This window comes from Novosphingobium sp. BL-A-41-Hi4B-X5A (assembly GCF_055521705.1).
Window position 1 is genome coordinate 1 of the sequence record NZ_JBVFVT010000003.1, and the last position, 54569, is coordinate 54569.

Genomic DNA, 54569 nt, shown 5'->3' on the forward strand with positions numbered 1-54569 from the left:
GCGGCGCCCCGTCTCCCTGCCGCGGGAGCGTCGTCTCAACATTATATATACCTAATGTTAACCAGAAAATCTAGCATGATGGATTGCGCTGGACCCTGATGGCCTTAAGTTATACATTAAGTGCTCCGAGGTGACGATTGGATGCGGAAGAGCGCATTGCTGGTGAACTATATGAGGTCCGGTTGTCTGGCCGCCGCTGGCGTATCGCCATGCGGAAATCCGACTGGGACCATCTCAACACCGCCATTCCGGCCGATGCCCATTTTCGCTTGCGCAGCGCTCTCGACCATTTTTGCGCACATGGCGGCGACAATCTGCCCGAGCAGCTTTTTCACCCCGTCCCCGGCGCGCAATCCGCGAGGCTGGAGGAGTTTGTCGCGTTCGGCGTCCATGTGATCGGTCGACGCGCCACCGAAGATCCAATCCGAACATTCTTTGTAACGGAAGTGCGCTCGTCGGCCAGCGAACCCGCGCCGGCGGCAACGCCGCAGGCGGTTCAGGGCGACCTGCCGTTCCATCACACCCATTCGAGAGGAGCAGAACGATGAAATCAGACAAGGCAAACAGCATTAGCCAATGCGATGCCGATGCTTATGCCGCGAAAGCGGCGGAGGCCGCGTTCATCCTACTTGCGCAGACCGAGATGCAAAAGATCATGAACCGCAAGGGCCTGCGCTATCGCGACCTGTCGCGGCGGATGGGGGTCACCGAAGCCCGCATCAGCCAGATGTTCGGAGACACGGCCACCAACCTGACGATCAAGACAGTCGCCCGCGTGTTCCATCACCTGGGCGAGACAGCCTATTTGACGACACTCGAGGAGTTTGAACGGCAGCTCGCAGAAGCGCGGGGCGCGCACACCGACGACAATGCGCACCGGTGGACGGTTGTCGGGCTCGAGTCGGATAAATTCCAGATGGCGGGCGACGTCGCGCTCGCCGATGCGCCAACGGCCGCCGACGTATCAGCATCGAACCGTTCTTTCGAGCGCTGGCTGCGCGCGGAAGCAGCGCTACCCCGGCGCACCGCCGCCGCGGCCGCTTGAGGAGCGCGACTTGGCTCAAGATCCTCACGCAGCCGATGCCACCGTCTACAATAATCTGGTTTCGCGCGCGCATCTCCGGACGATCCGACTGACCACCAGCAAGTTCGAACTTAAGCCCGAGGCCCTCGGGCTCGATCCTGATGGCTGGCGCAACGGAATCAGCGCTGCCTTGGCGCAAAGCTTCCTCGAAGCGGAGTCGGGATCACTTTACGGCATATTTGTGTTCGACGTAGTCTGCCGTCAGGGGCGAAAGCGCGTGCTCGGCATTAATGCGACCTATCTGACCAACTACCGAGTAGAAGGAGATTGCGACGATAAGACGTGCGAGCTCTTTCTCGAGCGTGTCGGGAAGATCACCACCTATCCCTATTTCCGGACGCTTGTCGCGACCCTGACCTCGCAGGCCGGGCTGCTCATGCAGCCCTTGCCAATCATGGGAGTTGCGCCGCGAAGCATTGAGGGCGCAAGCATCATGGATGACATACGAACGCGAAAACCCGCCTTACCGAAAAGTTGAGCCAGCTCACGGACAGCCGTATCGTCGAGCCACACGCCTAGAAGACGAGTATCACCGTTTGTTCGCAATTGCTGAAGACGTGCTGCTCGTACGTGAGCGCGAAGCTGCTGCAGGGCCTGCTACGGGCTCTACAGCACCTTACCGAAACCAACCTCCTAATTCCCAAAGGTCCCAAAGGTCCAACAAGACCGACGAACGCGGCAAACGCCGAAATGCTTGACGGAGCGTTTGTCAGCTACTGAATATGGCTTGGAACGAGGCGAAGGCGCCTATCGGGTGCGAGACCGCTGGATAGGTGGGTGAACCTTCGACGATTCCTGTCGGGTGGACACGATGTCAATGGGCTTTCGGTCACGCATTTCCCTGACCATGGCAGGGCGAATTTGATCACCTCGGTCGACGTGGTTTTGCAGTTTCGTGGTCGCGACCTTCATAACACGCGAGATCGCTTCGGGATTGTCGAACAATGCGGTTCGCACGACCGCCTCGATGATCCGCAGCTGACTTTGCGCGGCTCGCTCGTTTCTGTCTCCGGACGCCGCAGGTCGGGATCGCGCCGGTCGCTCGCGAGCCTGTGACTGATCTCGGCCGGACTCCAGGCTGATTGATGGAACAGCAGCCGGCGCGATACTGTTGCGGCTCTTGTCTCGCCGAAGTCGATCCAATTCTTGTAGATCGCGTTCGTTCGGCCGATATCCTCGTACTTCCAAGCCTTGGCGACTGGCCTCGAGCCACGCTGCCCGGCGAAAGGCTTCGCTGCCAGTGACATGAACATTTGACCACCCGCGATGCCGGGCGATGGCGACGAGATCACGCACGACCTCCTCACTCTCGCTCGAGGTGACAAGACGCCGTCCTTGGTCCCGAAATGCAGGCTCCTTCGCCTGGGCCGTCGTGAAGTAGGCCGGTTCGCCCGACCATTTGCCGGTCGACGAAAAGTAGCGCTTTTGCAGGGGCTCCGGTATGTCGCCGGCAGAAATTGATCGGGGCTGAACCCCCGCCCGCTCCTTGCCTTTGTCAGAGGTGCCGGGATCCTTGGGAATGTCGTCACGCGTGTCTTTCCCAGAACGCGGTACGGACTGACCTTCACCAATCGAAATGGCATTGGCGCGCTTCCTGGCGCCCCGCGAATTCTCGGGCTTCTCAGCGGACATGAGCTGTCCTTTCCTGGATAATGGATGTGGATGGCTGCCCGACCGGTGGCAAAAGTGCCCGCTCGACCATCGCCGACACGAAGGCGATCGCGGCGGCCTCGTCGCCCGGGGGCGGCAGTTCGGCCAGGTCGCCCAGAACCAGCATGTCATCCGTGATTTCGGCCGCACCTGCCAGCTCGGCGTCGGTCATTTCCCGCATCACAATTTCCTCCTGTATGGTCCCGCCCGAGCTTGTCGCCGGCTGCTGTGAGACCCCGCTCAGACCGGGTGTGCCAGCGCCCTGCCGCGCAGGTGGGGAAAGCATTGCCGCGATTGGACGGGCGGACGGCACAGGCGGAGCAACCACCCGCCGCGTGAAGCGCGGCATCCGGTAATAGGCGATCTTGCGCCCTCGAATTGGGGGGATGCCGGCGCGAAGGAGCAGGAGCTCGTTCTTCGGCAGCTGCATGAGCTCTTGCGGCAGTAGGAGCGCGCGGCGCTGATCAGATTCCGAGATGCTCCGGTTCGCCAGTAGCCCGTGGATGGTACGGCTGCGGGATTTCACGTTCATCGTGAAAAAGCCGAGCCGTTCGGAAAGTTCGTTCGCGACCTTTAGCTCCTTGGGCGTGAAGACAACCTCAAGGCCGCAATTGGCGATAATCTCGTCGGTGACATCGGGACCGTAGATTGCGCGAAGCTGGGATCGGCTCTGAATGACCGGAACCAGGCGCAGGCCATAGCCGGCGACGTAGGAGAAGCCGCTCGCAATCACCGAGGCTTTTCCGAGCCTGGCGAACTCGTCGAGCAGGACCAGGACCGGGACATTGCTCGCGTCCTCAGGAAGGTCGCGGGTGTTGAGATCCACGAGTTGCTGCAGGAACAGACTGTAGATCGGCGCGATGCGGTCGATATTGTCAGGCGACACGCCAAGGTAAATCGACATGCGCCGACGCCGCACCTCGCGCAGGTCGAAGTCGCTCTCCGAGGTGGCGGTATCGACCATGGGGTTGAGCCAGAGATTGAGCCGTGCGGTGATGGTCTGCTTGATCCCGGAAAAGGTGTTGTCCGAGGCCGAGGTGAAATCCTGGATCGCGGACACGCAAGCTTGGCTGAGGCGCTGGCCCACCCTGCGGGCTTCCTGAAGCGCTGCGGGAAGATCGCTCTTGGGATCGCCAGTCGTGAGGCGGCGGTATATCTCGCCGATGGTGAAGGGCAGGCCCGGGTTGGATGCGACCAGGGCGCCGACGCCGACAAAGGCCGCTCGCGCAGCTTCCGCCCAGAAGGGATCGGATCGCTCCGGCGCGGGGAAAAGCATGCCCGCGATCTTCTGCAGCTCGTTGACGACCTCGATGTCATCAGTCCGCCTGATGTGCGCCAAGGGGTTGTACCGCGCCGTCCGGCCCTCCGCGTCGAGCGGATCGAACAGATGCACGGCCTGGCCGGCACGCGCACGATACCCCGCGCTTGCGCCCCAGTTCTCCCGTTTCACGTCGAGCACGACCACCGAATCTGGCCAGGTCAGCAGATTGGGAATGACGACGCCCACGCCCTTGCCCGCGCGTGTGGGCGCCTCGAGCAGAACATGTTCGCTCCCGCCGAATATCAGGAAACGTCCAGCCTTGCGGCCGACAACGATGCCGGCAGCGGCGCGAAGGCCCTCCCGCCGGATCTCGCCTTCGCGCGCAAACCGCGCGGTGCCGTGCAATGCCGGCCCGCGGCGCAGAATCCCGATTGCGAGGAGCCCGACCACAACAGCGCCCGCCAGCGCCCCGCGCTTTAACCAAAGAATAAGCAGCGGGTCCGCCCGATAGTACCACAACCACGCGGGCAAGGCCGTGATGTCGGTGTTGGGGCCGAGCTGGCCCATCCCAAAGAGGGCAACCAGCACGGCGATGGCGCAGCACAATAAGATGCCGCCGGCAACGGACAGGCCGATGATCCAGAAGTTACGCTGCACCGGCATCGCCCACCTTCGGGTGGAAGTAGACCTCTTCGACCTCGAAGCGGCCGCCATGGCGCCGGGTCTGGACGACCACATCGATGAGCATGCGCAAAAGTCCGCGGATATCATCGCGCGCGAGATCGCGGCCGCCCTCGGATTCCTTGACGAGCAATGTCAGCTGCTCGAAGGCGCCCGCGGCCGAACCGGCGTGCACCGTGGTGATCGAACCAGGGTGCCCCGAGTTGACGTTGCGCAGGTAGAAGAAGGCGGTGCCGTCGCGCAGCTCCTGTAACAGGATGCGGTCGGGGCGCATGCGCAGCGCGCTCTCGAGCAGCTGCTTGGGACCGACCTTTGCAAGGCCCTGCCCTTCGCTCGAATAGACCATGTGAACGACATTGCGATGGGGCACGATGAGTTCGCGCGTGTCCTCGATCGTAAGCAGCCGCTCGTCGGGCGGGATGAGCTGGATGAGTGCTTTCGCCAAGGTCGTCTTGCCGGACCCGGTTGCGCCGCTGACCAGGATATTCTTGCGCGCGGCGACCGCGACCTTGAAGAAGGCCGGCCAGTCGCCCGCGTCGCGAAGTGCCACCAACTCAGTGTCGGTTTCGGTAAGGCCCCGGGCGCTCGCGCGCGTCGTGTCAAAGAGGCCAGCGCGCGCGAGCTGGTCGATCGGCAGGGTTACGGTCGAGGGCTTGCGTATCGTAAAGGACGGGCAGCCGCTCGGCGTCACCGACGGGATCACGATCTGGCAGCGCTCGCCGCCTGGAAGGACGGTCGAACAGATCGGCGTCTGCCCATCGATGTCCTGGTGCGTGAAGCTTGCCGCGGCCACGGCGAGCGTTCCAAGCCACTCGCTGTCGAGTTCGGACAGCTCATGCCATCGCCACCCCTGCCGGTCCTCGACCCCCGCCTCGCCCGGGCGGTTGATGACGAGCTCGGTCACATCATCCGGCTCCAGCAACGGAAGAAGCGGTTCAAGATAATGGCGAAGGACGGCGGTATCGCGCATGGCTTACCGCCGCAGCTCCAGATTGTAGACATCGGCGAAGTTGAAGTCCTTTGCGACGAAGATACCGACCTCCTCGCCCTGGTTCTTTTTCAGCACCGGCCGGATGTTGATGTTGTTCTGGAGCGCGATCGCGGCCCCTTCGCTCGGCGCGCGCGTGACATTGTTGAAATTGCCGTTGCCGCTCGATGCGGCCTGCCCGGCAATATAGGCGGCGTCATCGACGAGCGAGAGCAGGAGCGCGCCGCCGAACCGTGCCCAGAAGAAGCTGTCGACCGCTCCGGCGAGCCCGGCGCGGCCGAGCGCGTCTGACCCAGGCGAGGCAAGGTCGATGCGGACGCCTTGTGGCGTCACCGCCCGGGTCCAAAGCACAAAGAGGCGGTTCTGCCCCTGTTGGATGCCCCCGCGATACTCGCCGAGCACGCGCGTGCCCTTTTCCATGAGCACGACCCGGCCATTCTCGGAGTACACGTCCCGTGGAATCAGGCAGGACGTGTATCCAGGCTGCGCGGAATTGATGGCCGTCTGAAGGGTACAGGGGATCAATGTCCCTGCGGTGATCAGAAAATTGCGATTGGGGAGCATCGAGGCTCGCGCTTCGCCTACGGCTGAGCTTTGTCGCAGCAAATCCAGCGCATTGGGCGCACCGCCCTCAGCGCTCCCTAGCGTTCCTGAATTTTCGGTCGGTTGCGCGCCCGAGGCCGCCGCCGCCGGACCTTGCGAGGTCTCCCCACCGAGATCGCGCCCGCCATAGGCGATGAGTGTCGATCGTCGCGCCTGGTCGGCCAGGTTCGGCCGGGCGCCCGTCCCTCCTGTCGGTCCTGGCGCCGCACCGGGCTGCATGGCAGGGACGATCTGACCGTCGGGGCCAGGAACCCCTGCTGCAGGATTGAGCACCGGTGCGTTGGGGTCGTTCCCCGCAGCGCCCAGCGGTCTCGGCTGCGGCGCGACCGCCGCGTAATCGACGGTTTCCCGCGCCACGATATCGCGCCGCTCTTGGGCCGCCCCGCCCGGTGCAGTGAGGTCACGATTGGAGGCCTGTTGGCTCGTTCCGGAATTAACCCACAGGATGCCGAGTACCATCGCCGTGCCGGCAAAGATGAGGGCGGTATTGCGCTTGGAAGGCGTCATCCCCCCGATCGGCTCGATTCCCCGCTCGTGAAGGATTTCGTCTTTTTCCGGCGTGAGATCGGCGCTCGGCAGAGGGCGCGAAACGGAGGATGGATCTTCGACCATGGCTCATTCCTGCGGATGTGTGATGGTGCGCTCGACATGGGGCGACCCGGTGTTCGTCCAATGATCGACCCCATAGGGTTCTGGCGCCTGATTATAGATGCACAGCACCTCGCCGCCTCGCCGAAGGCGGAGCTGACGCGCCACGAGATGGACGACGACGAATTCGTCGCGGACGTCGAAGGGGACCAGCGTCTCAGACCCGTCCGGTCGCACGAGATAAATGGCCGGGACCTCGCGGTTTGCCGGGAACCGCAGCACCGTGAACTGACCGTTGTCGGAGACCTCCGACGGCTGAAGGTCGCCGGAGCCCTGCACCTTGTAGTTCATGTTGCGAGGCCCCTCGACGACCGCATGATCGAGGGCGCCGCGAACGGCCCGGCCCTCCAAGGCCGCTGCCTGCATGGCAATCTGTGCAGCCCTGAGACGCTCGGCGCGGTCGGCGTCGTCCCTGGGATATCGGAACCGCACCTGAAAATAGGCTTGGCCGTTGCGGCCCGTGATCGGACCGCTGCGAGCGGTCAACTCGAACGCATAGCTGCGCAATTCGCCTCCGCGCGACGTGGTGACGATGAGATTGGTCGGTCCGGCACGCTCCCGCGGCTTGAGGAACAGGATGTGCCCGGCGACGGCGACCTCCCAAGATATGGTGTCGCCCAGCGCGACGTGCTGGATCGTCTCATCGTCGCTCAGGACAATCTGTGTTGCGGTCCGGAACGTGCCGACGATCCGATAGACCTCGGCCTCTTCATATTCGACGAACTTGACGCGCGGGTCGGACGGACCACCTCGCGGAACTTCGACAGCGTGCGCCGCCGACACAGGCACCAGCGCGCAAATGATGGCGGCGGAGAGCGCCCTCATCGGATCACCTCCGGATCGGCACGATAGTTTTCGACCTGGAATCCCAGCGGGTTCCGGTAGCGATCGCCTTCCGCCATGGGCGCGTTGGCGTAGGCGAACGTGATCGTGGCGATCCAATCGCTGTTCTGAGTGTCGGTCTCGGTCTGGACTGTCCGCGTGAACCGCACATTGGCGACGCGATCGTTGATGAAGGCGATGTTGCGCACACGCGCCTGCACGACCGCATTCTTGCCCCAGACATTCTGGGGACTCGCACCATTATTGCTGCTGTAGAAGCGTGCCCAGCGCTGCTGTTCGGTCGGTTGCGAAAGGATCGTCACGAACCGAAAATTTTCTTCGGCCGCTGCCGGGATCCAGCTTTCGCGGGTTCTCACATACTGGGCGAGGAAGTATTTGGTGACCGCCTCATCGTAGCGCATCGGCCGCTGGGTGAGCGCGGTCTGGACATCTACCGCGCCGGTGGTCTGGTTGACGCGAATAACATAGGGCACGACAGTCTTGAGAGGCGTCAGAGCCGCAACTGCGAAGATCGATGCTGCGGCCAGGAGTGAGGCGATGGCCGCGATGCTCCAAGCGATGCGGGTCGAGCGCAGCGCGTTCCGGATCCTGTCCTGATCCCAGCTTCGTGCGTCCCGGAAATAGCGCTGCAGCCCCGACGCCGGCACCGCCTCCGAACGGTCATCAGCAACTCGCATAGTGCGGTCCCCTTGGTGCAAACGAGATCTTGTCGTCCGAGGTAGACGGCGACGGCACGGCGGGCGGCGGGGGCGGATCGCCGTCTCGTGGGTGGGACAGGGGTGGTATGGGCGGCGCAGCTCTTGGTGCCGTGGTGGCAGGCACTGGCGAGCCAGGCAGGACGCTTCCGTAGATGTTCACGTCTCGCAGGTGACGGCCATTGCAAACCGCGAGCTTCTTGGGCCCGGAAGCACAGCCCGCGACGCCGAGCACAGCTAAGCCACCGACCAGGCAAGCGACGCTGCGGCGGAAGCTCGAGGCGGAAATTCGCGGAAAAAGGAAAGTCATGATGATGCCTCACTACGCCGCTTCGATGGTGCCGCCGCGACGAGCGGCGCGCTCCAAGTTGCGACTGTTGCGCATGACGCGACGCTGTCGGAAGGGAGATGCCATCGTCCCCCAAGCCGTTCCGGCGAAGGCACCCACGCCGGCAGCGGCACCCCCGGCTATTCCCGTCGCGATGGCCGGAGCCTGGAAGAAGAAAATAGTCCCTAGAAAGAGATAAACCGCGAAGATTACGGCAGCGATCGTAACATCTGAGTTGGTTTCCGCTTCAGCCAATGCCGATGCACCAAGATCAGATACTAGTGTTGTGATCGCAATAATTACGGCCATAAGGACGATGTAGTTGAACGCCTGGCCCAGCCATCCATGGAAGAAGCGTCGCGTTGGCTCAAACAACGCCAACGCGACAAAAATCGGTCCCAAAGCGATAATGATTGCAAGGGCGACCTTTGCGAAGATCGTGATCGCGAAGCCAATCGCTGCCGAAAGGCCAGCCACCGCGTAGATCACTATCGCCAACGTCAGAAGCACAAGCTTCCACGGGTTGATATCGAGATAGGTCTCCGCTTCCGCCCTGATCAGCCGGATCACGTCATCAACTTGACTGAAGTATTGGTCGAAAACTGCGCCAGCGGTGCCGATCGTCTTCCCGGCTAGGGCTTGAGCTATCGCGTCAGGCATCCCGTGAAAAAGGGGTTCGGTAATCCATTCGGAATAGGCGACTGTGGTGGCGGCCATGTATAAGAGACAAAGTTTGACCATGCGCGCGAATAACTCGCCCCAAGGTTCGCTGATGATGCCTCGCATCACCATGAAGCCGAACAATACAATGTAGATCACGAGGCCCGCAGCTAACGGTCCGCGAATTACGTCGACAACGTTTGACAGCCGCTCATTGAGAAAAAGGTCGAGCTTGCCGTCAACATTGTCGTAGATCGTCGAAAATATCGTCGAGGACATATGGTGGCTCCGTGACCTTCAGCGGCCCAGAGACTGTTCAAGTTTTTTAGCGTTCTCCACGCTCTTGGCGTTGCTGCATTCCTGCGGGTCGCCATGCGTACCATTGGTACAAGCCTCCAAAATGCTCGACCTCTCTTGGGGTGAGTTGGCGAGTTCGTCCTTCCCTTTGGTTTCGTGGCAGGCGCAAAGTGGTAGGGCCGCTAGAAGAGCGAAGGCTACAGACTGCCTTGTCATTGGGTATCACCAAGAGATTGTTCGAGCTTCGCGAGGGACTTCTCGCCCTGGCGTTGCGACCGAAGACGATCCTCCGCATCCTGCCTCATCCGCAGCGCCTGCAATTGCAGAGCATCGTTCTGGATATGGGCATTTTCGACCCCTACCCTCGCCTGGATATCCATGACCTGCTTGGCGTCCGAAGCCGTATCCAGCGAGGTTCTCAGTTCTTCGAGCCCGGCGGTGCGCTGAGCCGACACGCCATAGGCCGCCTCCGCGATCGCGGCGTCGCGCGCTGCGAGGTCGCCGTTCCGCAAGAGGTTGTCGCGGGAAGCGCGCTCATACGCCGACGCACCCGGCCGCAATTCCGGCAAAGCGATACGGTTGGCGTCCCGGATACGGGTCGCGGAGCTCCCGAGCGAACCCAGGCTGGCATTGTCCGACGACATCAGCCGACTGATGTCACGGGCTTCCCGCGGCAGAAGGTGGCGCATGGCATCGGTGGAAAGAGATGATGCGATGCCGTTGACGTCGGTGACCTGGTTGAAGCTGCCATAGAGCTGCTTCGCTTCTGCGATCTGCTCCTTCCCCTGATCGATCATCGACAGGGTGTTCTTCACCGTGGCCAGCGCCTGCAGATAACCGGAGCTGTCGTAGACGGGGATACCTTGCGCGACTGCAGGCCCCGCCATTCCTAGGGCGATGGTGCCAAGTGCTGCGTATATGCCCTTACCCATAGCTCATCCTTTCCTGATCGATGCAGACCGACGCTGCTGGTGAAAAAGAGGCAGCCATTTCGCCGAGTCGTCGCCGACATCAGCGCGAATGGCATCGAGGAGCGTCACGGTTTCCGTGGTGCCCGAGAGCACCGCGAGCTCGTCGGAGAGGCCGCCCAGGTCCAGTTCCACCACGATCGAGTCATGACCCTGCTTGATGAGGAAGCGGCGAGATTCCGGGTTCAGGTCGTGACGGACGAGCTTGAATTCCGCCTGGGTCAGGCCCAGCCCGTCGATATAATCCGTTTCACGCCCATAGGGGTTGGGCAGCAGGATCTTGGTCGCGACCTGCTCCATGATACTGTGCGAGATATCCGAGCGCAGCGCATCGGCCGGGCTCTGCGTGCCGAAAACCAGGAAGGCGTTCTGCTTGCGGTAGGTCTTCAGGCCATCCTGGGCAAAGGCGCGGAAAGCGTCATCACCCAGCGCCTTCCAGAACTCATCGATGTCGATCACCAGTCGGCGGCCATCCAGAAGGCCGTCGATGCGATGGAACATGTACATCATGATCGGCGTGCGAACTTCCGGATTGTCGAGGAAGTCAGTCATGTCGAAGCCGAGGAACGGCGCATCGAGCGACAAAGCATCGATCTCGTTGTCGAACACCCAACCCAGCGATCCGCCTCGCGACCATTTCTCAAGCCGAGCGCCGATGCCTTCCGGATCGCGCTGGCCGAGCAGCTGGCGCAGGGCCAGAATGGATCGGTTCTCCGGCGAGAGCCGCCCGAGCGACGCCAAGCCTTCGTCGATCATGCGCTCCTGGGTGACGCCCAGCGTGCCGCCGGGCGGTGTCACCAGCTGCCGGATCAGACGACCGAGAAAGACGAGGTTGCGCGGTCCATATTCGAGCGCCCGCAGCGGCGCGAAGCCGGTTGGCTCCCCGTTCTTCAGCGTCAGATAGATCCCGCCAGCAGACCGCACGTAGATCTCGGCGCCGCGATCCTTGTCGATGAAAATCTGCTGCGCGCCCGTTTTCTCGAGCTGCGCCATCAGGAAGTTCTGAACGACCGTTTTGCCCGCGCCCGAGGGACCGATGATGAGCGTGTGACCGAGATCCCCGACATGGAAGTTGAAATAGTAGGGCGATTGCGCGGCCGTCTTCATCAGCGCGATCGCCGGACCCCAATGATTTCCGCTCGGCCGGCCTGCGGGGTAGGTATGAAAAGGTGCCAATGCGGCGAAATTCCGCGATGTGATTGCCGCCGGCCGCGCCCGCCACGCGAAATTTCCGGGAAGCTGAGCCCAGAAGGCCGCCTCGAGCGCCGGCCCTTCCCTCGCTGATACCAGGCCAGCATCCGCGAGCGCGGCCCGCGCGGCCGACAGATTATCGGCGAGTCGCCTCTGGCTCTCGGCAAACACCCCAAGCGAGAAGTGATGTTCGCCAAGGACGAACCGATTGCTTTGAAGATCGTCGGCGGCGTCTTCAAGGTCGAGCGCCTGGCTTGCTGCCGCGTCCTCGGTCGAAGCCATCTGGTTCTGCCGGCGCCGCAGCCTTTCGGCCGCGCGCGCCTTCCCCATGAAGGTGAAGGACTGTGAGACGACGAACGAGAAATCCTGGCCGAGCAGAGCGTTCATCTGACCGGGACGGGTGAGCGCGGGATATTCCCGGATGCCGAAAATGCCCAGCCAGCGGCTCGCATCATGGGCGCGGATCTCGACCGTCTCGCGTCCGAAGATCACCCGCTCGCCGTAGAGTGCTGATCCAAGATGGCCTCGGACCAGCGGCACCTTGGCCTTGGCACCCATCATGACCTGCTCGAGCACTTCGAGCGGCCTGGAGAATAGGAGGCCATTTTGCTCATAAAGAGCGAGCCGCGCGGGGCTGCACCGCCGGAGGAGCTTTTCGATATCGCGCGCCTTCTCCTCGAAGCGGGCCAACTCGTCGGGGTCGACCTCCTCATCGGCCGCCCTGGCTTTGGCGATGCGCTTGAGGAGAAGCCCGGTCCGATCGGCCGAGCCGACCGCCGGTCGCATGATCAGCGTCAGATAATGCTCGTTGACGAACATGCGCTTGGCAGTCACCCGCGCGCGATATTTTTCGTCCAGATCGGCCGCGAAGTCCGAGCGGAATTGGCCTTCGGGATAGTCATCGACCGGGCGGCGAACGATGTGGGTCCAGAGCGCGAGCCGATCGTCGGCAATGTTGCGCCAGGTGCCGTTGAGCTTCTCGTGCCAGTCATTGAGGTGGATCGGATCCGCGGTCTCGAACGCAAGCCCTTCAAGGCGGAACATCATCATGAGGTCGCCGCTATCGAGCGCGATCACCTCCGATGTCACGTGGCGCGCATAGGGCAGATAGCGACCCGGCTCGGCCTCTTGCCGCAATATGCGCCACGGCGTCTTGCGCGGCGGGAGCTGGGCAGCCGCGCTAGCCACGCGCAAAGCCCTTGCGTTTCAGCCCCGCGACCGGGAGCGGCGAATAGGAACTGCCGCCCCACCAGACGCGGTTCCGGCTTCGCGCCTTGGTCATGGTCCAGAGCCACAGCAGCCGGAAGGCGTTGGCATCGTGCCGCACGATGAGCCGTGCGACGGCGAGACAGGCGCCTCCGATGGCGCCGGCATAGAGCGGGTTGCCGCTGACGATCAAAGTGAGACAGGCGGCAAGCGCGATCGGCAACGAGGCTTCGAGCGGCACGCCGAGCCACATCGTAGGGCGCGTGACCGCCAGAAACAACGTCTCCTCGCGCAGCCGCTCGTCCAGGGCGGCGCTCTCCTTCACGCGCCACCCGTGATGGTGTCGACGATCCACTGCGCACTGAAGACGATGAAGATGCCAACGATGACCGTCACCAGAAGGCCGAGGCTGGCGCGCCCGGTGAAAAACATGAACCCGACGATCACGACCGCGATCACCGCGATGGTCTTGGCGAAAGTCCCGGTGAGCCAGGTCTTGATGTTCTCCGCCATCGACGTGATGCCGTCAGCCCCCTGCGCGTGTGCAGGATCGCTCAGCAGCATCGAGACAAGCAGCGCCAATGCCATCACGCCGATGACGCGCAGAAGAAGTCGCGCCCATTGGCGCCGTCCGCCCTGATGGGCGGTGATTGCTGTCATGGATGCTGTCCTTTCTGAGATGCGGCCCCGTCGCCAAACACCATGAGCGAGGCCTGGCTCGCCCTCGCCGCTGTGTTCCACCCGGCTGCGGCCGGTGGCGAAACAGGGGTGTCGGGTGGCGGAGCGAAGGCCGGAGCCGCTGGGGCAACGACCGAGTTTCTGGTCGCCGGCGCCGTACTCCGGATCAACGGAATGACGGCTGACGCACTGGCATAGACCCTGGCGACATAGCCGTTGCGAAAGCCGCGCCGCCGGTCGCCGGTATTGTACAGCGAAAGGGCGGTCGCGATCGCATGATCCCGGCTCGGGGCAAGGCGCGCGACCGCCTGGTAGTTGGTCGCGATGACGCGGGCGGCGGCGGCCAAATTGGAGCAGGGTTCGAACGCATTTTCGACCGAAAGCCCCAGCCAGCCGAGATTGGCGCTGTTAATCTGTCCCAGGCCGAGATCGATGTTGTAGCCTCGACCAATCAGGCTGCGCGCCGCTGCGATTGCCTGCGCCTTGGTCGCGGGCTTTGGCGCGCGCACGCCGGGACTATTGACCCCGATTGCGAGACTGTTGAACCGGCTCTCGGTGTGGACGATCGAAATGAGCGTCTCAGGCGCCACCGTCGGTGCGCAAGCTCCTGCAAGCGAAAGAAGGGTGGCGACATCGAGGATCATTGGTCGCCGCCGTCCAGGCGCTCGATGCCGGCCAGCGAGAAGGTCTGGCGGCGGCCATCGTTGAACGTGATGACCACCCGCCGGCGAGCTGTGGAATCGCGATCATAGACCTTCGTGCGGGCGACGCCGCCGCCGCTACAGCCGGGAAAGGCGCCGCCGGTGGCCAAGCGTTGCCAGAGCTTGGTCATCGGCGCCACGCATTGCGCGTATTGGGTCGCGCCACCGGGATTGGAAAGACAGAGGAGAACCTGGCAGCCCAGGTCATTCGCCGCTGCCGGTGCGCTTGGAAGGGCTGTGGCGAGGGCGAGTATCGCCATGCCGAATATCGCACGTTGCATCGGGTCTTCCCCCGCGAGAGACAGCTCCCGCGTCGGGAAATGCCGTCAGCTATCCGTTGGATTTCACCTCTCTTTTGTTCCGACCGCGCTCGATTTCGGCAATCCCCCCAGCCGGGGGGAGTTGATCGGTTTGCTGTCGCAGGAATTCGGACAGAGCGCCTTCCTGGTCGGGTCGGAGAGCATCGATTGCGGCGAGATGGTCCGGCGGTTCGCCGCCGAGCAGGATGGACGGGCACTGCCCGTCATAATTGCCGAGATTGGGGCGGTGCTGCTGGTAGCCGACCAGCGCGGCAAGCTCGGGATCGAATGCGCTGGCCACCTCGGGCGGATAGGTCAGCCACTGGTTCTCATAGGGCTTCAGCCAGCCGAGGCAGTAGCTGACGATGATGCCTCGGCGCACCGCGTTTGATTGATTCGAGCCGGCGCCATGGAGGGTCGATCCCAGAAATATGATCGCCGATCCCGGATCGGCTTCGATGGCGACCGGCTCCGTGTTGTCGTCACCCTGCCCGCCATTGTGGCTCCCCGGCCAGATCAGCGTTGCCCCATTTTCAGCCTTGAACGGCGAAATCGGCCACATCACGTTGACGAGATATTCGAGCTCACCGGTCGGACCGCGCCACATGTCCTGGTCTCTGTGCGGAAATTGCGCGGGCGCCCCCGGATGCAGCTCGAGCGCTTGCGTGAGGTTGAGCTGCACGGTGTCGCACCAGGGCTCGAGGATAGCGTGGACGAGGCGCATGACGGCGGGGTTTTGGACAAGGCTTTCCACCACCGGCGCGCGCTTCAACAGGCCACCGAAGCGTTTTGTCCGTGGGCCGTAGAATCCGCCCTGGCAGAAAGGCGTGGCGGCAAAACGCGGATGGAGGGATCGATTGATCTCCTCGATGCGCGATCCGGGCTCGACGTCCGGCAGGATGCAGAAGCCGTGCTGCCGCAGCTTTTCGTCGGCATTGGTCGCGGCGGAGATGCCGCGCCGTGCGATCGTGGCCATGATCGCTCTCCTCACGCTGCTGCGGGAAGATCGGCAAGGCCGATGGGACGGAAAATGCCGCTCGCGCGCAGCTGCTCGCGCGTTCGGTCGTCCACATCGATTTGCAAGGCGACGAGGCTTCGCCCTTCCCCGAACGTGGGAAGACCCAATGGTCGGCAAGTCCAGCCGAAACTCAGGATCTGCTGGAACCACGGCCACTCGGCGACCCCGGTGAAGCTGTGGATCTGGTTGGCGAGGGCATATTCGACGAGCGCGGTGACCAGCTGATTGCGCACCTCGAGACGCTCTCGGGCGCGCAATTTTCGCGCAAGGCAAAAGCGGGTGATTTCCAGGATTGCGCTGCCGCGCGGCGGCGCTGCCTCGCAAAGATCTGGGAAGATCGTGCCGAGAATATGCTCGTGTGTCGTCGGCAGAAGCCGTGCGGAGGCCCGGTGTTCCCCGTCGTCCCCCGTAACAACGATGTAGACGGCGCGATCATTGTCGAACTGATCGATTTCGTAGCGACCGGCGATGACCGGAACGTCCCAGCGAAGAAGATCGACGAAGACCCGCTTGCGCTCCTCGAACATGGAGCGAAACAGGCGGTGTTCCATGGCTTGCGAAAAGCCGGTCTCGATGTGCATGACAGCCTCCTTTTGGTGAGGCCTGTCAGTCGATCAGAGGCGGCTTTCTTGCGTTATCCCCAGTTCTGGGGAGATCATCGGCCGAACACATCGGCAAAGCTGATTTGCCCGTCGAACAAGGCGCGAATGGCAAGGAGGGTGCGCTTGGTGACGCCATAGCGGTCGCGCGCATCCTTCACATGCTGGATCACCGTTTCCTGGCCGATGCCGAGGATCTGGCTGATCTCCCAATCGGTCTTGCCCCGCGCGACCAGCGCCACGCATTCGGCCTGCCTTTCGGTCAGGCTCGGGCATTCGGATTGCGGCGCGTGGATCCGAGAAATCTTGCGCGCCGCTTCGAACGCGAAGCTGCCGACGAGCTGCACGAACGGCAGTTGCCGATGGTCGAGCATCTCGCCCGCCGCCATCGCGAAGGAACAGGATCCATTGAGCTCGCCGGGTATATGGGCGGGAACGGTGAAACCGTCGCCCAGCCCGGCCTCGTATGCTTCTCAGGATCGAGCGATCGGCGGCCGTCAGAGAGATGATCGACTGAACCGCCGACCAGGCAAAGCCCACATTGGTGCGATGGCTGGCGCGGTGGATCGGGTCGCTCGCATAGAGACGTCTCGCCTGGAAGCGCTCCACCCAGTCTTGTGGATAGTCGACGATGTGGACCGAGCGAACCGCAGGCTTCAGGTCGACGTGATGGACCAGGGCATAGTGCCGAAAGCCCATGGCCTTCGTGATTTCGGCCATCAGGTCCGACAAGGCCGCAGCGTCCTTGATCGCGCCAGCGACAGCGCAAAAATCCTGAACTTGCCCAAGCCCGATCATCACATGGCCGGCGAGATCAGAGCAGCGCTTCCATGTTGAGATGACCATCGCGAACCGCGCGCAGCACCAGCTGCGTGCGTCGTCGCACGCCATAACGCCTGCGGGCCGATTCAACATATTCGTGCACGGTGTCGCGGCTGAGGCCGAGGATCTGGCCGATCTCCCAGTCGCTTTTGCCTTGCGCGACGAGTGCGATGCATTCGACCTGTCGTGGGCTGAGCGGGACGCAGGTCAATGTCTTCGCTGCCGCGCCCAGCAGCTCGCGGGCACGATCATAAGCGACCGAGCCGAGCAGACGCGCGGTCAGTATCTCCTCTGCGCTGAGCGGCTCGTCGCGCGATCGGGCGGCGGTAAAGATCGCCTCGGGCTCGCCCGGGGTCCGGATCGGCAAGCTATAGCCGGACGCAAGGTCATGGTCCCTGGCGCGTTCGAGGATGCTTCGCTGCCGCGGCGTGAGCTCCAGCACATCGCCGATCCGGTCCCAGGCGAGCCCTGAAGGGGTGCGTGCGCAGGCCGCATGGATGGGATCTTCGAGATAATGGCGCTCTTCGAGCACTTCCTCGAGCCAGGCCGAGGGATAGGTCGTGAGGAATAGAGCCTGCTCGCCTCCGCGCCGAAGATCGACGTTATGAAGCAGCGTGAACCAGCGGAAGCCGAATTCCCGCGCGGCCGCGTCGATCGTTCCATGCAGTTCGCCGAGATTTTCAGCGCGCCCACATTCGGTCGCGAAGCGCGTGAGATCATCGAGGCGGCCGCAGTCTTTTATCTTGTTCGCCATAGAGGGTAGAAGCTCGTCCGCGAGACGACTCCTCGTCCAGACCTAAGCGGCGAGCGCCGCGATTATCAGGACGAGTTGAGAACGATTCGCAATAATCTACGATCAGAATGGATCGCCTATGACACTTTATCTGCCGGCAAAGTGTCATAGCTGACAACCCGTCTGCGGCCGCCGATTTGGGATTCACATTGATCCTGCTTTGTGCTTGATTCCATCATGTTATGTTTCATGCAGGCAAGCCTCTTGAACCCTCCATTCGCTGTGATGTCGCGGCCGTGCTCGAGACGCTGGCGACCGTATCGAGCCGGCCCCGTTATGCCTTCATGCTGCTCAACCTGATCGCCCAGGTGGCTGGGCCAGATGGCAGCGCCGGTCCCTGGGTCAGGCGGAACGATGGGCTCGTTTCCCTGCGCGATTGGCTATGCGACGCATTGACGCCGATGGCCCAGCGTGGTCCGCGCAGCATCACGCTGGCCGAGCGGGTCGAGAGCGACCTCGCTAGAAACGGACTGCTCCCCGGCGATCCGGAGAAAAGGCGCGGCGTGATCGCGGAGGAGATGCGCGCGCGTGTCCGCACAGCCGGGAAGAGCAACCTCAGCCGCGCCGTTTCCGAACTTGTGAACGCCGGTCTGCTCCGCCGACATTATCAGGGCTATCGCGTCGACCATCGGAACCGTGGCGGCCAGCGCCACGCCGTCTATACCTTGATCGGCGATGCTCTGCGTCTAGTGCCGGGCATCAGCTCCACACCGAATCTGCCCGTGCAAGGCGAACTTGCCCTCCCAAGATGATTGCGCAGTCGAACCGGGGTTGCTGCAGTAGTGTGCTGTGAGGTCGGGTAACGATGTCCGAATAATAAGGCCAGTCAGAACGTCAGCATTGACCTTGCCGGCAATTACATCAGCCATTCCCGTCAAAGGATCGCCATGGCCTTCTTCGACGCGAATGGATTGTCAGATTCGGAATGAAGCCGGGCACGCGAGCCATATAATCGCGGTAAACCTCGCCGAAGCTGGCTAGCGCCTCCTTTTCCTCATGCCGAGCCAGCCGAATATACATCACGACGAGCACCGGAAACATAGCAAGGGTCAAAAGGGTCGGCCATTGTAGCAAAAAGCCGAGCATGACGAGAATGAAGCCGACATATTGCGGGTGCCGGATCCGGGCATAAATCCCAGTAAGGGCCAATTGGTGTTTGCGCTGACTCAAGTGAAGGGCCGTCCATGCAACCGAGATCAGCCAGTAACCCACGCCGATCAGCACAAAGCTGGCGATGTGGAATGGACCGTAATGGGGATTAACTCGCCAGCCGAACATCATCTCCAGGAGATGTCCAGCATCGTGGCTCCACCAGTCGACAGCGGGGAAATACGACTGGAGCCACCCCGAAAGCACGAAGATCGTGAGCGGGAAGCCATACATTTCCGCGAAGAGCGCTATGATGAAAGCGCTGAACGCCCCCAAACTGCGCCAGTCTCGTTTAGTTGCCGGCTTGAAGAAGCTGAACGCAAAGAGGATGAAAACGGCGGCGTTAACCAGCGCGAGCCCCCACAGACCATAGCCATAGTCGGCGTGCGTCATCGCGACTCTCCTTCGATGCGGCCGTTGGGATTGGCCGGTAAGCCGGCGGGTGCCTGACCGGGCTCATGGCCATGCTGATGCCCACCATGGCCGCGGTGCATGAACAGGTGCATGAGCGGGCAGGCGAGCAGGATGAGATAGGGCAGCACACCCAGGAAGTGCGCGGTATGCTCGGTGAGGAGGAAGAAGCTAGCGACGAGCAGGAAGCCGATCAGAACGATCTTGCCGCGCTTGCGCATGCGATGGTCATGTTCGCCCATATGCCGTCCTCTTCTGGTCAACGTCCGGGCAGCATAGGCTCGAGTCCAAGGAGCAAGGTATAAGTAGAGACCGAAGTCCCCCGGGCATCGCGCAGGCATGGGTAAGGCGATCGATGGGATCGGCCATCGGCGTTCGGGCGACGCAGCTGTCGGGGAGCAGCAGTCGTGCTGCGGATTTTGCGTATAGGCGTGCGGCGTCCGCGAACCAATGCTGCGCTCACGAACATAATCGTGAGAGGCAGGCCCGCGTCCATGCAAAAGAGAAAGAAACGGCACCATTCCCGCGTGACCATCTTCGAGCGTGAAGCAAGGATCGATCTGGCCAAGCGCCCGGCCGATGGTCTCGGCGTTGCCTTTCTCGGCGCATCGGGAACGGTCACAGGGTCGCGTTATCTGGTGGACGATGGTGAAACTCAGATCGTGGTCGATTCCGGCCTGTTTCAGGGACCCAGGGATCTGCGCCGCCTTAATTGGGCATCGATCCCACCCGAAGTCGCGGATGTCGGCCAGGTGCTGCTGACCCACGCCCATCTCGATCACTCGGGCGCACTACCGCGCATGGCGCGCCTGGGCTGGGACGGGACCGTCCTTGCCACGCGGGCGACCGCGGCCCTGTGCGAGCTCCTTCTTCCCGACAGCGGCCATCTGCAGGAAAAGGATGCGGAGTTCGCCAACCAGCACGGCTTCTCCAGGCACCAGCCGGCGCTGCCCCTCTACACCCAGGCCGACGCGCGTCTGGCATTGCAGCTCTTCCGCCCGATCGAGTTCGGAGCGTGGCATGCAGTCACGGACGGCATCAGGGTGCGCTACCATCGCGCCGGCCACATCCTCGGCGCGGCGTCGATCGAGATCGACTGGAAGGGGCGGACAATCCTCTTCTCAGGCGACATCGGCCGTTACGGCGATGCGGTGATGAAGGATCCCGAGCCGCCCGCGCGCGCCGACTATGTCCTAGTGGAATCGACCTATGGCGATCGGCGCCACGAGCAGGTCGATCCGACAAAGACGCTTGGAGATCATGTCGAACGATGCGTCGAGAGAGGCGGGACGGTGGTGATTCCGGCCTTCGCCGTGGGACGGGTTCAGTCGCTTCTCTATCATTTCTCGCGTCTGCGCGCGCAGGGACGCCTCCGCGACATCCCGATCTTCCTCGACAGCCCGATGGCGATCAACGCGAGCGGGCTGATGTGCGATTTCATGGACGAGCATCGCCTGGCCCGCGCCGAGTGCGAAGCGGCGTGCAGCGTCGCGCACTATGTGCGCGAAGTGGAGGAATCCAAGGAACTCACCGCCAACCCCGCTCCCAAGGTCATCATCTCGGCCAGTGGAATGGCAACGGGCGGCCGCGTGCTCCACCATCTCAAGCGCTTCGCGCCGGATGGGAAGAACCTCATCCTCTTCTCAGGCTTCCAGGCGGCGGGCACCCGCGGCGCCGCCATGATCGGGGGCGCCCGGACGATCAAGATCCACGGCGAGTATATCCCGGTCGAAGCCGATGTCGCCAACCTGACGATGCTTTCGGCGCATGCCGACAGCGACGAGCTCATGCGCTGGCTCGGGTCGCTGCAAGAGCCCCCGCGCCATGTCTATGTCACGCATGGCGAGCCGACCGGCGCCCAGGTCCTGGCGAAGCGTGTCTCGGAGGATCTGGGCTGGGCATGCAGCGTACCGGCGCTGGGTAGCTGGGGCATGCTCGCGTGAAGCCCGGGATCATCGAGGACGCCGAAGTAGAGCCTGTCGCGACGACGCTGCGGGCACACCGCCTCGGCCTGTCGGCTGCCGGAGGTGATCTGATCGCGGTCATGCGCCAAGACTGTCCCGTCTGCCGCTCGGAAGGTCTCGCGTCGCGCGCGCAGGTCGCGCTGCACGCCGGCGGGCGGGAAATCGTCGTCTCGCTGCTGCACAGTTCCGCGGAGGCTCCAGCGCCCGGCGAGATCGGCCTGTCCGAATCCGCATGGCGGCGGCTCGGCGTCAGCGAGGGCGATCCGGTCGAGATCGCGCACGCCCAGCCTCTCGCCTCGCTCGCCGAAGTGCGTCGGCGCATCTATGGCAATCGTCTCAGTGAAGGGGCTTTTTCAGCGATCATGACCGACATCGCCGAGCGACGCTATAGCGATGTCCATCTCTCGGCGTTCATCACGGCATGCTCAGCGGTCCCGCTCGATACGGACGAAACGATCAGCCTGACCAGGGCGATGGTCGATGTCGGCGAGCGATTGCAGTGGTCCGGAGCGGTCATCGTCGACAAGCATAGCGTCGGTGGATTGCCGGGCAATCGCACCACGCCGATCATCGTCTCGATCATGGCCGCGGAGGGCCTGATCATGCCCAAGACATCGTCGCGGGCGATCACCTCGCCGGCCGGCACGGCGGACACGATGGAGGTGCTTGCACCTGTCGACCTCGACGTTTCCGCCATCCGCAAGGTGGTCGAGCGCGAAGGCGGCTGCATCGCCTGGGGCGGCGCCGTCAATCTCAGCCCGGCCGACGATGTGATCATCGGCGTTGAACGAGTGCTCGATATCGATGCCGTAGGGCAGATGGTCGCCTCGGTGCTGTCCAAGAAAATCGCGGCCGGTGCGACCCATCTGGTCATCGATATCCCGGTCGGGCCGACCGCCAAGGTACGCGGAACCGATGCCGCCGATACGCTCGAGCGCGCGCTGAGCTCGGTCGCCCAAGCCTTCGGGCTTCGCACGCGCGTGATGCGCGGCCCCGGCGCGGAGCCGATCGGACGGGGCATCGGCCCGGCGCTCGAGGCGCAGGATATCCTTGCCGTCCTCCAGGGGCAGCCGGGCGCCGAGGATCTCGCCCACCGGGCCTGCGAGCTGGCGGGAGGACTGCTTGAGCTCGCTGACGCGGCCCCGGCCGGCGAAGGCTATGCGCGTGCGCGGGCGTGTCTCGAAAGCGGCGGGGCCTGGGCCAAGTTCCAACGTATCTGCGAAGCGCAGGGCGGCATGCGGGCTCCACCGGTCGCCCGGTTTCAGCAGGATATGATCGCTCCCTATAGCGGCCGCCTGGTGAGTATCGACAATCGCAAGCTCGCGACGGTCGCGAAGCTCGCCGGCGCGCCGGTGGCCAAGGCCGCTGGCGTCGCACTGCAGTGTCGGCTGAACCAGATGGTGGATGCCGGGGCTCCCTTGTGTAGCATTCATGCCGAGAGCCCGGGCGAGCTCGACTATGCGGCGGCCTATGCCGTGAGCGACGGGCCGATCTTCGGGATTGAAGCGCTATGAACCGTCCCGTCCTGTTCGCGCTGCCTGGCAGCGAGGCCCTGGCACAGCCGCTATCCGCCGCGCTCGATGCAGAGGTCGGCACGATCGAGCATCGTCAGTTTCCTGACGGGGAAACCTATCTCAGGGTCGGAAACGACGTCAGCGACCGCGAGGTCATCCTGCTGTCCAGTCTCGATCATCCGGACGCCAAGCTGTTGCCGCTGCTGTTCGCAGCCGACACCGCGCGCGATCTTGGCGCTCGCAGGATCGGGCTCGTCGCCCCTTACCTCGCTTACATGCGCCAGGACATACGCTTCCATGCCGGCGAGGCGGTGACGTCGCGAACCTTTGCTGCGATCCTGTCTCGCCATCTCGACTGGCTGGTGACGGTCGATCCGCATCTCCATCGCTACCATGAATTGTCGGAAATCTACCGCATCCCAACCCAGGTTGTTCATGCCGCGCCGTTTTTGGCCTCGTGGATCAAGCGCAATGTCGCTCGCCCGCTGATCATCGGTCCGGACCTGGAAAGCGAACAGTGGGTCTCGCAGGTGGCGGCCGATGCCGATGCTCCGTTTCTCGTGTGCGAGAAAATCCGATCCGGCGACCGTCACGTCACCATCTCGATTCCGAATGCCCCAGCGTTTCTCGATCGCCAGCCGGTGCTGGTCGACGATATCGCCTCATCCGGTCGGACCCTCACCGAGGCGGCGCGCCAACTGGTCGGCATGGGGTTCGCGCGACCGGATTGCGTGGTCGTGCATCCGCTTTTTGCCGGCGATGCAGCGCAGGTTCTGGGTGGGCTTGTCGAAAGGATCGTCAGCACGAACGCGGTTGCACATGCGTCGAATGATATAGACGTCATGCCAGCGATCGCGGAGGCCGTTCGCCACCGGATTGAATGGCGTGCTGCGCGTCAGTTCTAAGACGGAAATGAACGCCCGGCAAACGCTGTGCGCGTCCTCATCCATTGACCCTAAACGAGTCCGAACCAATCTCCTGAGATCTCCCTTTCGGAGAAAATCGCGGCAGGGAAGGAGGATATGTCGTGTCGCACACACGCTCGTTCATCGATCCCCTCGACGTTGCTGGGCACCTGAAGCTTGAGCCCGAAGTAAAGCGCGCCACCCTGCTATCCTGGGCGTCCGATCGCGCAGCCGTCAAGGGCCAACCCGCCCCCCTCGCCCGCCGGGCGCCAGTAACCCGCTGCCGGTCGACGATGTGATGGAAGCGTAGCGATGGCTCGATCGCGCCGAGGGCGGCGCGGGCAACTCGCATGCATCGTCCGGAGCAGAGACCCGGCAATGAGCCGCAGCGACCGCGGCATTGGTGTGAGCGGAGTAGCCGAACCCTCACAGTTTCGCTGTCCTTCGCCGTTTTGCCTCGCCAAATTTTTACTCTTGACCTGGGACCATAGTCCAACGTGCAGAGAAGTATCCCTTGAAGCGCTGCCCTCGCGGCACTGCGTATTGATCGATCTCGGGGGCTATGGGGAACAAGCGCGTCGTGCATATCGTCGATGACGAAGAGACAATACGAAAAGCACTAAGTTTCACGTTGCGGACCGCAGGGTTTGCCGTAGAAGCCTACGCTTCGGGGCCGGAGTTTCTGTTGAGCGCAGAGGACGCCGAGAAAGGCTGCGTGGTTCTCGACATGCACATGCCCGACATGGACGGCCTGCAGGTTCAGGCGGAGCTGACGCGACGCGGTATCGACATGCCCGTCGTGGTGCTGACGGGCAATGGCGATCCTACGCTCGCCGTACAGGCGATGAAGGCGGGCGCTGCCGACTTTCTCGCCAAACCGGTCGAGAAGGCCGCATTGCTCGGCGCGATCGACCGCGGCTTCAGCTGGCTTGAGAGTATAGCCCGTCGTGCCTCCGAACAGGCCGACGCTCTTTCGAAAGCCGCGAGACTGACGCAGCGCGAACGGGCCGTTCTGAGAGGAATTTCGCGAGGCTATCCAAATAGCCTTATCGCAGATGAACTCGGCGTCACGTCGCGCACGGTCGAGCTGCATCGGGCCAGTCTGATGATCAAACTCAACGCGCAAAGCCTGCCCGACCTGTTGCGGATCGCTTTCGCCGTCGACCTGCACGAATCGACCGAAAACGGGCACCCCTAAAATTCTCGGCCGTGCGATGCCGGATGCTATGCGGATCGGGCCGCGGCCAGTTCGGCGATGATCGGACAATCCGGCCGCTCGTCGCCTTGGCAGCGCTCGGCCAGGTCGATTAGCGTGTCGCGCAGCGCCGTCAACGCCTCGGCTTTGCGCTGAAACTCATCGGCGCGGGCAAGGGCAAGCCGCTTCACCTCCGCGCTGGCACGGCCGGTATCGGCCCAAAGGCCGAGCAAGGTGCGGATCTCCTCGATCGGGAAACCGAGATCACGCGCATTGGCGATGAACCGCAGGCGATGGAGATCGCGCTCGCCATAGTCGCGATAGCCCGCACCCCGGCGCGGCGGCGCCGGGATGAGGCCGATCTTCTCATAATGGCGGATCATCCGCTCCGAGACGCCGCTCTGCCGCGACGTCTCGCCGATGTTCACAGCGCTTTCCGGTTGAGGCGCAGCGCGTTGGTCACCACGCTGACCGAGGAGAGCGCCATGGCGGCGGCGGCGATGATCGGCGAGAGCAGGATGCCGAACAGCGGATAGAGTGCGCCCGCCGCGACCGGCACGCCCGCGACATTGTAGATGAAGGCGAATACGAGGTTCTGGCGGATGTTCGACATGGTCGCCTGGCTGAGCCGCCGCGCCCGCACGATGCCCATCAGATCACCCTTGAGCAGGGTCACCCCCGCGCTCTCGATGGCGACGTCGGTGCCCGAGCCCATGGCGATGCCGACATCGGCGGCGGCTAGCGCGGGGGCGTCGTTGACACCATCGCCGGCCATGGCGACCACCCGTCCCTCGCGCTTGAACTTGGCGACCACGGCGCTCTTCTGATCGGGCAGCACCTCGGCCTCGACCTCGTCGATGCCCAGGCGCCGGGCGACCGCTTCCGCCGTGGTGCGGTTGTCGCCGGTCAGCATGACCACGCGAATGCCCTCCGCCTTGAGCGCGGCGAGCGCTTCGGGCGTCGTGGCCTTCACCGGGTCGGCGATCGCGAAGGCGCCGCCGACCGTGCCGTCGACGCCGATGAAGATCGCGGTGGCGCCATCCCGGCGCAGTGCATCGGCCTGGCTGGCGAGCGCCTCGGTCGCAACCCCTTCGTCGGCAAGGAACCGGGCATTGCCGAGGACGATGCGCCGCCCTTCGACCGTGCCGAGTGCGCCGCGCCCGGTCGGCGAGTCGAAGTCGATGACGTCGCTCGTGGCGATGCCGCGATCCTTCGCGGCCTCGACGATTGCCAGCGCGAGCGGATGCTCGGAGGCCCGCTCGACCGAGGCGGCAAGCCGCAGCAGTTCGGCTTCGTCGAAGCCGGGCGCCGGCACGATCTGGGTGACGGCAGGCCGGCCTTCGGTTAGCGTGCCTGTCTTGTCGACGACGAGCGTGTCGACCTTTTCCATATGCTCGAGCGCTTCGGCGTTCTTGATAAGGACGCCGAGCCCGGCGCCGCGGCCGACGCCGACCATGATCGACATCGGCGTTGCGAGACCCAACGCGCAAGGACAAGCGATGATTAGCACGGCGACCGCCGCCACCAGCCCGTAGGCGAAGCGCGGCTCTGGGCCCCAGATACCCCAGGCGATGAACGCGACCACCGCAACCGCGATGACCACCGGCACGAACCAGCCCGACACCTGATCGGCCATGCGCTGGATCGGCGCGCGCGAGCGCTGCGCCTCGGCGACCATCTGGACGATCCGCGCGAGCATGGTGTCGCGTCCGACCTTGTCGGCGACGATCACCAGCGCTCCGGTCTGGTTGAGCGTGCCGCCGATCACCGTGTCGGCCTTGGCCTTGGTGACGGGCATGGACTCACCGGTGACCATCGACTCGTCGAGCGAGGAGCGGCCGTCCTCGACCACGCCGTCGACCGGCACCTTCTCGCCGGGCCGCACGCGCAGGCGGTCGCCGACCGCGACCAGATCGAGGCTGATTTCCTCTTCGTTGCCATCGGAACCGATGCGGCGCGCGGTCTTTGGCGCGAGATTTAGCAGCGCCTTGATCGCGCCTGAGGTCCGCTCGCGCGCGCGCAGTTCGAGCACCTGGCCGAGCAGCACGAGGACAGTGATCACCGCCGCCGCCTCGAAATAGACCGCGACCATGCCGTCTTCACCGCGGAAGGCCGGCGGGAACACCTGAGGCGCGAGCGTCGCGACGACGCTGTAGATCCACGCGACTCCGGTGCCCATCGCGATCAGGGTGAACATGTTGAGGTTGCGGGTCTTGAGCGAAGCCCAGCCACGCTCGAAGAAGGGCCAGCCCGCCCAGAGCACGACGGGTGTCGCCAACACGGACTGGATCCATACCGAGATCGACATCGGCACGAGGCGATGGATCACGGGAAAGAGATGCGCGCCCATTTCGAGGATCAGCACCGGGAGAGCCAGCACCAGGCCGACCCAGAAGCGGCGCGTGAAATCGACCAGTTCGTGGCTGGGACCGCTGTCGGCGGTCACGGTCGCGGGTTCGAGCGCCATGCCGCAAATCGGACAGGACCCGGGATGGTCCTGCCGAATCTCGGGATGCATAGGGCAGGTCCAGATCGTGCCTTCTGGCACCGCGACTGGCGGTGCCGGCGGGCCGAGATAGCGCTCGGGATCGGCGATGAATTTTGCCCGGCAGCCCGCGCTGCAGAAATGATAGCTTTCACCGCCATGCTCGGCATGGTGCGCAGTGATCGCAGGATCGACGGTCATGCCGCAGACCGGGTCCTTGACGCCAGCCGCTGGTTTCGCAGCGCCGTGGCTGCCGCAGCAACCGCCGCCATGCGCCGCTCCATGTGTCTCGTTCATCGCCTTGCTCCTTTCGACGCCTGACAATCTAAGGTCTGACACCATGTCAGGGTCAATACGTAATCACCTAAGGATTGCCCAAAGCGTCAAAATCTCCTGGCCCTGGGAAATCAGCCGAGATCGTTTGCGACGGCTCGGCTCAGAATCGATGCCGGACGGCTCGCGGTGAACAGTTGGATCGCCCCGGTGATCGTCGAGATCTTGAACGGTTCGGCAATATGCTCGAAACCTGCCAGCGCGATCAATCTCGGGAGAACGCCTTCGGCGTTGGGTTGGGTATCGCTGACGCCGTCGAGACGCTGAACGGTTAGCCGAAAGGCCAAGCGCATGAATCCGCGCTGGCGACCATAATCGGCAATGACTAGGCGACCACCGGGGCGAAGGATCGCGTACATGGCGCGAAGGGTGGCCGCCTTCATGTCCAGCGGCATCTGATGAAGTACAAGGCTCGATACGACGGCATCTGCACTCTGTTCGGGCAGATCCGTCGCGAAGCCTTGGCGCCAGTCGACATCGGCAACCATCGCTGCGGCCTTGCGTCGGGCGATGTCGAGCGCCTCCGCATCGGGATCGAGACCAATCACGCGCGCGCTGGGTTCGTCGCGCTTGAGCAGCAAGGCGAAGCTGCCCGTACCACAGCCTATATCAACGATCGTCTCGCCGCCTCTCGGCGCGAGCGCGGCGAGCATCGCCTCGCGCCACCGCCGTTCCCGCGTCCAAAGCCGGATCGCGCGGTCATAATCCTGAGTGGACCCGTTTCCGAGCGGCGGTGTGTACGGCTGCATGGCAGTGGCTCCGACCTCCTTCCGCCCCTCAAGCGCGACTACATGGACATGGGCGGGGACAAGGTACCCAGCCAGGCGACAAGCGCGAGAATGATGATCGCAAGACCGCCTTCCACCACAAGGCTGCCGCGCAATAGCGTCATCGCCCGTGGTGCGTCCTCCTGCTCGATGGCGAGACTAAGCGAGGGGGTCAGGCGATAGCGGTTGAGTGCGGCCAAGCCCAACATGCCGGCGAACAGCACAAGTTTGGCGGTGAGCAGCAGCCCCCAGCTCGATTGCCACAGCCCCGCGATATGCTCGGAACCCACCAGAAAGAGAGTGTTGACGGTCCCGGTGACGACAAGCAATCCGACAATCACCGTCCCAACCATCGAAAAGCCGCGAAGCGCTTGCTCGGTCAGCAACACCCGCGCCAAGCCATCAGTGTCAACGTTGGGAATGACGAGCGCAAGGAAAGCGGCGATCGCGCCGACCCACGCGCCGGCCGCAAGAAGGTGTACGAGATCGGACGCCAGCTGCTGCCAGCCGGCACTGCCCTCTCCGGCCGCGCCATGGCCCGACCAGGCCAGTGTCCCGAGCGCGATAGCGCCTGCGAGTGTCGAGGTCATGACGCAGACGCGCGGCTTTCGGCCATAGAGCGCCGCGCACGGCAATAGGATGACCAGCGCCGCCAGACGCACCTTGAGCGCGGTGCCCAGCGCGGTGTCGTTGAGCAGATCACTCACCAACTGAAGATCCGGCCGGGTTAGCGGAAGGCCGGTCATAGCCGAGGCCTGGACAAGAAATCCCAGCACCGACAGCAACAGTCCCAGCAGTACGAGAAGGACGATCATCGGCCCCAAAGGCAGATACGACCGGACCGTCCGGCCGCCGCCGAGCGCATAGAGCGCGAACAGCGGCAGCCCGAACAGCAGGCCGAGATCAACGTAAAGCGCCCAGCGGATCGCGATGACCCCGATCTCGCTCATCGCCTTACTTCACTGTGAAGGCAAGGTTGCCCTGGATCCGATGCGTGTCGGTCGACACGACGTGCCAGGCAACCTGATAGGTGCCGGCCGACAGCGGGCGCGCCAAGGTCAGCACGAGCGTCTTGTTGTCGCCCTCGACAGAGGTCTTGAAGCCGGTCACCGCCATGCGATGGTTGGGCATGCCGGGCATACCGGTCATCACGATCTCGGCACCCGACAGCCTGGGCATCAGACCTTCGCTGAACGTAAGCGTAATGCGCGAGGGCGCCGAGACGCTGGCATTGGCGGCCGGAGCCGAGGATACAAGCTTGGGATGGGCATAGGCCGGAGCCGAAACACTCAGGCCTACGATGGCGATAGCTGCGAGAGGCGAAAAGAAACGCATTGGAACATTCTCCTGTGGATCCCATGAGACAATACGCAGCCCGAGCCCCCACCCCTCGCAATTACATTTTTTATCTACAGCAAGGGTTCCTGGACCAGGATGCGTATTGAAGAATGAAGACGGAGAAGCATCATGGATGAACTTGACCACCTGCTCTCGCGGTTGCGCGATGCGCCTCTCGATCCCAGGCTCGGCGGTCTGGAAAGCCGGGTCATGGCGGAAATAGCGCGCATCCAGGCCATACCGCGCCTTGGCGCAACGACATTCGGCATCGCGGCCGCAACCGCGCTGTTCATCGGAATTGCCGGCTCGGCGGTTCCGACGCAGTCTGCCGATCCGAACCCGATATCGCCCTTCGATGCCCGGCTCGCGCTTGCGCCCTCGACGCTACTGAGCTCGCAATGATGCGCGACCGCCGCCGGCTCCTGCTCCTCGTCCTGTTGACCTTCGCCGCGGCGATCGCTGGCGTTGTCATCGGCCGCGTCTATGTGGTTCCAGTGCGCCCGGTCGAAAATGAGCTGCACGAGCTGCTCCATCGCGATCTGAAGCTGGATTCCGCGCAACACAGCCGGCTCGAGACAATCGAGAAGAACTACGCCATACGGCGTCAAGCGCTGGAGGCCGAACTGCGCGCCGACAATGCGCGCCTCGCGGAGGCGATCGAAGCGGAGCATGGCTATGGCCCGCAAGTCGCAGCGGCGGTGGATCGCTCGCACCAGGCCATGGGCGCCCTGCAGAAGGAAACGCTCGAGCACATCTTCGCAATGCGGGCCGTGCTGCGTCCCGATCAGACCGAGAAGTTCGACGACGCCGTCGTGAAAGCGCTGACGGCCAAGTCCAAATGACCGCGAGCCTCCCCGACTGCTCGGACGGGGAGCTTGCGGCTTTGGCGCTTGGCGGGCGGCAAGCGGCTTATGGCGAACTGGTCCGGCGGCATCAAGGTTGGGTTCACCGGCTCGTGCGCAGCCATGTCGGATCTATGGATGAGGCCTTAGATGTCACCCAGGCGAGCTTCGTCGCGGCCTTTGCCGCACTCAACCGCTATGACGTAACCCGACCCTTCCAGGTCTGGATGTCCCGGATCGTCATCAACAAATGCCATGACTGGCGGCGCCGGCGCGCGGTCCGAAACTTCTTCTCCATGGCCCTGCCGCTGGGCGAGGCGGATGACGTCGCCGATGAGGCGCCGCTACCCGACCAGGCAATCGGCGCCGAGCAGCAGCTGGCAGAGGCGATGAAGGCGATCGCCGCCCTGCCCGCCTCTCTCAAGGACACGCTCATCCTGCGGACGATCGACGAGAAATCGGAAGCCGAAACCGCCGAGATTCTCGGCATCAGCCAGAAGGCAGTCGAGACTCGCCTCTACCGCGCCCGCGCACGCCTCGCAGAAATGTTGAAGAAAGTTTGAGGGGGATGAGGCCACGCTGCGTATTTCCAATAGGTCCGCCCTCTTTCTTAAAGCTGAGACAACCGAATGATTTCTGCTCTCGACCGCCGCCAGTTCCTCCGCGGCGCGGCCCTCGCCGGCGGCGGCGCAGCATTGTCAGCCTGGCTGCCGGCCTGGGCGCAGACGATCTCGCCGGGGATGCGACCGACGCTGCCGACCGTGTCGGGCGAAGACATTACGCTCACCATCGCCCGGCAGTCGATGACCATCGACGGGCGCAAGTTCCGGGCAATCGGCCTCAACGGCACGGTCCCTGCCCCGCTGATCCGGCTGCGCGAGGGCCAGCGCGTGCGGCTCAACGTCATCAATCAGCTGGAGGAGGACAGCTCGATCCACTGGCACGGGCTGATCCTGCCGGCCAATATGGACGGTGTGCCGGGCGTGTCTTTTCCGGGCATCAAGCCGGGCTCGAACTACCTCTACCAGTTCTCCGTCGTGCAAAGCGGCACCTACTGGTATCACAGCCATTCGGGCCTGCAGGAACAGGAAGGCCATTACGGCCCGATCATCATCGATCCCGCCGGTGCCGATCCGGTCGCCTATGACCGCGAGCATGTCATCGTGCTCGCCGATCACAGCGCGCTCTCGCCGCAGGCGATCTTCCGGCGCCTCAAGGTCAACCCCGGCCATTTCAATTTCCAGCGCCAGACCCTGGCCGGGCTCCTGTCGGGCAAGGATCAGCCGCTCAAGGACCGGCTCGACTGGGGCCAGATGCGGATGGACCCGGCCGACATCTCCGACGTCACCGGATCGACCTACACCTATCTCGTCAACGGCCATGGTCCGATGGACAACTGGACCGCGCTCTTCACACCGGGCGAGCGTGTGCGGCTGCGCGTCATCAATGCGTCGGCGATGACCACCTTCAACGTCCGCATACCCGGCCTGCCGCTCAGCATCGTCCAGGCCGACGGGCAGAATGTGATGCCGGTCACCGTCGACGAGTTCCAAATCGGTGTCGCCGAGACCTACGACGTCATCGTGACGCCCGCTGAGGACAAGGCCTACACCCTTGTCGGCGAGGCGATCGACCGCTCGGGCATGGCGCGTGCTACGCTCGCGCCGCGCGCCGGTATGGCCGGCGAGGTGCCGCCGCTGCGCAAGCGGCCGCTTGCCGACATGAAGGACATGGGCATGGACATGTCCTCGATGCCGGGCATGGAAGGCATGGACATGTCGGGCGGCGCTATGCGGGGCGTCGATCCGACGGCCGAGAAGAACGCGTCCGCGCGCCTCGCGACCGGCGCGGCGGCAGCGATGGCGACCATGGACAATAGCGCCATGGCAGGCATGGATCATTCGGGGATGGATCATTCCGCGATGAGCGGGATGGACCACGGCGCGATGGGCGCCGATGGCCAGATGGCGGGCATGGACCATGGCGGGCACGCGATGGACTCGATGAAGATGCGAGACTTCTCGAACGCGCCGCAGGTGAAGCGCGACCCGAGCGTCCAGACCATCTCGCCGATGCCCGTCGACCGCACCGGCGAGCCCGGCCAGGGCCTCGCCGACGTCGGCCACAAGGTGCTTGTCTACAGGGACCTGATGGCGCTCGATCGCAATCCGGACGTGCGCGCGCCGAGCCGCAGCATCGACATTCACCTCACCGGCAACATGGAGCGGTTCATGTGGTCGTTCGACGGCGAAAAAATGTCGGACCATCACGAGCCGATCCCCTTCATCGAAGGCGAGCGGGTGCGCGTCAATCTCATCAACGACACGATGATGGGGCATCCGATCCATATTCACGGGCATTTTTTCGAGCTGGTGACTGGGCATGGCGATCATGCGCCACGCAAGCATACGGTAATCGTCCAGCCCGGCGGCAAGGTGACCTGGGACTTCACCGCCGACGCGGTCGGCGACTGGGCCTTCCACTGTCATCTCCTCTACCACATGCATGCCGGGATGATGCGGGTCGTGAGCGTCCGTCCGAAGGGAGACGCGTAATGATCCGCATCCTCACGCCGCTGGTGAGCGCGATCGCCCTTTTCGCTGCCGCGCCCGCCTTTGCCCAGGATCATTCAATGCACGGCATGCCCGGCATGGCGCCGCCGGGCGAGGTGCCGCCGGCGCAGGAGAAGAAGAAGGACAAGGCCACCGCCAGGCCGCGCGCTCAGACACCAGCGCCAGACGCCACCTCGGCGATGGACCATTCGCAGCACCAGGCCAGTCCTGCGCCGCAGGGAGATGCGGCCGGTCAGCCGCAACCCGCGTCTCCCGCGATGCCGGACATGCCGGGCATGGACCACTCCCAGCATCAGGACGGCGCGATGCCGGACATGCCCGGGATGGACCATTCGCAGCATGGCCAGACCGCCACGCCCGGAACCTCCGCCATGCCCGGCATGCAAATGACCGGCACGGCGCTTCCGGCCGGCAATGCGCCCCCGCCGCCTCCCCCCAGCGACCACTTCGCCGATCATGATTTTCCCGGCGCCGAGATGGCGCGCTCACGCGACATCATGATGAAGGACAGCGGCGGCAACAATTTCGGGCAGATGCTGCTCAACCTGTTCGAGTATCAAGCGCATAGCGGTCGCGATGGCTATCGCTGGGATGGCGAAGGCTTTTACGGCGGCGATATCAACCGGCTTTGGCTCAAGAGCGAGGGCGAAGGCGAGTTCGGCCGCGGCATCGACAGCGCGGAGGTGCAGGTGCTCTACAGCCGGGCCATCGACCCCTATTTCAATCTTCAGGGCGGTATCCGCCAGGACTTCGGCCGCGGGCCCGACCGCACTTACGCGACGGTCGGCGTCGAGGGCCTGGCTCCTGGCATGTTCGAGGTCGAAGGCGCGCTGTTCCTCTCGACCAAGGGCGATGTTCTGGGCCGGGTCGAGGGCTATTACGACCAGCGCATTACCCAGCGCCTGATCTTGCAGCCGCGCGCCGAGGTCAATTTCGCCGCGCAGGATATTCCGGAGAACGACATCGGTTCGGGGCTGGTCAACATAGAGCTCGGCGCGCGCCTGCGCTATGAGTTCAGCCGCCAGTTCGCACCCTATATCGGCGTCTCCTATCTGCGCAAAGCCGGCGACACGGCGCGGCTGTCGAGGCTTGCCGGCGAGGACGTCCATGCGACCAGCTTCGTCGCCGGCGTTCGCTTCTGGTTTTAGCATCAGGACGGCTGATGGCGGGGGCGAACAGGAGAGCGGGGCGTTACACTCATACCAAGGTCGGCCGGCGCCGAGCGAAGGAGATACGCCATGGACCATTCGTCCCACATGAACACCCGGAAGATGGGCGCCTATTGGAGCCTTGCCGTTCAGACCGTCATCAGCGGCGTCATCATGTATCTGGTGATGTTCGTCATGATCGACGGGCTCGACAGCTTCTACAACAACCTCAACATGCTCTACATGACGCTGATGATGGTCGCACCGATGGTAGTGCTGATGATCCTCGCCATGCGGCACATGTTTGCGTCGAAGGCCGCCAACATCGCGCTGATCGCCGCCTCGCTGGTCGCCTTCTTCGGCAGCTTCGCGCTTATCCGCACCCAGACCACGATCGGCGACACGGCCTTTCTGCGCTCGATGATCCCGCACCATTCCGGGGCGATCCTGATGTGCCAGGAAGCAAAGCTCAGCGATCCGGAAGTCATCCGGCTCTGCGAATCGATCAAGCGCTCGCAGCGGCAGGAAATCGACGAGATGAAGGCCATTCTCGCGCGGCGCTGAGCGGCTCGGTCGGGCTACGCCCGGATACGCGCGCCCGGCCAGGCATGTGAGCCGGCCGATGGTCGACACGAGGCGCGGGGCGGACGAGATTGCAAGCGACGTAGCGCGGCTTGCGCCGCTGTTCCTGCGACAGGCTGGCGGCCACGTCCTGACGCTGCTCGATCCTTCCGGGATCGTGCTGAGCTATAATGAAGAAGGCGAGCGTGCCGAATGCTGGCCGCTCGATCGCGTCCTGGGACAGCCCCACGACCTGTTCTACCCGCCCGACGAGATTGCGGCGGGGCGTCCAGGCGCAGACCTGGCGGCCGCCCTTCACGAGGGCACGCTGGAGCGCGAAGCGTGGCGGGTCTGCGAGAACGGCGCGGAATATCTGGCGCGCCTGACGATCACCGCACTGTTCGAAGGCGACACACATCGCGGCTTCGCCTGCATCAGCCGCGATGTCACCGACGAGGCGGCGGTCCGCGCATCGATCGAGACCCGCGAGCAGCATCTGCAATCGATTCTGGCGACGGTGCCGGATGCGATGATCATCATCGACGAGACCGGCGCCATCACGTCGTTCAGCGCAGCGGCACAACGCCTGTTCGGCTACAGCGAAGCCGAGCTCGTCGGCCGCAACGTCTCCTGCCTTATGCCCCAGCCCGATCGCGACCGTCACGACGAATATCTCGCGCATTATCTGCAGACCGGCGAGCGCCGGATCATCGGCCTCGGTCGCGTCGTGGTCGGCCAGCGCCGCGACGGCTCAACCTTCCCGATGCAGCTGTCGGTCGGCGAGGCCGGTGAAGACGGGCAGCGGTTGTTCACCGGCTTTATCCGGGATCTCACCGCCAAGGAGCAGGATGAGCTCAGGCTCAAGGAACTGCAGGCAGAGCTGGTCCATGTCTCTCGGCTGAGCGCGATGGGCACGATGGCCTCGACGCTCGCGCATGAGCTCAACCAGCCGCTTGCCGCGGTCGCGCTCTATCTCGAGACGATCCGCGACATGCTCGACGAGCGGGACGACGAACCCTTCGTGTCGCTACGGTCGGTGATGGATGATGCGGCACAGGAAACGCTGCGGGCCGGCCATATCGTCCGGCGCCTGCGCGATTTCGTCGCCCGCGGCGAGGTCGACAAGAGCCTCCACGAGCTGCCGCAGGTCATCGCCGAGGCGAGCCAGCTCGCGCTGGTCGGTGCACGCGAGCGCGGCATCCGCAGCTTCTTTGCGGTCGATCCCGCCGCGACGCCGGTCCTCGTCGACAGGGTGCAGATCCAGCAGGTGCTGGTCAACCTGATGCGCAATGCCATCGAGGCGATGGCGGAGTGTCCGGTTCGCGACCTCAAGGTGGCGACCAGGTTGCGCCCTGACGGGCTGATCGAGGTGACCGTGGAGGATACCGGTCCCGGCATCGCGGACGGAATCCGCGAGCAGCTCTTCACGGCGTTCAACTCGACAAAGGCCGACGGCATGGGCCTCGGCCTCTCGATCTGCCGGACCATCATCGAAGCGCATGGCGGCCGTATCTGGATGGAGCGCCCCGACCGCGGCGGCACCCGCTTTCATTTTACCTTGATCCATGCGCGGGCGGAGGAGGAACATGGGGGATAGACGCGTCATCCATCTGGTCGACGACGAGGAGAGCATCCGCAAGGCGGCGAGCTTTGCGCTCAAGACCGCGGGCTACGACGTCGTGACCTATGCCTCGGGCGTGGAGTTTCTCAAGGAGGCGAAGTCGGCGGCCGTCGGCTGCGTCATCCTTGACGTGCGCATGCCCGAGATGGACGGTCTCGAGGTTCAGGCCGCCATGGCAGCACGCGGGGTCAACATGCCGGTCATCGTCCTGACCGGCCATGGCGACGTGTCGGTTGCGGTGCAGGCCATGAAAGGCGGCGCGGTCGACTTTCTCGAGAAGCCCTTCGAGAAAGCGGCCCTGCTCGGCGCCGTCAGCCGCGCGTTCGCACGTCTCGACGATGTCGACCTTCGTACCCTGGAAACGTCCGAAGCAGGGGTGCGGGTCGCTGCACTGACGCCCCGGGAGCGGGAAGTGCTCGAAAGGCTGGCGAACGGCCTGCCCAACAAGACGATCGCCTATGACCTGGGCTGTTCATCGCGAACGGTCGAGGTCCATCGCGCGAGCCTGATGGCCAAGCTCGAGGTCCGCAATTTGTCCGAAGCCCTGCGGATCGCCTTTGCCGCGGGCATGGGCCGCAAGCCGAAGTGACTGCGACCTCTACGTAGCGACGGGACGGGGCGCGATATGCGATCGATGGTGCAATCGTCACACGGGTGTCCGCTTCTCGCAATGCCATCGGTCCGTTCCACCCAGCATGATGGCAGATACACCATCCTCGTTTCCGACGACGATCCCGGCGTGCGGCGTGGCCTCCAGCTGCTGCTGAGATCGCGCGGCTATGCTGTGTGGGGATATACCACCGGCCACGCGCTGTTGGCCGACCCGCGCGCGAAGGAAGCAGACTGCGTCATCCTCGACTATCGCATGCCCGACATCGACGGATTCGCGATGCTGCGTCACCTTCGCGAGATCGGATGGTCGGGACGCGCCATCATGATCTCAGGCTTTCACGACACGCTGCTGGCCTCGCGGGCCGCCGAGGCGGGCTTCGATCACGTTCTCGCAAAGCCTTTGATCGGCAGGGCTTTGCTCGATGCGTTGGACCGGCACCGCGCCGAGACGCTTCGAAAGCATTGAGTTATGGCGGCCTGCCCCAGCGGCCTCAGCCCGCGCGATGTGGAAAGCGGTCAGCGACGTCAAAGCCAGTGGCTGCGTTTGAACCGGATGTAGAGTCCGATGCAGACCGCAGCGATGACGCCGAGGATGACGAAATATCCCCATTGCGTCTTCAGTTCGGGCATATTCTCGAAATTCATGCCGTAGATTCCGGCAATCGCGGTAGGCACCGCGAGGATCGCGGCCCAGGCGGCAAGCTGACGCGTGATCGCACCCTGGCGCTGCTGTTCGAGCAGGTGACTCGCCTCGAACACCGAGATCAGGATGTCGCGGATGCCGGTGATGGCGCTCTCAACCCTGAGCATGTGATCGAGCAAATCACGGAAATAGGGTTTGGAGGCCTCATCAAGCCGCGGAAGCTGCAGGTTCACCAGCTTGCGACCGACCTCGAGCATGGGTCCGAGCACGCGTTGGAAGCGGACGAGCTCACGCCGCAGCGTGAAAATCCGGGTCACCTCCTCGCGGGTGAGAAAGGCTGCAAGCATGCGCTGCTCCATCTTGAGGACGTCCTCCTCGATCGCCTCGACGATCGGGAAATAGCCATCGACGATGAAGTCCAGAATGGCATGGAGCACATAGTCCGGGCCCTCGCGCAGCAGCTCGGGCGTGATTTCGAGATGCGCGCGAAGCTCGCTGTGCGAACGTGCCGAACCCTGCCGAACGGTGATCAGGAAACTCTTGCCCAGGAAAATCGCGGTGGAGCCGTAGGCGATATGATCGCCTTCAAGATGTGCCGTCCTGGCGACGATGCACAACTGGTCACCGTAGACGTCGAGCTTGGAAATCTGGTGGCCGTTGCCGGCATCTTCCACGGCAAGCGGGTGAAGGCCGTAATTTCCGGCGATGTCGGCAAGTTCTGTCTCGGTGGGCTGGGAGAGGCCGATCCACACAAAGTCATCCTTGGCGATATGCTCGCACGCCGGATCGATCAGGGTCACCGGCCGTAGCCGTTTGCCCTCGTGATAAAGAAAGGCGGCGACGACGCTCATGGCACTTTCCGGTGCCGCCACTGCGGCGGCGACCGGAAGCCGTGTGCCTGGCCCATTGAGACGCGCGCACGAGCAGACGCGCCTCATTCTTCAAGCCCAGTCGCAGGAAGAAGAAAGCGGCGCGCAGCAATTCGAGCGAGAGCTTGTAGAAAAAGCGGCGGAGCGTTGGGTTTCGCAGAAGGCCGCTCCCGTTCATGACGCGCGTGGCTGGGCGGCGCGCTGCCAAATCAAGGGCACGCAGACTGCGAAGGTCCGCGCACCCTTGATTGGCGACCGCGAGGGCTTCGTCCTCTCTTGCGATGGTACCAAGCGATTGCCCGTTTGGCGCTTCGGCAATCGTGTCGGATGGCTATACCTAAGTATCGGATAGCGGCGCTGACGACAGGGGTTGCCGGGCCCCGGTGAGGCGCATCGCACCGCGCGGAGACGAAAGCTGGAAGACGGGAAAGCTCAACTGTCGAAAGCGACCGAGCGCGCGAGCGCTTCCTGGGACTGCAGAAAGGCGAGCCGCGATTGCAGCGCCGCCTGGACAACGCCGAAAGCGTCACCCCCCAGAGTCACGCGCAGCGGCGGATGGTCGCTGGTTGCGACATCGACGATCGCTTGCGCGATCTTTTGCGGGTCGAGCGTGTAGAGCTCGTTTCCGGCGGTCTCGAACATCTTGCGGATATCGCCGGCGGGCGTATCGCGATAGGCGGCGATCTCGCTGGCGAATTGCAGGTTGTGGCTGAAGCTGGTGCGCGCGCCACCCGGCTCGATCAGCGTCACGAACAGGTTGAAGGGTTCAAGCTCCTGGCGGAGGCATTCGCTGAAGCCCTCCAGGCCCCATTTGGCCGCATGATAGAGACTGCTCGTCGGAAGCGAGCCCTGACCGCTGGCGCTGGAGATCTGGATGATCCGGCCGCTCCCGCGCAGGCGCATCGCGGGGACAAAGGCGCGGGTGATGTGGATGGGCGCCATGAGATTGAGCGCGATCTGGCCTTCGACCTCGGCGTCCGACATCTCTTCGGTGGCGCCGATCACGCCGCCGCCGGCGTTGTTGACCAGAATATCGACGGGTCGACGCGCCTGCGCCCGGGCCACGACCGCAGCAATATCGTCCTTGACCGTGACGTCGAGCGCTTCGACGCGCAGCTGGCTCGGATATTTCGCCGCAAGGTCGTCGAGGCTTTCGGGCCTGCGAGCCGTCGCGGTAAGGTCGTCGCCCGCGGCCAGGATCAGTTCGGCCAGATGGCGGCCAATGCCGCTGGACGCGCCCGTGAGAAACCAGTGATTGGACATATGCTGCTCCATATATTACCAACTGGTAGGTAACTTCATATGTGGAATGCGTCAATGCCGGGAGGTGTGATGAAGGAACGAACCAGGCGGAATGCCGCACAGAGCCGCGAGACGCTCCTGGCTGCAGCGACCGAGGAGTTCGCGTCCCATGGGCTGGCGGGCGCGCGGATCGATCGCATTGCGCAGGCGGCGGGTATCAGCAAGCCGATGCTCTACACCTATTTCGGGGACAAGGAGGCGCTCTTCGATGCCGCGCTGACGCAGGAAGTGATGGACGCGGCGCAGGCCGATCGCTTCGATCCCGATGATCTTGAGGGTTATGCGGGGCGCACCTATGACTTGCTGGTCGAGCGCCCGCGCTTGTGGAGGCTGCTGACCTGGCATCATTTGGAGCGTGGCCAGGATGTTCTGATGCTCCCGGCCGGCGAGGTCCTTCTCGGGGAGAAGCTGGACGGGATCGCAGCGGCGCAGGCCGAGGGGCGGATCGTCGCCGACTTCACGCCCATGGACGTCGTCCGGCTTGTCGCCGCCCTCACCCAGCTCTGGTGCATGACCGGAGCCGCACGCGACGCTACCGAGCATGCGGCGCGCAGGGCGACGATCATGCGGGCGGTGGGGCGACTGCTGCGCGTGTGATCGTGCGAGGCGCGCGTTGCCTGCCCGCGCGCCGATCAGGACACAGCAAGCTCCATCGCACCCCGCGACATTACCCGACCGCGAAGATACGGCGGCTCATCTGCTCGCGCTGCCCGTGGGCACGGCGGGCCGAGCGACGATCAGAATTGCGCGGCCACAGCCGAACCGGAGTGGATCGGCAGGTGAGCCCGTCGCAGCGCGATGACCTCAGGTCGCAGGCCTTGATGCGCGACGTTTCGTCAGCAGTCGTTTGAGATCCTTCGCAAGGCGATAAAACAGAATGACGATCCCGGTGACCACGATGAGCAACGTCGCCGATGCAGCGACAACGATCAGTGGATGGTTGTAACTGCGCGAGGCGCCAAGGTTCATGATATGGATTTTGTAAAAGAAATCATAGAAGTCCCACAGGTCCGAACGGCGACTGAGCACCTCTCCGGTGAACGGATCCAGATAGAGGCGACTATGCTCCTTGTCGGCGAAGCTGGCGCGCCACAGCGGCCCGCCGACCTGCGCTTCCTCGGGCGCCGTTTCCTGATAGTCGACCGCCTGCAGCCTGCCGGATCCTTTGTAGGACATCAGAGCATAGCGCCGAGCGTCTGCCAGACTGATCTCATCGACATTTTCGCCAGTGTAGGCGTTCCACCAGCTTTCGCTTCCGCCCCGCGCCTTGAGGACCCATATCGGACCGCGCGGCGTATTTTTGAGCGTGGCCTCGTTGAGGTCGGTGTGGCATGCGATCTTCGATCCCATGCGACGGAAAGCGGATAGTGCAGACGCCCCCGCCTGCAAAATCCCTCGCGAGCTATGGCAAATCCGGCTCGCCGCTGGATGCCCCCGCGCGCCACAAGCGCGCGGGGATCCGGGGGTCAGAAGGGCACGTCGTCGTCGAGCTCAGGATCAGGGTCGCCGGCCTCGTCGGACTTCGATTTCGCCCGGCTGAGGAAGTCGATCGTCTCGGCGATGATCTCGGTGCCGTAGCGCTCGACGCCGTCGCCATCGGTCCATTCGCTGTAATGGATGCGGCCGCGCACCAGCAGCTTCATGCCCTTGGTGCAATGCTCCTGCACGGTCTTGCCGAGGCCATTGAACGCGGTGATCCGATGCCATTCGGTGTCCTGGACGCGGTAGCCTTTCTCATCGCGAACGACCTTGCCTTCCGAATAGCGGGGACGCGAGGTCGCCAGGGTGAAGTGGGTGATGCGGGTCCCGCCCTGGGTGGTGCGGCTCTCCGGATCCATGCCGATATTGCCGGCAAGAATGACGATGTTCTGCATGATCAAATCTCCGTTGCTTCCGTCCGAGGGACCGTCCCTCCGACGAGACCCGGCCAAGACCGGCGGGAGACGAGGGCATCGACGCGCAAGCGGCGACCCGACCCACAAGGGCCGGAGTGGTGCGGGCAGGCGCGCGAGCGACAACCCGGTCCGGCACCGCGGGGGTTGCCCCACGGCAACCGTCCGGGCTTAGGGGATCAGTCAGGCGGAGGGCGCTTTCCCTCGGCGCCAGGCAACGGCAGAGCCATGTCGCAACATCGCGATGGGCCGAGCTCAGGACATGGACTGCCCGCAATGACTGGTCCGGTTGTGTAGTTAGTTGATCTGCGCCTCTGATACCAGCCTGGGCGGGAGGCGGAGCGTAGCGGAGCCGAGCGGCCAGGCTGGCATCTTGATCGTCTCCGGGGCCGGTGGTCGATATCCGAGACTGCTGTGGGGCCGTGCTCGGTTGTAATGATCGCGCCACCAGCCGGTGACGATCCGCACCTCCTCAAGGCTGTAGAAGATTTCGCCGTTGAGCAGTTCATCTCGCAGACGGGCATTGAAGCTTTCGATATAGCCGTTCTCCCATGGGCTGCCGGGCTCGATATAGAGGGTAATGACGCCAAGCCTGCCGAGTCACTCGCGCACCGCATTAGCGACGAACTCGGGGCCGTTATCGGATCTGATATGCTCGGGCGGCCCATGCTCGATGAACAGATCGGTCAGCACGTCAATCACGTCGTTCGACCGGAAGCGCCGCAGCGGCACCATCGCCAGGCATTCCCGGCTGAACTCGTCGATAATGTTGAGCATTCGGAACTTGCGACCGTTGTGCGTCTGATCCTCGACGAAGTCGTAGGACCACACATGCCGCGATGCTCCGGGCGCAGCCGGATGCACGATCCGTCGCCGAGCCAGAGCCGCCGCCGTTTCGGTTGCCGCTTCGGCACTTTAAGACCCTCCCGCCGCCAGATACGCTCAACCACTGACAGGCTGACCTGCCAGCCCGCCTGGCCCAGCAAGACATGGATGCGGCGATAGCCATACCGGCCATAGTCCTTGGCCAGCGCGATGATGTCGGCTGTTAGCCGCCGCTCGTCGGCATCATCCTTCGGTGGATGGCGCTGTGTCGAACGATGCTGGCCCAGAACACGGCAGGTCCGTCGCTCCGATACCGGCAACGCGCGACGGATCTGCTCGATCGCCTCACGGCGACGGGAGGGACTCAAAAAGTCAGCTTCGACGCCTCTTGCAGGATCGCCTTGTCGAGCGCGAGGTCGGCCACCAGCTTCTTCAGCCGCGCATTCTGGCGCTCCAGATCCTTCATTCGCCGCGCCTGGTCGACCTTCAGCCCGCCATATTCCTTGCGCCACCGATATAGCGTCTGCTCCGCGATCCCGATCTGGCGGCAAGCCTCCACCGCTGTGCCGCCTCGCCCCACAATCACCTCTACTTCACGCAGCTTCGCTATGATCTGCTCCGGCGTAAACCTCTGACGTCCCATACATTTCTCCAATTCTCATGCCCAAATGGGCTCTCTTCAGAATTGGACCAGTTTTTCCAAGGTAGACCACTATCCCTCCGTCAGACCGATGCCAGCCTCACAGGAGGTTTCGGGCAACAGCGGCAAGACTGAGTGCAAGCGCGACAAGGCTGGGAATGATGACCGCCGCCCCGCAGATGAAGGCAAGGACGCCCACCCAATTCCAACTCGGTGCCTGCATCATCACTTCGTCCTTTGCCCAATGGTGTCCACACCACCATCCTTATCGCAAACGATTTGCCTCGCCCTCGGTTTCGGGTCGCCAATCATCAGGTTCGACAAGAGGCTGGTCTGACTTGGCGTCGGTCACGACTCGCTCGGCCGCTCCATCCAGATCATCATACTGCCCGGTGCGCATCGACCAAAGAAAGGCGCCCAGCCCAGCAAGGCCCATCAGCAGCGCGACCGGCACCAGCCACAGGATCCCGCTCATCGGGTAGCGGCCAGGGGAACGAGGGTCGGTGCCGGCGCTCGCCTGCTAAGCCGTGATCCGCGTGCTGCGGGAATTCGCAGAGAGTTCGCAACGACCGAAATCGACGAAAGCGACATGGCGACGGCAGCAAGCAGTGGGGTGACATAGCCCGCCATGGCCACAGGAATCACCAAAAGGTTATAACCGACGGAAAGCGCCAGGTTCTGGCGGACACGTTGCCGGGCCGCGCGCGCGATCTGCACAGCGCGCGGAACCGCATCGAGATCCTGGCCGAGATAAACAATATCCGCGGCCGCCCGACCGATGTCGGCGGCATTGGAAGGAGCCATCGAAACGTGCGCCGCCGCCAGTGCCGGTCCATCGTTCAGCCCATCACCCACCATCAAGGTCAGGCGCTGACTGTCCGCCAGCGCCTGAAGCCGCTCCACCTTATGCTGCGGCAGCAATCCGGCACGCCAGTGGGCGATACCGATCGCGTTCGCGAACCCCGACACAGAAGCAATGTGATCGCCCGAAAGCAGTTCGATAGGCAGCCCAAGCGCGTCAAGCTTGGCCACCGCTTCCCGCGCACTCGTCTTTTCAACGTCCAAGAAGGCAAAATGGCCGGCAAGCTCACCATCGACCGAGAACACGGTCTGGAAACCGCCACTCTCGCCCGTGCCTGGATTCAAAGCCCAATCGGCACGCCCCAGGCGAAACAGATGGCCGTTCCGCTGGCCCTCCAAACCCCGGCCCGGCAGCTCGGAAAAACTGTCCAGATCGAGGCCGGACAAGGCGCCGCCGTTGGCGGCAATCGCGCGTGCGACGGGATGGTTGGAACGCGACGCCAGCGCCATCACGATTGCGCGATAGGGTTCATCGATGGCGATCTTGCTCACTCGCAAATCGCCATGAGTGAGCGTGCCGGTCTTGTCAAAAATCACGGTATCGACCTGTGCAAGCCGCTCGAGCGCGCTTCCATCCTTGAGCGCGATGCCGTGCTCGAACAAGCGCTTCGCCGCGGCGACCTGAACCATGGGTATGGCGAGACCAAGCGCGCAGGGACAGGTCACAATGAGCACCGAAATGGCAATGGTCAGCGCCCGATGCCAATCGCCTGTGTCAAGGAACCACCCGGCAAACACGGCCAAGGCCAGCGAATGGATGATCGGCGAGTAATAGGCCGCAACACGGTCGGCGAGACGGCGATAGCGTGCTCTGCCCTGCTCGGCCGCTTCCATCATTCGCACCATTTCGGATAGAAAGGACCGCGCGTGGCTGTTGGTCACACGCACCTTGAGCGAACCATTGAGATTCAGCATGCCCGAAACGAGCGTGCTTCCCGGTCGTACCGGCACCGGCATCGCCTCGCCCGTGACCGCGGCAGTGTCGAGATCGCCCTCGCCCGCAAGGACAAGACCATCCAGCGGAACACGCTCGCCTGGCGCGACGAGGATGACATCACCCACCGAGACATCCTCGAGCGGTCTAAAAGCGCGCGATCCATCCGTGCCGATTACATTCGCGCCCGCAGGCGTCATTCGCGTCAGCCCGAGCACGGCCGAACGGGCCTTGTCACGCATGGCATGGTCGAGCGTTCGTCCGACAAGCAGGAAAAAGATCAGCGTCACGACCGCGTCGAAATAGGCATGGCGTCCGAAATGCAGCGTGTCGTAGATGCTGAGACCCAGTGTCAGGACGATGCCGATCGAGATGGGCACATCCATATTGGTGCGTCCCGCGCGCAATGCCGACCATGCCGACAAGAAGAAGATGCGCCCCGAAAAGAATACCGCGGGAAGCGCGAGCAGCGCCGAGATGAGATGGAACAGCTGCCGCGTAGCGGGGTCGGCGCCTGACCAGACCGACACCGAAAGCAGCATGATGTTCATCGCCGCGAAGCCGGCGACCGCTGTCGCGACGATCAGCCGGCGCTTTTCGGGATCGGCGCGTTCGTCCGGTTGGCTGAGAAGATTTGCCTCGAAGCCCGCCTCGTTCAGCGTTGCCAGCAAAGGCGGTGCACTCGCGGTTTGCGCTTGCCGCCATGTGACGGTCACACGCCGCGTCGATAGATTGACCCGAGCCGCTACGACGCCCTCGAGGTTACCAAGGATGCGCTCGATCTTCGCCATGCATCCGCCGCAATGCGCGGTCGGGACCGACAGTTGCGTCCTCATCGTTCCGTCATCCAGCGATTGGCTGGCGAAGATGAGTTCATCGACCGATTGCCCGGTCAATGATGTCGGCGCCTGGACGGCAGGCATGGCATGGCTGGCCATGTCTAGGCCTGCGTGTCTGAGACCGCGCGATAGGCATGCCATGTGGCATGTCCAAGCCACGGGAAGATGACGATGAGGCCGATCAAGCCCGTCGCCGCGCAGAGTATGAAAAGCGCAAGGACGATGGCGCCCCAGACGATCATCGGCGCAAGGTTGTTCCAGACGAGCGCCGTGCTTGTTCCCATCGCCGTGAGCGCATCGACCTTGCGATCGAGGAGCATCGGAATGGCAAAAACACTGATCGCAAAAGCGAATGAGGCGAACAGGCCGCCCACCGCCGTGCCGACGCCGAGAATAATCCATCCCACCGGCTCGGTCAGCAGGAAGGCGGTTATGTGAGGCAGGCCGGGAAAGGGGCGCACGCCGAAGAACAACGCATAGATGAGCACCGCGGATCGCATCCACAGTAGCATCAGCAGGCTGAGCAGGACCCCGGTGAAAAGCACCTGCGGGCCCGCCGCCGGTTTCACCAGGAGCATTTCGCGCAGCGACGTATCGCGTCCCGCTTCTCGGTTGCGGCTTTTCTCATAGAGTCCGATGGCCAGCAGCGGGGCAATGATCATGAAGCCGGCGAGCGCGGGAAAAAGAATATAGTCGCGGCCATACAGCGCGAGCATCGCGACAGCAGCGAGAGACAGAAGGAAAATGCCCAGACCGTAGGCCAGGCTCGGCATCGGCCGATGGAAAAGATCCTGCCATCCGGCCTTGAGCCATTGGAAGCCGATGGAAGCGGGAAGATGGCGCTGAAACCGCGCGCTCTTCGTCTCCTCGATGCCCGAGGTCTGGCTCAGCAAGCCATAAGAGGGGCTTTTATCGCTCATGTCCCGCTACCTTTCAGCATGCCGATTTCGCCGCGCGATACTGCCCGCTCCCGTTCGCGCGTTCCTTCAAATGTCCCACGCATTCGGGCTGCGAGCGAAAGGCGACGTAGAAAAAATGCGCGTTCGCAAGAACGAACAGCAAAAGGCCTGCTGCCACCAGCGTCCAGACCAGCCACCGGGATCGGGATCGCATGGCCGTCATCGCTGAGGCGCGCTCAGCGAATGAACATAGAGCGCCAATATCTTGATATCCGAGTCCGTAAGCCGCTCGTCCCATGTCGGCATATGCCCCTGGCGTCCGCCATGGACGGTCTCCACGATCTGATCGATGTCTCCTCCATAGATCCAACGCGCGTCCGTCAGATTGGGAGCGCCGACATCGCGCTTCCCGCGCGCATCCTCGCCATGGCAAATCGCGCAATTGGCCATGAAGACCTCGCGCCCCGATACAATCGACGTCCGATTGGCATTCGTCACGAACTTGGGATGCGACAAGGCGTAGACATAGTTGGCCGCCAGACTGACCTGATCGGCATCGAGTATCCCGTCGCGTCCGAACGAGGGCATCTGCGAGACGCGCCCCTGCGGATGCTCCACATTGACCCCAACGCGCATGGTCTGCGCGATCGTCTCAAGGTCGCCGCCCCAGATCCAGTCGTCATCGGTCAGATCGGGATAACCATAACCCCCCTTGGCATTAATGCCGTGGCAGGCGGCGCAGTTGTCGCCGAACAACCGGTGGCCGGTGCTACGCACGATGGTCATGAGCCGGGGGTCGGCCGCGATCTGCTCGAGGTTCTCGCTTTCGATCCGCTTTATCCAGTCGGCCCGTCCCGCCTGCGAATCGACCAGGTGCTTTTCGACCGAGGTGCGCTGGTCGATGTTGAGAATTCCCTTGGTGTAGGTGTCGCCCAAGGGCCAAGTCGGCATGAGAATCCACCAGGCGAAAGCGAAGAGATGGGTGACGATCAGAAAAATCAGCACACCCTTGGGGACCGGCGTATCGAGCTCCTTGATGCCATTCCAGACATGGCCGGTCGTTTCATGACCGCTGACGGGATCGCGCTCTACGTCCATGGCTTGTCGTCCTGATCGAGAACGCTTTGTTTGGCTCGGTTGAACTTGCCACGATTGGACGGCCGGAACGTATAAATGAGGACACCGATCATCAGACCGATGAGGTAGAACAGCCCCCAGCTTTTCGAGAATGCAACAAGAGCCTCGTGGCTTATGTCCATGCCTGCCTCCTCATGTCATTTCACCGGCTCTGGCGGCTTCTGCGGCGCGGCCGTATTCTTGTACGGCACGTCGGTCAGCCGGCCGAGAACCTGAAGATAGGCGACGAGCGCGTCCATCTCGGTGACCTCGGTCGCCACATCGTCGAACACGCGAACCTGCGTTTCTTCGCCATACCGCTCGGTGATACCGGACGAGGTCGAGCTTTCCGGTGTCGCCTGGTCGAAGGCATCGACGCTCGCATTCTCGATCATGGCATCGGTGTAGGGCACCCCCGCGGCCCGCAGCGCCTTGAGGTGCAAGGGCAGATCAGCGAGGCGCAAGGGCGTCCGCGCCAGCCAGGGATAGGCCGGCATATTGGAATCGGGCACCACATCGCGCGGATTGGTCAGATGGGCGACGTGCCAGAAATCGGAATATTTGCCGCCAACGCGGGCGAGGTCGGGTCCGGTGCGCTTCGAACCCCAGAGCATCGGATGGTCATATTTGGATTCGACCGCGAGCGAATAGGGACCATAGCGCTCAACTTCGTCCTGCAGCGTCCGGATCATCTGGCTGTGACAGGCATAGCATCCTTCGCGCACATAGATGTTTCGCCCCGCCAGTTCGAGCGGCGTGTAGAGCCGCATGTCTGGCGCCTCCTCGACCGTCTCGTCGATCGTGAAAAGCGGAGCGATCTCGACGAGGCCGCCGACACTGGCAGCCGCGATGATGGCGAGCACGAAGCCGATCGCCGAACGTTCGAGCTTGCGATGAAACAGTTCCGCCACGGCTCAGGCCCTCCCCGCCGCCGTCGCGGCCTGTAGCGGGACGTCGCCTTCGAACGGTGCCTGGGCCGAGGCGGCGCGAATGGTCCTCCACATATTGTAGGCGCCGATCACAGCACCGATCAGGAACAGAAGGCCGCCGAGCGTACGCGCGATGTAATAGGGATACATGGCTCTGAGCGAATCCAGGAAGGAGTAGGCTAGCGTGCCTTCCTCCGTATAGGTCCGCCACATCAGGCCCTGGATGATGCCCGAGTTCCACATGGCAAAAATGTAGACAAGAGTGCCGGCAAGCGAGAGCCAGAAGTGCCACTCGACCAAGGCGGGCGAATACATCGCCTCGCGCTTCCACAAGGACGGCACCAGCGTGTAGAGCGAGCCGAAGGTGATGAGCGCCACCCAGCCGAGCGCGCCGGCGTGAACATGGCCAACCGTCCAGTCGGTGTAATGCGAAAGCGAATTGACGGGCCGGATGGCGAGGAACGAACCTTCAAAGGTCGAGATGCCATAAAACACCGCCGCGACCATCATGAAGCGGAGCGTCGCATCATCGCGCACGCGGTGCCAGGCGCCGTTCAATGTTAGCAAGGCGTTGCCAGCCGAAGCCCATGACGGCACGAGGAGCATCACCGAGAAGGTCATGCCCAGCGTCTGAACCCAGTGCGGTAGGGCGGTATAATGAAGGTGGTGGGAACCCGCCCACATGTAGAAGAAGGTAATGCCCCAAAAGCTCAGGATCGAGAGACGGTAGGAGAAGATCGGCCGCTGGGCCCGGATGGGCAGGTAGTAATAGAGCATGCCCAGGAAGCCCGCCGTCAGGAAGAAGGCGACGGCGTTATGACCATACCACCACTGCACCATAGCATCCTGGACGCCCGACCAGATGGTGTAGCTCTTCGCATGGCCCAGCGAGACCGGAATCGCGAGATTGTTGATGATATGGAGTATCGCGACGACGAGAATGAAGGCCATGAAGTACCAGTTGGCCACATAAATGTGTGGTTCCTTGCGGCGTGCGAGCGTCCGGATGTAGAGGATGAAGTAGGTCACCCAGACGATCACCAGCCAGATGTCGGCATACCATTCGGCCTCGGCATATTCCTTCGATTGGGTAACCCCGAGCAGATAACCGCTGGCCGCGAGGATGCAGAACAGGTTGTAGCCCACCAGCACGAACCAGGCCGAAAGCTGATCGGGAAGACGCGCCCGCGAGGTCCGCTGCACGACATGCAGCGAGGTGGCGATGAGCGCGTTGCCGCCAAAGCCGAAGATCACGCCGCTGGTGTGCACCGGTCGCAAGCGGCCGAAGCTCGCCCAGGCACTGTCAAACGTCAGGTCAGGGAATGCCAGCAGCGCGGCGACCCAGACCCCCACGAACATCGCCACCACCGCCCAAGCCATGCTGGCGATGATGCCGGCCTTGATGGGCTCGTCATAGTAGCTTTGCAAACGGGATTTTGGCGGTTCCGGTCCCCAGATGCCGCGGATTACGATGATGGCGCAAATGGCGGCAATGGCCAGGATCAGCCAGCCGTGGATTTCCATTGTGTCCTGATTGCCTGCCGCTGCGAGAACGAGGCCGCACAGACCGACGGCAACGGAAATGGCGAGCGCGATCTGGCGTTCGGTCTCGGTCAAGGTCAGTATCATGGCCGATCTATTTCCCCCCTCATCGGTCATCGCCACGGGCTGACAGCGCAGCAGCAGGTTCGCTCCCGATGGGAACACAGCTCGCGCCGAACCAGCAACACGCGGGTCGGACGGAAGTTCCCAACTATTGCCCTGCCGTCTCCCGCGGTAAACACCAAAAAATCAGTGGTCAGCGTCGCTCGCCACGCATCGCGGCCGAATTTGAACCTGTGTTTGGCGACGGCGCAATGGACTTTTGCCGATCAAGCTCTTGGACCGTTAAGCCTGTGTCCAAGACTGGCTCGACCTCCGTCTCCGATCGGTCAGGACTGAGCGGCAGCCGCTCTTCAGCATACTGCGGTCGAATCAGCGTATCGCCGCCAGGTATCGTCCGTCGTCGGCACGGAAGAGCACTGACCCATTGCTGTTGACGGACCATGAGGTCACATCCTGCAGAATGGCCAGGAACCTGGTTTCCTGGTTCCCGAGCGCCGGCACGCAAGCCCGGCGCGTCACGGCGAGCGGTCCGATCCGAAGCGACTGTTCCTCGATCGAATAGTCGCCGGTGAACCTGTTGCAGCCGGCCGATCCGCTCACTCGGCCGTCTTGCGAAAACTGCACCGTCACATTGGATTTGTCGATCAGACCGGTCTGATTGATGTCCTCCACCTTGAATTGCGGGCCGATCAAGCCTGAAGCCGCCGGGCGGTCACCAACGCGAACCATATTGAGCGTCCCCAGATCCTGCTCGAACCGCGTGGGATCGACCGAATGAACCGTATCCGTGGTCCATATCGGGTTGCCCTCGGGATCGGTAATCGTCGCACGGACTGCGTAACGCATGTTGGTCTTCAAGTCCTGTTCCTTCACCCTAATCGAAAATGGCAAAGGAACCTGCTGCCCTGCTGTCTCGCGCGTTTCCTTGGCAATGATCACCGATCTCGCATCGGCGCGCGAAACGTCCAGCAGTCTCACGTTGAATTTCGCGCGGGCGGGCAGAGCGATGCGCTGTCGATAGGATGCGTTGCCGGTTACGACCTTGTCTCTCAGCTCCGCAATGGGGGCTTGGGGATCGACGTATCGCGCGCCTGTCGCGCAGCCGCCGAGCGCGAGCATGGTCATCGCCAGTACGGCTGTGAATGGCTTGTTGAACATGGCGTTTCACTTTGCTGTGCGATTGGAGCGGAAGAGAGCAGGTCAGGCGGAACCCATGGCATCGGCAATAATGGGAGGGCTTCGAGCGGCAGTCCTGTGGGAATCGACTTCGCATAGGATGGTTCCGAACCACGAACGTCCGATGGCGGGCGGAAGATTGGGCTGGATTGGCGCGGGCGGCCCCGGCGGATATCTGATCCCCTCTTGGGAGACAGCCACTGAATTTTGGAACCACACGAAAAGCGCAGTCTAGAACCCGTGGCTTCCCGCCACTGCGCCGAGAACCGTGACAGCCGCGATACCCAGCAATATTCGGTGAAGTGTCTCCATTCGGGCAAAATCTGCGGCGGGCTTGACCGATGTCATCATTCGGCGGTGGAGAAACAGCGGCTCGATCACGAAAAGCATCGCGGCGAACACGGCCCACAGCCCTACCATCGCATGCATCCACCAGAAGCGAAGATCGAAAAAGCGGTCCCACATCTGCGCGCGATAGATCATCCAGAAGCCGCTCAGTCCTGCCAATAGCACCCAGATGCGCGCCTGCGCCGCAAAGCGCCCCTCCAGTCGATGAAAGGCCGCCAGCCGCTCCGCCGGCGGATTGGCGGCGCGCACGGACGGCATCACCACAAGCGTCACGAACGCCACGCCGCCGATCCAGACAAGGACCGCCAGGACATGAACGGCCCGGGCCAGGATGATGTCGTCCATGCCTCCGCTCCCTCAGGCCGCGAGCAGTTCGTCGGCCGGGCCGAAGAACTCATAGTGGATCCTGTCCGACGGCACACCCGCCAGCGACAGGGTCGAGACCGCATGACGCAGGAACGGACGCGGCCCGCAGATGTAATAGTCCGCTTGTGCGACCGGTGTGCTGGCGACCAACCATTCATCGGTAATTATGCCGGCCACATCGTAGTCGCTGCCCTCTGTTTCATCCTCGAGCGGGGTCTGGTGAAAATCGGTGATCGCGATCGATTGGCCATGGCTCGCCACAGCGCGGACATGGTCGCGCATCGCATGGGTGTCGCGGTCATGCGTGCCGTGGATGTAATGAACCGGCACTTCGGCGCCGTTCTGAACGAGGGCTTCGAGCATCGCCACCATCGGCGTCAGGCCCACGCCGCCCGACAGCAGTACGACCGGCCGTTCGACATGATCGGCGAGGAAGAATTCGCCAGCAGGCGCGGCCACCTTCAGGATCGTCCCGGGTTTCGCCTCGTCGTGCAACCAGCCCGACGCGAGCCCTTGCGGCTCGCGCTTGACCGAAATGCGATAGGTTTCGCCATTGGCGGCGGCCGAAATCGAGTAGTTGCGCTTGACCGGCGGATGTCCGGGAATTTCGAGCCAGAAGGTAAGATACTGGCCCGGCTTGTGGCGCATGACGGGGCCGCCGTCGACGGGGCGAAGGACAAAGGAATTGATGACGCTGCTTTCGCGCACAACGTCTTCGACGCGGAAATCGCGCCAGCCGTTCCAGCCGCCGGCCGCGTCCTTCTGTTCGGTGTAGACGCGCTGTTCCCGCGCGATCAGGATATTGGCGAGAAACCAGTAAGCTTCCCCCCAGGCCCCGAGGATTTCGTCGGTCGCCGCATCGCCCAGCACCGCCTTGATCGCACCGAGCAGTGCTTCGGCGACGTGCGGATAGTGCTCCGGCAGTATCTGGAGACCGACATGCTTTTGCGCGATGCGCTCGACCGCGGGAGCCAGCGCGCCGAGATTGTCGATATTGCTGGCATAGGCGAGAATGGCGCCGGTGAGCGCGCGCGGCTGCGAACCGGCGTCACCATGATGCGACTGGTTGAAAAGATCGCGAATGTCCGGGTTCTGGAACATCCTGGAATACATTTCATGCACGATATCCAGACCATGCGCTTCGAGCGCGGGGACCGTCGCCTTGACGAGCGCGATGGTCTGATCGCTGAGGGGCTGCGACATAAACTTCTCCTTGTTGGAAGGGATTCGAGTTTCCCGGCGATCAGGCGCCGGGCGGCTGATCATAGAAATCGACCCGCATTTTCATGGCGCCGATGGGCGTCACGAAGTGCGGCTGCTGCGGCAAGATCAATCCGGGCCGTTCGGGCGTCAGGACAACCTCCGACGGTGGATCGAGATAGGTCAGCCGAAGCTCACCCTCCAGAACGCGGATCAAACCCCAGACACCCGCCTTGGTATCATGGCGTGCCCGCAGGGCGGCCGGGAGCGTGTCCTGATCGAACACCGGCGTCGAACGATAGGGTAGAATGTCAGGCATGGGTGGGTACTCGCCGTTCGCAATGAATGGACCCGGCCTCGCCGTCAGCGACGCTTGGCCGATCGAGCCGAAAAAACATGGCAAGCTGCAGGCTCTCGGCAATCCGCTTCGCTTTCGCCTGCAGAGCCGCAGCTGCGTCGGGCGCCATCATCTCGTTTGTCGTACAGTCCCACAGCGCGAGCCAGCGGTCGAAAAGCGCTGGCGTTATCCTCGACCTGTGCTTCAGGTGCGCTGGCACGGGCTGGCCCTTGTATCGGCCACTGGCGAGCATGACGGATGACCAGAACGCCGCCAGCTTTTCGAGATGTTCCGGCCAGTCATCGATCGCGTCGTTGAAAATCGGCCCCAGGTCGGCATCTGCGCGAACGCGCGCGT

At 63.3% G+C, this 54569-nt stretch carries 61 protein-coding genes and 2 pseudogenes (1 of these 63 running past the window's edge); 20 read left to right on the top strand and 43 right to left on the bottom strand.

The features are described from left to right. Positions 1-137 precede the first annotated feature (137 nt). The 3 genes from ACZ1JY_RS19665 to ACZ1JY_RS19675 are packed head-to-tail and all read left to right on the top strand — an operon-like array spanning position 138 to position 1562. Positions 138-548, top strand: coding sequence for a hypothetical protein (locus ACZ1JY_RS19665; RefSeq protein ID WP_143840427.1), 411 nt, complete (start codon positions 138-140; stop codon positions 546-548). Continuing rightward, on the top strand, positions 545-1045 hold the full coding sequence (locus ACZ1JY_RS19670) for a helix-turn-helix domain-containing protein (RefSeq protein ID WP_086491643.1): 501 nt from the start codon (positions 545-547) through the stop codon (positions 1043-1045). The genes ACZ1JY_RS19665 and ACZ1JY_RS19670 overlap by 4 nt, the downstream gene beginning before the upstream one ends. A 10-nt stretch (positions 1046-1055) precedes the next feature. Then, entirely contained in the window at positions 1056-1562 is a 507-nt protein-coding gene (locus ACZ1JY_RS19675; protein ID WP_465131584.1) for a hypothetical protein, read from the top strand. Between the two features lie 269 nt (positions 1563-1831). Here ACZ1JY_RS19675 and ACZ1JY_RS19680 read toward each other — a convergent pair whose 3' ends face one another. The 19 genes and pseudogenes from ACZ1JY_RS19680 to ACZ1JY_RS19770 all read right to left on the bottom strand — a co-directional run bounded on the left by ACZ1JY_RS19680 (position 1832) and on the right by ACZ1JY_RS19770 (position 17974). Beyond that, entirely contained in the window at positions 1832-2716 is an 885-nt protein-coding gene (locus ACZ1JY_RS19680) for an LPD7 domain-containing protein (RefSeq protein WP_086491645.1), read from the bottom strand. After that, positions 2706-4658 carry a type IV secretory system conjugative DNA transfer family protein gene (locus tag ACZ1JY_RS19685; protein ID WP_086491646.1) on the bottom strand — a complete coding sequence of 651 codons (1953 nt, stop codon included), beginning with the start codon at positions 4656-4658 and terminating at the stop codon, positions 2706-2708. The genes ACZ1JY_RS19680 and ACZ1JY_RS19685 overlap by 11 nt, the downstream gene beginning before the upstream one ends. Next, positions 4642-5646, bottom strand: coding sequence for a P-type DNA transfer ATPase VirB11 (gene virB11, locus ACZ1JY_RS19690; RefSeq protein ID WP_086491647.1), 1005 nt, complete (start codon positions 5644-5646; stop codon positions 4642-4644). The genes ACZ1JY_RS19685 and virB11 overlap by 17 nt, the downstream gene beginning before the upstream one ends. A 3-nt stretch (positions 5647-5649) precedes the next feature. Continuing rightward, positions 5650-6879: a type IV secretion system protein VirB10 gene (gene virB10 / locus ACZ1JY_RS19695; protein WP_086491648.1), complete on the bottom strand. Its 1230-nt coding sequence runs from the start codon at positions 6877-6879 to the stop codon at positions 5650-5652. Between the two features lie 3 nt (positions 6880-6882). Then, the gene (virB9, locus tag ACZ1JY_RS19700; protein WP_086491649.1) at positions 6883-7740 is read right to left on the bottom strand and encodes a P-type conjugative transfer protein VirB9; all 858 of its coding nucleotides are present in this window, start codon (positions 7738-7740) and stop codon (positions 6883-6885) included. Next, on the bottom strand, positions 7737-8435 hold the full coding sequence (locus ACZ1JY_RS19705) for a VirB8 family type IV secretion system protein (RefSeq protein WP_086491650.1): 699 nt from the start codon (positions 8433-8435) through the stop codon (positions 7737-7739). Before ACZ1JY_RS19705 ends, virB9 begins: the two co-directional genes overlap by 4 nt. A gap of 340 nt (positions 8436-8775) precedes the next feature. Beyond that, complete coding sequence (locus ACZ1JY_RS19710; protein WP_465131585.1) at positions 8776-9720, bottom strand: TrbL/VirB6 family protein; 945 nt, start codon at positions 9718-9720, stop codon at positions 8776-8778. A gap of 18 nt (positions 9721-9738) precedes the next feature. Beyond that, complete coding sequence (locus tag ACZ1JY_RS19715; protein WP_086491653.1) at positions 9739-9954, bottom strand: EexN family lipoprotein; 216 nt, start codon at positions 9952-9954, stop codon at positions 9739-9741. Further along, the gene (locus ACZ1JY_RS19720) at positions 9951-10670 is read right to left on the bottom strand and encodes a TrbJ/VirB5 family protein (protein ID WP_086491654.1); all 720 of its coding nucleotides are present in this window, start codon (positions 10668-10670) and stop codon (positions 9951-9953) included. Before ACZ1JY_RS19720 ends, ACZ1JY_RS19715 begins: the two co-directional genes overlap by 4 nt. A gap of 3 nt (positions 10671-10673) precedes the next feature. After that, positions 10674-13085 (bottom strand): VirB4 family type IV secretion/conjugal transfer ATPase, encoded by a 2412-nt coding sequence (locus tag ACZ1JY_RS19725; RefSeq protein WP_465131586.1) that lies wholly within the window; start codon positions 13083-13085, stop codon positions 10674-10676. Further along, positions 13078-13428, bottom strand: a complete 351-nt coding sequence (locus ACZ1JY_RS19730) for a VirB3 family type IV secretion system protein (protein WP_009823962.1) — start codon at positions 13426-13428, stop codon at positions 13078-13080. Before ACZ1JY_RS19730 ends, ACZ1JY_RS19725 begins: the two co-directional genes overlap by 8 nt. Beyond that, on the bottom strand, positions 13425-13763 hold the full coding sequence (locus ACZ1JY_RS19735; protein ID WP_009823963.1) for a TrbC/VirB2 family protein: 339 nt from the start codon (positions 13761-13763) through the stop codon (positions 13425-13427). Before ACZ1JY_RS19735 ends, ACZ1JY_RS19730 begins: the two co-directional genes overlap by 4 nt. Beyond that, positions 13760-14425, bottom strand: a complete 666-nt coding sequence (locus tag ACZ1JY_RS19740; RefSeq protein ID WP_056383899.1) for a lytic transglycosylase domain-containing protein — start codon at positions 14423-14425, stop codon at positions 13760-13762. Before ACZ1JY_RS19740 ends, ACZ1JY_RS19735 begins: the two co-directional genes overlap by 4 nt. Further along, positions 14422-14763, bottom strand: a complete 342-nt coding sequence (locus tag ACZ1JY_RS19745) for a hypothetical protein (protein ID WP_465131587.1) — start codon at positions 14761-14763, stop codon at positions 14422-14424. The genes ACZ1JY_RS19740 and ACZ1JY_RS19745 overlap by 4 nt, the downstream gene beginning before the upstream one ends. A gap of 49 nt (positions 14764-14812) precedes the next feature. After that, a complete protein-coding gene (locus tag ACZ1JY_RS19750; RefSeq protein WP_465131588.1) occupies positions 14813-15757 on the bottom strand; it encodes a phytanoyl-CoA dioxygenase family protein in 945 nt (314 codons plus the stop codon). 11 nt (positions 15758-15768) lie between these two features. After that, a complete protein-coding gene (locus ACZ1JY_RS19755; RefSeq protein WP_465131589.1) occupies positions 15769-16380 on the bottom strand; it encodes an acyl-homoserine-lactone synthase in 612 nt (203 codons plus the stop codon). A gap of 74 nt (positions 16381-16454) precedes the next feature. After that, on the bottom strand, positions 16455-16787 hold the full coding sequence (locus ACZ1JY_RS19760; RefSeq protein ID WP_465131593.1) for a helix-turn-helix domain-containing protein: 333 nt from the start codon (positions 16785-16787) through the stop codon (positions 16455-16457). Further along, a pseudogene (locus ACZ1JY_RS19765) lies at positions 16773-17313 on the bottom strand (autoinducer binding domain-containing protein); the annotation flags it as partial. The pseudogene ACZ1JY_RS19765 and the gene ACZ1JY_RS19760, both read right to left, overlap by 15 nt. Then, positions 17213-17974, bottom strand: coding sequence for a helix-turn-helix transcriptional regulator (locus ACZ1JY_RS19770; protein ID WP_056383903.1), 762 nt, complete (start codon positions 17972-17974; stop codon positions 17213-17215). The gene ACZ1JY_RS19770 and the pseudogene ACZ1JY_RS19765, both read right to left, overlap by 101 nt. A 221-nt stretch (positions 17975-18195) precedes the next feature. Between ACZ1JY_RS19770 and ACZ1JY_RS19775 the strand changes: the two genes are divergently transcribed. Further along, positions 18196-18765: a hypothetical protein gene (locus ACZ1JY_RS19775; protein ID WP_465131590.1), complete on the top strand. Its 570-nt coding sequence runs from the start codon at positions 18196-18198 to the stop codon at positions 18763-18765. Between the two features lie 109 nt (positions 18766-18874). Here the strand turns inward: ACZ1JY_RS19775 and ACZ1JY_RS19780 are convergent, their stop codons facing one another. Both ACZ1JY_RS19780 and ACZ1JY_RS19785 read right to left on the bottom strand, forming a co-directional pair. Next, positions 18875-19555: a methyltransferase family protein gene (locus tag ACZ1JY_RS19780; protein WP_004212753.1), complete on the bottom strand. Its 681-nt coding sequence runs from the start codon at positions 19553-19555 to the stop codon at positions 18875-18877. Then, positions 19552-19815, bottom strand: a complete 264-nt coding sequence (locus ACZ1JY_RS19785) for a DUF2933 domain-containing protein (RefSeq protein WP_007683380.1) — start codon at positions 19813-19815, stop codon at positions 19552-19554. The genes ACZ1JY_RS19780 and ACZ1JY_RS19785 overlap by 4 nt, the downstream gene beginning before the upstream one ends. Positions 19816-20067: 252 nt before the next feature. Between ACZ1JY_RS19785 and ACZ1JY_RS19790 the strand changes: the two genes are divergently transcribed. The 5 genes from ACZ1JY_RS19790 (at position 20068) to ACZ1JY_RS19810 (ending at position 25154) form a co-directional block, all read left to right on the top strand. Continuing rightward, a complete protein-coding gene (locus tag ACZ1JY_RS19790; protein ID WP_031304554.1) occupies positions 20068-21516 on the top strand; it encodes an MBL fold metallo-hydrolase RNA specificity domain-containing protein in 1449 nt (482 codons plus the stop codon). After that, a complete protein-coding gene (locus ACZ1JY_RS19795) occupies positions 21513-23051 on the top strand; it encodes a thymidine phosphorylase family protein (protein ID WP_004212749.1) in 1539 nt (512 codons plus the stop codon). The genes ACZ1JY_RS19790 and ACZ1JY_RS19795 overlap by 4 nt, the downstream gene beginning before the upstream one ends. After that, the gene (locus ACZ1JY_RS19800; protein WP_004212748.1) at positions 23048-23956 is read left to right on the top strand and encodes a ribose-phosphate pyrophosphokinase; all 909 of its coding nucleotides are present in this window, start codon (positions 23048-23050) and stop codon (positions 23954-23956) included. The genes ACZ1JY_RS19795 and ACZ1JY_RS19800 overlap by 4 nt, the downstream gene beginning before the upstream one ends. A 122-nt stretch (positions 23957-24078) precedes the next feature. Further along, complete coding sequence (locus ACZ1JY_RS19805; RefSeq protein WP_313443268.1) at positions 24079-24255, top strand: hypothetical protein; 177 nt, start codon at positions 24079-24081, stop codon at positions 24253-24255. Positions 24256-24518: 263 nt separating this feature from the next. Next, positions 24519-25154, top strand: a complete 636-nt coding sequence (locus ACZ1JY_RS19810) for a response regulator transcription factor (RefSeq protein ID WP_007683376.1) — start codon at positions 24519-24521, stop codon at positions 25152-25154. A 26-nt stretch (positions 25155-25180) separates the two neighbouring features. Here ACZ1JY_RS19810 and cueR read toward each other — a convergent pair whose 3' ends face one another. The 5 genes from cueR to copC all read right to left on the bottom strand — a co-directional run bounded on the left by cueR (position 25181) and on the right by copC (position 30071). Further along, a complete protein-coding gene (cueR, locus tag ACZ1JY_RS19815; RefSeq protein ID WP_013039081.1) occupies positions 25181-25579 on the bottom strand; it encodes a Cu(I)-responsive transcriptional regulator in 399 nt (132 codons plus the stop codon). Then, entirely contained in the window at positions 25576-27933 is a 2358-nt protein-coding gene (locus ACZ1JY_RS19820) for a heavy metal translocating P-type ATPase (protein WP_465131591.1), read from the bottom strand. Before ACZ1JY_RS19820 ends, cueR begins: the two co-directional genes overlap by 4 nt. Positions 27934-28043: 110 nt before the next feature. Next, on the bottom strand, positions 28044-28718 hold the full coding sequence (locus tag ACZ1JY_RS19825) for a class I SAM-dependent methyltransferase (protein WP_013039083.1): 675 nt from the start codon (positions 28716-28718) through the stop codon (positions 28044-28046). Positions 28719-28756: 38 nt separating this feature from the next. Continuing rightward, on the bottom strand, positions 28757-29686 hold the full coding sequence (copD, locus tag ACZ1JY_RS19830; RefSeq protein WP_072599037.1) for a copper homeostasis membrane protein CopD: 930 nt from the start codon (positions 29684-29686) through the stop codon (positions 28757-28759). 4 nt (positions 29687-29690) lie between these two features. Further along, positions 29691-30071, bottom strand: a complete 381-nt coding sequence (gene copC, locus ACZ1JY_RS19835) for a copper homeostasis periplasmic binding protein CopC (RefSeq protein ID WP_013039085.1) — start codon at positions 30069-30071, stop codon at positions 29691-29693. A 132-nt stretch (positions 30072-30203) separates the two neighbouring features. Here copC and ACZ1JY_RS19840 point away from each other — a divergent pair, with 132 nt between their 5' ends. The 9 genes from ACZ1JY_RS19840 to ACZ1JY_RS19880 all read left to right on the top strand — a co-directional run bounded on the left by ACZ1JY_RS19840 (position 30204) and on the right by ACZ1JY_RS19880 (position 37897). Beyond that, positions 30204-30476 (top strand): hypothetical protein, encoded by a 273-nt coding sequence (locus tag ACZ1JY_RS19840; protein ID WP_013039086.1) that lies wholly within the window; start codon positions 30204-30206, stop codon positions 30474-30476. After that, positions 30476-30916: a periplasmic heavy metal sensor gene (locus ACZ1JY_RS19845; protein WP_041386223.1), complete on the top strand. Its 441-nt coding sequence runs from the start codon at positions 30476-30478 to the stop codon at positions 30914-30916. The genes ACZ1JY_RS19840 and ACZ1JY_RS19845 overlap by 1 nt, the downstream gene beginning before the upstream one ends. Beyond that, a complete protein-coding gene (locus ACZ1JY_RS19850; protein ID WP_013039088.1) occupies positions 30913-31479 on the top strand; it encodes an RNA polymerase sigma factor in 567 nt (188 codons plus the stop codon). The genes ACZ1JY_RS19845 and ACZ1JY_RS19850 overlap by 4 nt, the downstream gene beginning before the upstream one ends. Before the next feature lie 66 nt (positions 31480-31545). Next, a complete protein-coding gene (locus ACZ1JY_RS19855) occupies positions 31546-33471 on the top strand; it encodes a copper resistance system multicopper oxidase (protein WP_013039089.1) in 1926 nt (641 codons plus the stop codon). After that, complete coding sequence (locus ACZ1JY_RS19860; protein ID WP_013039090.1) at positions 33471-34637, top strand: copper resistance protein B; 1167 nt, start codon at positions 33471-33473, stop codon at positions 34635-34637. The genes ACZ1JY_RS19855 and ACZ1JY_RS19860 overlap by 1 nt, the downstream gene beginning before the upstream one ends. Before the next feature lie 90 nt (positions 34638-34727). Next, positions 34728-35201 (top strand): DUF305 domain-containing protein, encoded by a 474-nt coding sequence (locus tag ACZ1JY_RS19865; RefSeq protein WP_013039091.1) that lies wholly within the window; start codon positions 34728-34730, stop codon positions 35199-35201. 58 nt (positions 35202-35259) lie between these two features. Then, positions 35260-36795, top strand: coding sequence for a two-component system sensor histidine kinase NtrB (locus tag ACZ1JY_RS19870; protein WP_013039092.1), 1536 nt, complete (start codon positions 35260-35262; stop codon positions 36793-36795). After that, complete coding sequence (locus tag ACZ1JY_RS19875; RefSeq protein WP_013039093.1) at positions 36785-37408, top strand: response regulator transcription factor; 624 nt, start codon at positions 36785-36787, stop codon at positions 37406-37408. Before ACZ1JY_RS19870 ends, ACZ1JY_RS19875 begins: the two co-directional genes overlap by 11 nt. An 81-nt stretch (positions 37409-37489) precedes the next feature. Beyond that, positions 37490-37897, top strand: a complete 408-nt coding sequence (locus ACZ1JY_RS19880; RefSeq protein WP_013039094.1) for a response regulator — start codon at positions 37490-37492, stop codon at positions 37895-37897. 59 nt (positions 37898-37956) lie between these two features. Here ACZ1JY_RS19880 and ACZ1JY_RS19885 read toward each other — a convergent pair whose 3' ends face one another. Continuing rightward, a complete protein-coding gene (locus tag ACZ1JY_RS19885; protein ID WP_072599035.1) occupies positions 37957-38925 on the bottom strand; it encodes a magnesium and cobalt transport protein CorA in 969 nt (322 codons plus the stop codon). On the opposite strand from ACZ1JY_RS19885, the gene ACZ1JY_RS19890 reads away from it, so the two are divergent. After that, entirely contained in the window at positions 38924-39295 is a 372-nt protein-coding gene (locus tag ACZ1JY_RS19890; RefSeq protein WP_030541630.1) for a hypothetical protein, read from the top strand. The two genes, ACZ1JY_RS19885 and ACZ1JY_RS19890, sit on opposite strands and share 2 nt — an antisense overlap. An 80-nt stretch (positions 39296-39375) precedes the next feature. Here ACZ1JY_RS19890 and ACZ1JY_RS19895 read toward each other — a convergent pair whose 3' ends face one another. After that, entirely contained in the window at positions 39376-40206 is an 831-nt protein-coding gene (locus ACZ1JY_RS19895; protein ID WP_021245217.1) for an SDR family oxidoreductase, read from the bottom strand. A 69-nt stretch (positions 40207-40275) separates the two neighbouring features. On the opposite strand from ACZ1JY_RS19895, the gene ACZ1JY_RS19900 reads away from it, so the two are divergent. Then, entirely contained in the window at positions 40276-40842 is a 567-nt protein-coding gene (locus ACZ1JY_RS19900; RefSeq protein ID WP_072599034.1) for a TetR/AcrR family transcriptional regulator, read from the top strand. 207 nt (positions 40843-41049) lie between these two features. On the opposite strand, the gene ACZ1JY_RS19905 is transcribed toward ACZ1JY_RS19900, so the two are convergent. The 15 genes and pseudogenes from ACZ1JY_RS19905 to ACZ1JY_RS19975 all read right to left on the bottom strand — a co-directional run. After that, positions 41050-41595, bottom strand: coding sequence for a PepSY-associated TM helix domain-containing protein (locus tag ACZ1JY_RS19905; protein ID WP_004212723.1), 546 nt, complete (start codon positions 41593-41595; stop codon positions 41050-41052). A 116-nt stretch (positions 41596-41711) separates the two neighbouring features. Next, entirely contained in the window at positions 41712-42119 is a 408-nt protein-coding gene (locus tag ACZ1JY_RS19910; RefSeq protein ID WP_004212722.1) for a single-stranded DNA-binding protein, read from the bottom strand. Between the two features lie 315 nt (positions 42120-42434). Then, positions 42435-43605: pseudogene (locus tag ACZ1JY_RS19915) on the bottom strand (IS3 family transposase). A 262-nt stretch (positions 43606-43867) separates the two neighbouring features. Then, positions 43868-44077: a cbb3-type cytochrome oxidase assembly protein CcoS gene (gene ccoS, locus ACZ1JY_RS19920; protein WP_004212718.1), complete on the bottom strand. Its 210-nt coding sequence runs from the start codon at positions 44075-44077 to the stop codon at positions 43868-43870. Continuing rightward, positions 44074-46335: a heavy metal translocating P-type ATPase gene (locus tag ACZ1JY_RS19925; RefSeq protein WP_004212717.1), complete on the bottom strand. Its 2262-nt coding sequence runs from the start codon at positions 46333-46335 to the stop codon at positions 44074-44076. The genes ccoS and ACZ1JY_RS19925 overlap by 4 nt, the downstream gene beginning before the upstream one ends. A 2-nt stretch (positions 46336-46337) precedes the next feature. Then, positions 46338-47156 (bottom strand): DUF2189 domain-containing protein, encoded by an 819-nt coding sequence (locus ACZ1JY_RS19930; protein WP_004212715.1) that lies wholly within the window; start codon positions 47154-47156, stop codon positions 46338-46340. A gap of 198 nt (positions 47157-47354) precedes the next feature. Further along, positions 47355-48233, bottom strand: a complete 879-nt coding sequence (gene ccoP / locus ACZ1JY_RS19935; RefSeq protein ID WP_004212713.1) for a cytochrome-c oxidase, cbb3-type subunit III — start codon at positions 48231-48233, stop codon at positions 47355-47357. Further along, positions 48224-48394, bottom strand: a complete 171-nt coding sequence (locus tag ACZ1JY_RS19940) for a cbb3-type cytochrome c oxidase subunit 3 (RefSeq protein ID WP_004212711.1) — start codon at positions 48392-48394, stop codon at positions 48224-48226. Before ACZ1JY_RS19940 ends, ccoP begins: the two co-directional genes overlap by 10 nt. A 15-nt stretch (positions 48395-48409) precedes the next feature. Then, complete coding sequence (ccoO, locus tag ACZ1JY_RS19945) at positions 48410-49162, bottom strand: cytochrome-c oxidase, cbb3-type subunit II (RefSeq protein WP_004212709.1); 753 nt, start codon at positions 49160-49162, stop codon at positions 48410-48412. 3 nt (positions 49163-49165) lie between these two features. Then, positions 49166-50809, bottom strand: a complete 1644-nt coding sequence (gene ccoN / locus ACZ1JY_RS19950; RefSeq protein ID WP_004212708.1) for a cytochrome-c oxidase, cbb3-type subunit I — start codon at positions 50807-50809, stop codon at positions 49166-49168. 345 nt (positions 50810-51154) lie between these two features. Next, positions 51155-51943 carry an META domain-containing protein gene (locus ACZ1JY_RS19955; RefSeq protein WP_004212707.1) on the bottom strand — a complete coding sequence of 263 codons (789 nt, stop codon included), beginning with the start codon at positions 51941-51943 and terminating at the stop codon, positions 51155-51157. Positions 51944-52192: 249 nt separating this feature from the next. Then, a complete protein-coding gene (locus ACZ1JY_RS19960) occupies positions 52193-52654 on the bottom strand; it encodes a hypothetical protein (protein WP_004212706.1) in 462 nt (153 codons plus the stop codon). Between the two features lie 12 nt (positions 52655-52666). Further along, positions 52667-53878 carry an NO-inducible flavohemoprotein gene (gene hmpA / locus ACZ1JY_RS19965; protein ID WP_004212704.1) on the bottom strand — a complete coding sequence of 404 codons (1212 nt, stop codon included), beginning with the start codon at positions 53876-53878 and terminating at the stop codon, positions 52667-52669. A 40-nt stretch (positions 53879-53918) separates the two neighbouring features. Further along, a complete protein-coding gene (locus tag ACZ1JY_RS19970; protein WP_004212703.1) occupies positions 53919-54194 on the bottom strand; it encodes a TehB family protein in 276 nt (91 codons plus the stop codon). Next, positions 54187-54569: the 3' portion of a group III truncated hemoglobin gene (locus ACZ1JY_RS19975; protein WP_004212701.1), read on the bottom strand. Its footprint extends 55 nt past the window's final position; only the last 383 of its 438 coding nucleotides appear in the window; the start codon falls outside the window, past its right edge; the stop codon is at positions 54187-54189. Before ACZ1JY_RS19975 ends, ACZ1JY_RS19970 begins: the two co-directional genes overlap by 8 nt.

Bases quoted from the DNA above. Each gene is read 5' to 3' on its own strand.
- ACZ1JY_RS19670 (WP_086491643.1), top strand. From the start codon at position 545: ATGAAATCAGACAAGGCAAACAGCATTAGCCAATGCGATGCCGATGCT.
- ACZ1JY_RS19680 (WP_086491645.1), bottom strand. From the start codon at position 2,716: ATGTCCGCTGAGAAGCCCGAGAATTCGCGGGGCGCCAGGAAGCGCGCC.
- ACZ1JY_RS19685 (WP_086491646.1), bottom strand. From the start codon at position 4,658: ATGCCGGTGCAGCGTAACTTCTGGATCATCGGCCTGTCCGTTGCCGGC.
- virB11 (WP_086491647.1), bottom strand. From the start codon at position 5,646: ATGCGCGATACCGCCGTCCTTCGCCATTATCTTGAACCGCTTCTTCCG.
- virB10 (WP_086491648.1), bottom strand. From the start codon at position 6,879: ATGGTCGAAGATCCATCCTCCGTTTCGCGCCCTCTGCCGAGCGCCGAT.
- virB9 (WP_086491649.1), bottom strand. From the start codon at position 7,740: ATGAGGGCGCTCTCCGCCGCCATCATTTGCGCGCTGGTGCCTGTGTCG.
- ACZ1JY_RS19705 (WP_086491650.1), bottom strand. From the start codon at position 8,435: ATGCGAGTTGCTGATGACCGTTCGGAGGCGGTGCCGGCGTCGGGGCTG.
- ACZ1JY_RS19710 (WP_465131585.1), bottom strand. From the start codon at position 9,720: ATGTCCTCGACGATATTTTCGACGATCTACGACAATGTTGACGGCAAG.
- ACZ1JY_RS19715 (WP_086491653.1), bottom strand. From the start codon at position 9,954: ATGACAAGGCAGTCTGTAGCCTTCGCTCTTCTAGCGGCCCTACCACTT.
- ACZ1JY_RS19720 (WP_086491654.1), bottom strand. From the start codon at position 10,670: ATGGGTAAGGGCATATACGCAGCACTTGGCACCATCGCCCTAGGAATG.
- ACZ1JY_RS19735 (WP_009823963.1), bottom strand. From the start codon at position 13,763: ATGACAGCAATCACCGCCCATCAGGGCGGACGGCGCCAATGGGCGCGA.
- ACZ1JY_RS19740 (WP_056383899.1), bottom strand. From the start codon at position 14,425: ATGATCCTCGATGTCGCCACCCTTCTTTCGCTTGCAGGAGCTTGCGCA.
- ACZ1JY_RS19745 (WP_465131587.1), bottom strand. From the start codon at position 14,763: ATGCAACGTGCGATATTCGGCATGGCGATACTCGCCCTCGCCACAGCC.
- ACZ1JY_RS19750 (WP_465131588.1), bottom strand. From the start codon at position 15,757: ATGGCCACGATCGCACGGCGCGGCATCTCCGCCGCGACCAATGCCGAC.
- ACZ1JY_RS19755 (WP_465131589.1), bottom strand. From the start codon at position 16,380: ATGCACATCGAGACCGGCTTTTCGCAAGCCATGGAACACCGCCTGTTT.
- ACZ1JY_RS19760 (WP_465131593.1), bottom strand. From the start codon at position 16,787: ATGGCGGCGGGCGAGATGCTCGACCATCGGCAACTGCCGTTCGTGCAG.
- ACZ1JY_RS19770 (WP_056383903.1), bottom strand. From the start codon at position 17,974: ATGGCGAACAAGATAAAAGACTGCGGCCGCCTCGATGATCTCACGCGC.
- ACZ1JY_RS19775 (WP_465131590.1), top strand. From the start codon at position 18,196: ATGTTTCATGCAGGCAAGCCTCTTGAACCCTCCATTCGCTGTGATGTC.
- ACZ1JY_RS19780 (WP_004212753.1), bottom strand. From the start codon at position 19,555: ATGACGCACGCCGACTATGGCTATGGTCTGTGGGGGCTCGCGCTGGTT.
- ACZ1JY_RS19785 (WP_007683380.1), bottom strand. From the start codon at position 19,815: ATGGGCGAACATGACCATCGCATGCGCAAGCGCGGCAAGATCGTTCTG.
- ACZ1JY_RS19790 (WP_031304554.1), top strand. From the start codon at position 20,068: ATGCAAAAGAGAAAGAAACGGCACCATTCCCGCGTGACCATCTTCGAG.
- ACZ1JY_RS19800 (WP_004212748.1), top strand. From the start codon at position 23,048: ATGAACCGTCCCGTCCTGTTCGCGCTGCCTGGCAGCGAGGCCCTGGCA.
- ACZ1JY_RS19810 (WP_007683376.1), top strand. From the start codon at position 24,519: ATGGGGAACAAGCGCGTCGTGCATATCGTCGATGACGAAGAGACAATA.
- ACZ1JY_RS19820 (WP_465131591.1), bottom strand. From the start codon at position 27,933: ATGAACGAGACACATGGAGCGGCGCATGGCGGCGGTTGCTGCGGCAGC.
- ACZ1JY_RS19825 (WP_013039083.1), bottom strand. From the start codon at position 28,718: ATGCAGCCGTACACACCGCCGCTCGGAAACGGGTCCACTCAGGATTAT.
- copD (WP_072599037.1), bottom strand. From the start codon at position 29,686: ATGAGCGAGATCGGGGTCATCGCGATCCGCTGGGCGCTTTACGTTGAT.
- copC (WP_013039085.1), bottom strand. From the start codon at position 30,071: ATGCGTTTCTTTTCGCCTCTCGCAGCTATCGCCATCGTAGGCCTGAGT.
- ACZ1JY_RS19840 (WP_013039086.1), top strand. From the start codon at position 30,204: ATGGATGAACTTGACCACCTGCTCTCGCGGTTGCGCGATGCGCCTCTC.
- ACZ1JY_RS19845 (WP_041386223.1), top strand. From the start codon at position 30,476: ATGCGCGACCGCCGCCGGCTCCTGCTCCTCGTCCTGTTGACCTTCGCC.
- ACZ1JY_RS19850 (WP_013039088.1), top strand. From the start codon at position 30,913: ATGACCGCGAGCCTCCCCGACTGCTCGGACGGGGAGCTTGCGGCTTTG.
- ACZ1JY_RS19855 (WP_013039089.1), top strand. From the start codon at position 31,546: ATGATTTCTGCTCTCGACCGCCGCCAGTTCCTCCGCGGCGCGGCCCTC.
- ACZ1JY_RS19860 (WP_013039090.1), top strand. From the start codon at position 33,471: ATGATCCGCATCCTCACGCCGCTGGTGAGCGCGATCGCCCTTTTCGCT.
- ACZ1JY_RS19865 (WP_013039091.1), top strand. From the start codon at position 34,728: ATGGACCATTCGTCCCACATGAACACCCGGAAGATGGGCGCCTATTGG.
- ACZ1JY_RS19870 (WP_013039092.1), top strand. From the start codon at position 35,260: ATGGTCGACACGAGGCGCGGGGCGGACGAGATTGCAAGCGACGTAGCG.
- ACZ1JY_RS19875 (WP_013039093.1), top strand. From the start codon at position 36,785: ATGGGGGATAGACGCGTCATCCATCTGGTCGACGACGAGGAGAGCATC.
- ACZ1JY_RS19880 (WP_013039094.1), top strand. From the start codon at position 37,490: ATGCCATCGGTCCGTTCCACCCAGCATGATGGCAGATACACCATCCTC.
- ACZ1JY_RS19890 (WP_030541630.1), top strand. From the start codon at position 38,924: ATGGCACTTTCCGGTGCCGCCACTGCGGCGGCGACCGGAAGCCGTGTG.
- ACZ1JY_RS19885 (WP_072599035.1), bottom strand. From the start codon at position 38,925: ATGAGCGTCGTCGCCGCCTTTCTTTATCACGAGGGCAAACGGCTACGG.
- ACZ1JY_RS19895 (WP_021245217.1), bottom strand. From the start codon at position 40,206: ATGTCCAATCACTGGTTTCTCACGGGCGCGTCCAGCGGCATTGGCCGC.
- ACZ1JY_RS19900 (WP_072599034.1), top strand. From the start codon at position 40,276: ATGAAGGAACGAACCAGGCGGAATGCCGCACAGAGCCGCGAGACGCTC.
- ACZ1JY_RS19905 (WP_004212723.1), bottom strand. From the start codon at position 41,595: ATGGGATCGAAGATCGCATGCCACACCGACCTCAACGAGGCCACGCTC.
- ACZ1JY_RS19910 (WP_004212722.1), bottom strand. From the start codon at position 42,119: ATGCAGAACATCGTCATTCTTGCCGGCAATATCGGCATGGATCCGGAG.
- ccoS (WP_004212718.1), bottom strand. From the start codon at position 44,077: ATGAGCGGGATCCTGTGGCTGGTGCCGGTCGCGCTGCTGATGGGCCTT.
- ACZ1JY_RS19925 (WP_004212717.1), bottom strand. From the start codon at position 46,335: ATGGCCAGCCATGCCATGCCTGCCGTCCAGGCGCCGACATCATTGACC.
- ACZ1JY_RS19930 (WP_004212715.1), bottom strand. From the start codon at position 47,156: ATGAGCGATAAAAGCCCCTCTTATGGCTTGCTGAGCCAGACCTCGGGC.
- ccoP (WP_004212713.1), bottom strand. From the start codon at position 48,233: ATGGACGTAGAGCGCGATCCCGTCAGCGGTCATGAAACGACCGGCCAT.
- ACZ1JY_RS19940 (WP_004212711.1), bottom strand. From the start codon at position 48,394: ATGGACATAAGCCACGAGGCTCTTGTTGCATTCTCGAAAAGCTGGGGG.
- ccoN (WP_004212708.1), bottom strand. From the start codon at position 50,809: ATGATACTGACCTTGACCGAGACCGAACGCCAGATCGCGCTCGCCATT.
- ACZ1JY_RS19955 (WP_004212707.1), bottom strand. From the start codon at position 51,943: ATGTTCAACAAGCCATTCACAGCCGTACTGGCGATGACCATGCTCGCG.
- ACZ1JY_RS19960 (WP_004212706.1), bottom strand. From the start codon at position 52,654: ATGGACGACATCATCCTGGCCCGGGCCGTTCATGTCCTGGCGGTCCTT.
- hmpA (WP_004212704.1), bottom strand. From the start codon at position 53,878: ATGTCGCAGCCCCTCAGCGATCAGACCATCGCGCTCGTCAAGGCGACG.
- ACZ1JY_RS19970 (WP_004212703.1), bottom strand. From the start codon at position 54,194: ATGCCTGACATTCTACCCTATCGTTCGACGCCGGTGTTCGATCAGGAC.